The sequence below is a fragment of the Eubacterium album genome (assembly GCF_025336545.1).
GTDB classification, from domain to species: domain Bacteria; phylum Bacillota; class Clostridia; order Lachnospirales; family Lachnospiraceae; genus Eubacterium_U; species Eubacterium_U album.
In genome coordinates, this window is sequence record NZ_JAODBU010000001.1 from 1 (window position 1) to 53483 (window position 53483).

A 53483-nucleotide genomic window follows, 5' to 3' on the forward strand; every position below is an offset into this window, starting at 1 on the left:
TTGTGTACTTTTTTTCTTTCTCTTGCCATAATTAAGGCCTCCTATAATAATAAATTTTATCATAGAAGGCCTATTAATTATATTTAAATATTAATTTACAGAAAAACTTTCACACTCTCTTTTTTAATATAATATGCATCAAAATGATAACTTTACAATATTATTCTGGAACTTTTTTGCAAAATAATTTAATAAATTGTTATTGAATATCCATTTTCAAATTCTTCTGATGGTTTTAATTTGTTTCCGTATTCTCTATCCTGTAATTCTCCATCAAAATCCTTAGAGTCACATCTACCGCACCATGGTTCTAAACAGATAAATGGAGCATTTTTCTTTGCAGGAGACCAAATACCACAAAGTGGCATATCAAATTCAACTTTTACATATTCATTTTTATTTGAATCTAATAATGAAAGACTATGAATCTGATTATCCTCTACAATTAAAGCGTCATCGTCAAACATATTTTTTGTTATATTAAATATTCCTTTATTATCAACAGTTATTTTATATGTTGCACTTGTATCCTTTACACCACCTTCGGCAATTTTGAAATATGTAAATTCATTTTTGCAATCCGTTTTAATATAACACTGACTTTGTTCTTCACCATCATTAATAGGACAATAAAAAGCCGGATGTGCTCCAATTGAAAAGTACATTTCCTTTGTATCATTGTTTTTAACTTTCCACATTACCTTAATATTATTTTTCTCTAATTTATACCCAATTTCTAAAGAAAAAATAAAAGGATATTTTGCAATTGTTTCATCAGATGCATTTAAGACAAACCATATTTCATCTGACTTACTAGTTAGAAGTTGGAATTCCATATCTCTTGCGAACCCATGCTGTCCCATAGAATATTCTTTTCCATCATACTTATATTTCTTGTCTTTTAAGCTTCCAACAAAAGGAAATAAAACAGGTGAATGTCTTTTCCAATATTTTTCATCTGCATTCCATAAATATTCTTTGTCATTTTTCTTGTTTTTAATTCTTGATAATTCAGCACCAACAGAATTAATTTCCACGTACAATTCTTCATTTTCTAAAACAATTTTTTCCATATGTTTTTTTACCTTTCAATTATAAATTATTTTATGTAAAATTCCGATAATACATATTTTCTAAATCCGTCAATCTGCTAAAGATAAACTGTTATGACAATTTTTCAACTATTGTTTTAAATTTCATGCTGTTTGAAGCTTTTACTAAAATAGAGTCATTTTCTTTTAATATGTCATCCATTTTGTTTTCAAATTCTTCTTTTGTTTCAAAATAAAGCACTTTAATATTTTTATTATTTTCCTTTGCAGCATCTGCAATATTTTTTGCTAATTCACCTATGCATATAACAACATCAATGCCAAGATTTGCAGCATGCATTCCAACTTCTCTATGGAGTTGTTTTTCATTTTCTCCTAATTCATACATATTTCCAAGAATTGCTACTTTTCTGGTATTTGCTTCATTCAATACGCTTAAAGAAGCTTTCATGGACATAGGATTAGCATTATAACAATCATCAATAACAACATATTTATCTGTATGGAAAATATTATTTCTTCCACTTATAGCCTTAAGACTTCTAATACCCTTATCTATTTCTTCTGTTGTCATCCCAAAATGTTTTCCAAAACATGAAGCAGCCATCGCATTGTAAATCATATGATGACCAGGAATTGGTATTATTGTTTCAAACTCTTCGTCAAAATATCTTATTGTAACTTTTGTTCCTTCAATTCCTAATGACTGATATTTAACTGCACAAACATCTCTATCTGTTTCTATTCCAAAGAAAACAGGCTTAACTCCTCTTACATCTTTTATTTGTGACAACTTGTCATCATCACCATTTAAAACTACATATGCATTTTCCTTAAGGTTATCAAAAATTTCTGTTTTTGCCTTAAATACACCATCTCTATCTCCTAAATTTTCCAAATGACATGTACCAATATTTGTTATAACACACGCATCCGGTTTTGAAATTGCAGACAATCTGTGCATTTCCTCAAAATCACTAATTCCCATTTCAATAACAGCGATATCATGATTTTCTCTTATTTTAAGTATTGTTAAAGGCATTCCGATTTCATTGTTGTAATTACCTTGTGTTTTTAGGACATCAAATTTCTGTTCTAAAACAGACGCTATTATTTCCTTTGTGCTTGTCTTTCCAACACTTCCTGTTATTCCAATTATTTTACAGTCAAGTTGTTCTCTGTAAAATGTCGCAATTTCTTTTAATGCTAACGCTGTAGACTCTACCTTAATATAAGGATATTCTTCTGTTTCCAGAATCTTTTCTGACAATGTTACAAGCGCACCTTTTTCAAAAACCTGTGGAATAAATTTATGTCCGTCCACAACATTACCAACAAAAGGTATATATAAATATCCTTCTTCTATTAGTCTGCTATCTTTTTCAACACCTGTTATTTCTTTGTCTAATAATGATTTATCTCCATAAAACTTACCATTACATGCCTTTGTAATGTTTTCAATTGTCATATTTTTCATCAATATTTCCTGTTGATTTAATATTAAATATATACGTTTATTATACTGTATTATTTATTGAATTTATTTCAAATAGCAATATTAACTCAACTTTCTCCTTAATTTTTACTTATATTTTTTCATTGAAACATTAATCAAATGTTCACAAAGCTGTGGAAATTCCATTCCCATTGCTCTTGCTTCCTGTGGCACAAGACTTGTAACTGTCATTCCCGGTAAAGTATTTACTTCTATACAATACATTGAGCCATCTTTTTTCATCAAAACATCTGCTCTCGAATAAGTTACTATTCCAAGTGCTTTACATGCTTCCTCTGCCAATTTCTGCATTTTCTTTGTAAGTTCTTCATTAATTTGTGCCGGACATACATCTTCTGTTGCACCCGGAAGATATTTATTCTTGTAATCATACCATCCTGTTTTTGGAATAATTTCAACTATCGGTAAAGCCTTTCCATCAACAACACCTACAGAAAATTCTCTTCCTTCAACAAATTCTTCAATTACAATTGTATCTTCTAATGCAAAACACTCTTTTAAAGCTGCATCGTAATCTTTTTCATCTTTTACAATAACTACTCCTACACTAGAGCCGCCATTGCTTGCTTTAACTACAACCGGAATCTTCATTCCATAATCACTTAAATTTGTACTTTCACCTTTTTTTATCCATATTCCTTTTGGAGTAGATACATTCTGAGCCATAAATATCTGCTTTGTAATACTTTTATCCATGGCTAATGCACTTGCAACACTTCCGTCTCCTGTATACTTTATTCCATGCAGATCAAATGCAGCCTGACATTTTCCATCTTCTCCATTTGAACCATGAAGAGCCATAAATACAATATCTGCCTGCTGGCATATTTCAAATACATTTTCACCAAAGAAGCCTTTTCTTTCTTTCTTTACTTTATCAACATCTTTTGATAATTTCTGTAATTTTTCCTTTTCAGCCTGTACATCAAAACCACTTACATCTAAAAGATTTTTATTTTCATTTCCAAAAAATACGTCTAAAAGCACAGCATTATGTCCAATACTTCTTAAAGCATCACACACCATTGAACCTGAATTTAACGATACTTCTCTTTCTGTACTTGTTCCACCGCATAAAACTACAATATTCATTGTGTTACCTCCAATTTATTTATATGCACAAATTACTGCCGATATTTTTCTTTATTTTAATAAATAACATAATACATAATTACTTAAATGCCATTCAACATTTAACTATACCATAGTAATTTAAATATTCAAGCCACTTGAATATATATATTTGTCTATATATTCATCAAGCCTTTGTTTTTCTTCATCTGACACTTCAATTTCGCCATCTTCAATTCTATTTACCATATCAGCTGCAGTTTTTAAAATGCTTGCATCACTGTAAATATCACCTAGTTTAAACTCCATATCACCACTTTGTCTTACACCGAAGAAATCTCCCGGACCTCGTAATTTAAGGTCTTCGTTGGCTATTTCAAATCCATTATTTGAATGATTAAGTATTTCAAGTCTCTCAGAAGCTTTCTTTGTTTCTGAGGCATTAATAAAAATGCAATACGACTGATATTTTCCTCTTCCTACTCGTCCTCTAAGTTGGTGCAGCCCTGCAAGTCCAAATCTTTCTGCATTTTCAATCATCATAACTGTAGCATTAGGGACATTTACTCCAACTTCAACCACCGTAGTTGATACTAATATCTGTATTTCATTTTTAGCAAATCTATCCATTATCTCATTCTTCATTGCAGGCTTCATTTTTCCATGTAAATATTCTATGTTTATATATGGTGGAAATATGTTTTTTAATGTATCGCAATAGTCAATTACATTTTCACCTTCAATAGCTTCGCTAAATTCAACAGTCGGGCAAATTATATATGCCTGTCTGCCTTGTACTACCTGTTGTTCTATAAACTTATAAGCATTCGGTCTGTAATTTGTACCAACAACGCAGTTTTTGATTGGTAATCTGTTCGCTGGTAATTCATCAATAATTGATATGTCCAAATCTCCGTACATAATAATTGCAAGAGTTCTTGGAATCGGAGTTGCACTCATTACAATTATGTGTGGCATTGAACCTTTATTTGCAATAGATTCTCTCTGTCTTACTCCAAATCTATGCTGTTCATCAGTTATTACTAATGCTAAATTTTTATAATTAACTGAATCCTGAATCAATGCATGTGTTCCAATAATAATTGACACTTCTCCACTTTCTATTTTTGCATATGCTTCTCTTTTTTCTTTTGCTTTCATTGAACCTGTAAGTAAAACGGTATTTATATTTAGTTCATTTTCTGCAATTAATTCATTAATGCTTTCCAAATGTTGTCTTGCAAGAACTTCAGTCGGTACCATTATTGCTCCCTGATATCCACTTAATGATGCACTTATAAGAGCCAATGTTGCAACTATCGTTTTTCCCGAACCTACATCTCCTTGTATCAGTCTATTCATTACTTTAGAACCGGACATATCTTTTTCAATTTCATTCCATGTTCTAAGCTGTGCATTTGTCAGTTTATATGGCAAATCATTTATTATCGTTGAAATTACTTCTGAATTATTTATAACAAACCTATTTTCATTATCTTTATCACTATCTTTAAATTTTCTAAGTGAATATGTAAAATCAAAAAATTCATTAAAAATTATTCTGTCCTTCGCCTGCTTTAACTCCATTTTATTTTTAGGAAAATGAATCTGCATATATGCTTTATTTATATCAATCAGACCTCTCTCTTTAAGTACCGCACCTGGCATATATTCTTTAACCGGCAATTCAACTTTAATAGCCTGCACAACCGCTTTTGTAACCATTTTTTCAGTTAAACCCGAAACTAGAGGATAAATAGGTTGCATTTTATCTAACAATTCTTTATATTCATTTATCTTATAAATTTTTGGCTGTTCTAAAACAAACGCTCCTCTATTCTCCTTAACCATACCTCTAAATACAAAACTTGATCCTGGTTTTAATGTGTTCTTTAGATATGCTGCATTAAACCACGTTGCCCGAATAACATTTTTAGTATCATCCTGTAAATATGCTGTTACAATTTGTAAATTACGAACACGTCTGATTTCAATCTGCTTATAAACTATTGCTTTAACCGCACATATTTGATTACATTTAAAATCACGTATCCACAACGGCATTTCATATATATCATAATTCCTTGGATAGTATTTAAGCAGGTCATCCGTTGTATGAATGCCTGCTTTATTAAATACTTTTTCTGTTTTTTCTCCAATGCCCTTCAATTCATTTATATTCATATGATTGCTCCAAATCTGCTTTGTTAAATCATTTCTTATCATAACTATATCTATGATAACATATAAACTTATTTTATCACATTTCTTATTAGGAAAAAACTTTTTATTTAATTAAATCCATTACAAATATTACTTTAAATAAATCTCCATCCAAAATAATATCAAATGTTCCACCGTGATTTTCAACTATACTTTGTGCTATAGATAATCCTAATCCACTACCTTCAGTACTTCTTGAAACATCACCTCTAATAAATCTTTCCGTTAACTGATCACTGTTAAAGTTCAACTGACTCTCAGAAATATTTTTAACTTCAACTCTTACTTTTGAGCCAACAATATTCGCATCAATATATACTCTTGTATTAGCCAAAGCATATTTGTAAATATTTCCATAAAGATTTTCTAATAATCTCCACATTTTTCTTCCATCAGCAAAAATATAAACTACATCTTCAGGAAAATTTGTAACAATATTTAGTTTCTTATCTTCAAATTTTTCTTCATATTCACCTAAACTTTGTCTGATAAGTTCTGTAAGATTAATCTTTGTTTTTGTCAATTTAATTGTTCCGGAGCTTAACTTAGATGCTTCAACTAAATCATCTACAAGTATCTTCAAACGATTTGATTTTTCTTCCAAAATCTTTACATATCCTTGTGCCTTTTCATTTTCGAGTTCTTCCTGATCTAACAAATGAACATAGTTAATAATTGATGTAAGAGGTGTTTTAATGTCATGTGATACATTAGTTATCAGGTCTGTTTTCATACGTTCATTCTTAACATTCTGATCAACTGCCTTATCAATTCCCATTCCAATACTATTTACACTATGTGCCATTCTACGGTTAATTCCAAAAAAAAGCTTTTCGTTTATCGTTCTTTTTGTATCTCCGCTTGCAATCTTATCTGTTTCTTCATTTATAAATTCATATTCAACCAAAAACTTCCACAATACAACTGCTAAAGCTACTGTTTCTATTAGCAATGCTATAACTAATAAACCAAAAGAATAAAATATGCTATAAATCGCACTGTCTATTAAAGCGACTGTAATAATCACTATCATAAAAATAATAACTTTAACCGTTGTTTTTAAATTAGTCCACAACGCTTCGCTTTTCTTAAATACAATATAAAGCAGACTTGTTCTAATGAGGGATTTTGCTTTTAATCTACGTATAATACTCATTACAAATTGAACGATAATTTCTGAGCATACAAAAATTATTGCTGATAAAACTATTTTAAGAATGTTTTGATTAATTACATTATCAATTTCATCAGTATAAAAACCTCTGGATGCTGCATTAATAATTAAGGTCACAACAAAACCTGATACTGCAACTAAATCCCACCATGAATAATCAATAGTATATAAATATGCCGGTTCCTTCCATTTATTCTTGCCTGTTGTAATAGCAAGTCCAATACCTGCTATACCTGCAATCACACAACTAAGTCCAAGAATAACAATCATTATGTTGTATTTTAAAATTTCCTTTTTTGAAGTAACTACATCTTTTACATAATAACTTAAATTAGTATCATATGGGTATGTTGTATTAACAGCCATTAAAACATATAAATCATTGTAATCTGTAAATGTTTTACACTTGCTGTTAAATATTTCAGCTGTAAAAAACTGTTTATCTAAAGTACAGATTTTTATATCGTTCAACTGGTCATACAAAAAATATTCTTTATATTCATTTGATGTAAGAATCTTCTCGGCATCCTGTGTATTATATTCTATATGCTGCCCATCTACATCGGTATACGAAATCTTGTACGATACATTTGAATCTATATTATTCATATACTTACTCGAATATTTATACAGTGAATAATCACAAAAGAAATTAAAAATTGCTTTACTTTCAGTTGAACTATATTCAGGATTTCTATCCATAAAATCCTGTAAATTATAATCACTTGAATACTCTAAATAATCACTATATGCATTATTGTCGTCTTCATATCTGCCATTATCATAATAATCACTATTTCCATAATAGTCACCCATATTATACTCTGATGAAATATCCTGTTTATCATACATTTCAATCAATTGCTTTATAGTATAACTGGAGTTAGGCAATACCGCATTTTCATCTTTACCATATTTATCATAATATGTTGCAATATTTCCAACATCTGATAACAATGCTGAAAATGATGATTCAACAATATTATTGTAATTTCTCATTGCCTCATTTCTGGACATTATAGTTTTATCGTTAAACTCGAAGTACATAGAAGAATAACATATTCCCACAATTCCTATGGCAATTAAAACATTAAAAATTGTTTTCCATTTTTTCATAAGGTACACTCCTACATTTTTTCGATTTTATATCCTAAACCCCAAACTACTTTTAAGTATCTTGGTTCTTTTGGATTAATCTCTATCTTTTCTCGAATGTGTCTTATGTGAACAGCTACAGTGTTGTCAGCAGAAATTGCAGGTTCATTCCAAACACTTTCATATATCTGCTCAATTGTATAAACCCTTCCCGGATTCTTGATAAGCAGAAGCAAAATGTTATATTCATATGGTGTTACTTTTACAGGTTCACCATCAACCGTAACCATTTTTCTGTCATCATCAATCTCAAGACCTCCAACAACATATGTATTACTTTTCTTTTCAGCTATATTTCCAAACTGTGTATATCTTCGTATCTGTGATTTAACTCTGGCAACCAACTCTAACGGATTAAACGGCTTTGTAATATAATCATCCGCTCCCACATCAAGTCCTACTACTTTATCTGAATCTTCTGATTTAGCCGATAAAATAATAATAGGTATACTACTGTTTTCTCTGATTTTTAAAGTAGCTCTTAATCCATCAAGCTTAGGCATCATTACATCAATTAATAGAAGCTGTACCTCGTTTGACTTCAATTTTTCAATTGCTTCTAATCCATCGTAAGCCTTAATTACATTATAACCTTCTTTTGATAAATAAATATCAATCGCTTCTACGATTTCTTTGTCATCATCACATACTAATATGTTGTACATTTTCTGCTCCTTTTCTAAAACACATTCTATTTGATTATAGAATATCTAATGATTTTTAAATTCCGTCACTCAATTTCTTAAGATTTAATTATGATTAAATTCTAAGTACTAGTTTTGTTTACTTCTACGCTTTTACTTTTACCTTTATAGTCTTGCTAAAGCTTCCATAAATTTTCTTTTTATTATTCTTCTTAAAAGCTCTGGCTTTTACATAATATGTTTTTTTGCCTGCAAGTTTCTTGATTGTATATTTATTTTTCTTACATGTTACTATATGTTTTTTCTTGAAATTTTTCTTTAAAGAATATACTATTTCAAAACCTGATGTACCTTTAATCTTCGATAATTTTACATTAATTTTGTTCTTCAAGCCTTTTGCCTTAATATTTGCTTTTGCAGGAACAATATTAAATGTAACATTCTGTGTTCCCTTGTAAATACCTATTCCATTAATTTTAACTGTGGCTTTACCGATTTTTTTGTTATTTTTATATGTTATTGTATAATCAATGCCTTCTCTTAAAGTTACATCTCTATATGTGATTTCAATATTGTTAAATGTAATATTTTTACCTGTATACACTTTCTTTTTTGGCACACCGTTTACTGTTGTCATAGTAATGAATTTCTGTAATCTTGGTTCAGCAACTGCATTACCATTGCAATAAGACATAACCCTGCTTATATCTCCTGAGAATAGAGCATAAGCACCTGCATTATTTACAACATTATCAATTCCACCCTTACCACTTAGCACAACTGAACATGCATTAGTAATTGAAACTCCCGGCTTATCAGGAACACTGATTGCATTATTTAAATATGAAGATGATTTTGTTTTCCCTCCATAATTTCTTATTGTTTTTATTTCTAAACCCTTTTCATAAATTTTTAAGTATTCGTATATCATAGCATATTTTAATATTGTGGTCAAAAAAAGAAGTGCTGACAAAACATTCATATGTAAGTCAGCACTTCTTAAGATATAAAATATATTTATATACAATTTTTATTTAATTACATCATTCCCATTCCCGGATTTGCAGGCATAGCCGGTGCATCTTCCTTTATATTTGCAACAACCGATTCTGTTGTTAATAATGTGCTAGCAACACTTGTTGCATTCTGTAATGCACTTCTTGTAACCTTTGCAGGGTCAAGGATTCCGGCATCAACCATCTGTACATATTTTTCATTATATGCATCAAATCCGTTTCCAGGTTCTGATTCGCGTACTTTATTTACGATAACTGAACCTTCAAGTCCGGCATTCTGTGCAATTGTAAATAATGGTGCTTCAAGAGCTTTAAGAATAATCTGTCCGCCTGTCTTTTCATCGCCTTCTAATGTATCAACTAATTTAGCAACTTTCTTTGATGCATGAATATATGCAGAACCACCACCTGAAATAATTCCTTCTTCTACAGCAGCTCTTGTAGCATTTAAAGCATCTTCCATACGAAGTTTCTTTTCCTGCATTTCAGGTTCTGTAGCAGCACCAACTCTGATAACTGCAACTCCACCTGCCATCTTAGCAAGTCTTTCCTGTAATTTTTCTTTATCAAAATCAGATGTTGTTTCAGCTAGCTGAGCTTTAATCTGAGCGATTCTTCCCTGAATTTCTTCAGAATTTCCTTCGCCATCAACGATAATTGTATTTTCTTTCTGAACCTTAACTGATTTAGCACGACCAAGGTCTTCAATCTTAGTTTCAGCAAGTGATAAGCCTAATTCTTCTGAAATAACCTGACCACCTGTAAGAATTGCAATATCTTTTAACATTTCTTTTCTTCTGTCACCGTATCCAGGAGCCTTAACTGCAACCACGTTAAATGTTCCACGAAGTTTATTAACAATTAATGTTGTAAGAGCTTCACCTTCTACATCTTCAGCAATAATTAAAAGCTTTGAGCCGCTCTGTACAATCTGTTCAAGAATTGGAAGAATTTCCTGAATATTTGAAATCTTCTTATCTGTTATTAAAATATATGGATTATCAAGGTTTGCTTCCATCTTTTCCATATCTGTTGCCATATATGCTGAAATATATCCTCTGTCAAACTGCATACCTTCAACAAGGTCAAGCTCAGTTTTCATTGTCTTTGATTCTTCAATTGTGATTACACCATCGTTAGAAACTTTTTCCATTGCATCTGCAACCATTTCTCCGACTTCTTCATCTCCAGCTGAAATTGCAGCTACTTTAGCAATCTGTTCCTTACCTGTAACCTTACTACTCATTTCTGAAATTGCCTTAACAGCTTCATCTGTAGCTTTCTGCATACCCTTTCTTAAAATAATTGGGTTAGCACCTGCAGCTAAATTTTTCATTCCTGCATTAATCATAGCCTGTGCTAAAACTGTAGCTGTTGTTGTTCCATCACCTGCAACATCATTTGTCTTAGTAGCAACTTCTCTAACTAACTGTGCACCCATATTTTCAAATGCATCTTCTAATTCAACTTCTTTAGCAATTGTTACACCATCATTAGTAATAAGTGGTGCACCATATGATTTATCTAATACAACATTTCTTCCCTTAGGTCCAAGTGTTACTTTTACTGTATTTGCCAACTGATTTACTCCAGCTTCTAATGCAACTCTGGCATCTGCTCCAAATTTAATTTCTTTAGCCATTTTTATAACCTCCATTCAAATTTTCAATTCATAAGTATGATATTGAAGCTATTCAACTACAGCTAAAATATCGTTCTGTCTAACTATAATATATTCCTCGCCATCTAATTTAACTTCATTTCCTGCATATTTTGAATATATTACTTTATCTCCGGCTTTAACCTGCATTGTTACTTCTTTACCGTCTACAACTCCACCGGGACCTACAGCAATTACTTCTGCCTGTTGTGGTTTTTCCTGTGACTGTGTTGTTAAAATAATTCCTGACTGTGTCTTTTCTTCAGGTTCAGCCTGTTTCAATACTACTCTGTCTCCTAATGGTACTAATTTCATTTAAAACTACCTCCTTTTCAGCTTGTTAGCACTCTTTCTTTTTGAGTGCTAACCCAATAACCTAATAATATATCAATTATTTCAAATATGCAACCCCTTATTTTTATTTTTTATTGTCACTTTTCTTCTTTTTATCTGTTTTCGTTCCAATTTTAGCATCTCTTCCAAAGCAGAATAAATACTGCTGTGCATAGCCTCCATACTCACCATAATGATTAGATGCGAATTTTTGTATTTCCTCTTTACTTGTCTCTTTTCCAAAATAAATGGCTTCCATTATACGTTTAATCCAAACATCAATAGGAAATGCATTTCTATATCCAAGTCCAAATAGCAAAACACAGTTTGCAACTTTATCTCCCACTCCCTTTATTGACTTTAATAATTCTCTTCCATCTTCTTCATTTAGATTTGCAAATAATTCTTCATTTATTTCACCTGAAGCAAGCTTTTGTGATGCATCATATAAATAAGGTGCCCTAAATCCGGACTTCATTTCCCTAAATGCTTCTTCTGTTATTTCTCCTAACTTTTCAGGATTTGGGAAACTATAGTATTTTTCACCATTTACATCACCAAGATATTCACCATATTGTTCACTTATTCTTTTTACAACTTGCTTGATTTGAGGTATTTGTTTGTTTTGTGAAATAATGAAAGATATTAGAACTTCATGGAAATCCTGATTTAAAATTCTAACACCATATTTTTCTTTAATTGCGCTTTCTAACTTATTATCCTTCTTCAACAAATATTCTTTAATTTCATTATAATCTCTATCCAAATCAAAATAATTAATCCATATATTTTCTACATCTTCCTTTGAAGTATTATAAAATATAAGTTGATTTTCATCTTGTTTTATATGAAGCATTTTATTTTTTGCAACAATAACATATTCTTCTTTATCTAACTTATAAAATCTAAAACACTGACCACATTCTAATGTCTGTTCCAAATCAAAATCTTTAAGTTCATTTATTAGAGTATTTTTTCCATTCTCTGTAATTTTCATTTGTTTTTCCTCTTTTCTTACGAATATTTAACTAATCTAATAGGTAGAGTATCATTTTTATTATTCACATTCAATATAGATATTTATGTAAATTTATTACATTCTATTTTTTTAGCGTATGTAATATACATAAGTTTATATTTACTCACTTTTTACTCACACAATAACTTATGACATTATGTCCTCTTTTTTTAATAATTAATATTAAAATTGTCATAATTTCTTTACATTATTTAATGTATTTCTCCTTTATTTTAGTCCAAAATAGTTATATAATTATATTAAAATGTTGACAACGAAAGGAGACTGTATTATGGGATTTTTTAAAAAATTAGTTGGTTCAGCCGCTGTTATTGGCGCTGCTGTTGGAGGGGTATCTTATTTAAAGAAGCGCAAAGAGGAAAAATATACTGAAGATGATATTTTTGAAGACTTTGATGACGAAAAGATTTTTGATATTAAAACAAATTCTAACAAAAATGGGACTCAGAAAATAACAATTACATTTAATTCTAACAAAGCTAAATCAATGGCTAATAATGCTGCTGATAAAGTATTAGAAGCTGCTGATTCTGCTAAAGAAAAAATTGTAGATGCTGTTGGCGAAGAAAAATATAATTCTGCTGTAAAAAAAGTAACTGATGCTGCTACTTTTGCTAAAGATAAAGCAAGTGATGCAAAAGACAAAATCACAGATTTTGTTGGTGAAGAAAGAATTGACAACGCTAAAGATTTATTCAATGATGCCGTTGATTTTGCAAAGGATAAAACATCTGAAGTTATTGATAAAGTAAAGAATTATAATAGTGAAAATGATTTTGTTGATACAGATTATAGTGACATTGATGATTTTGAATCATTAGATGATGACTTTGTTGATGAATCTGACGATTTAAATAACGGCTTTGATGAAAATTACTCTGAAAACGATGATTTTGTTTCATCTGTCAAATTAGAGGAAGATGATGCTTCTTCATTTAATGACGAAACATTTGATAACAATGACATACCTTCTGAAGAAAATCATATTTTCGAAGACATTGATGATATAAAGCAGGACGATGATTCATTTGAAGATACAAATATTTCTGAAGAAGGCACAGACATATTTGAAGAAGAATCTGTACCAAATGTTACGGAACATAATACCGAATCAAGTCTAACTGACGATGAAGAATATGATACTGAATCTAATATTACCGATGATGAGCTTGATAATAAAAGCAGTATTTCAGATAATACCTCAGAAAATCAGGCTGCTACAGAACCTGATGAATTTAATGAACTTGATGACGAATTAAACGATGATACATTTGATAATATCGAAGTAAATAATGATTCTTTAAATAGCAATAAATATAACAGCGAAAAAGATTCTGCTATTGTTGAAGAACATTTCTCTTTTTTAAAAAAAGCATCAGATAAGAGTGATGTTAACACTTCTACTGAAGATACTGATTTCTTAGATGATGAACTTGATGAAATCTAAATAATTTATAATAAAAAAATATAAAGGAGCCATTACAGTATGATAATTCTGACTAGTTAAGAAGTATCATACTATAATGGCTCCTCTTGTTATCTTCCCGTAAAAAATCTCCCTATTCTAGGTCTATAGAGATTTTTCACAATGTAACCGAAAAAATAAATTTCGAAATTTGTACGAATATATTTTACAATAAATGAGCTCTTAATTCTTCTCCGCTCATTTCGCTTAAATATGCAGGTGCAATATCTAATACTGTCTTACAGCCTTTCTGTCCTTCATCATAAAGACGCTTAGCAGCTCTTGCATATGCAATTAAAACACTTGTAGTAAATTCAGGATTTGAATCTAACTTTAAGCTATATTCAATAATATGATTATGTTCTTTATTCATTCCTGTTTTTCCTGAACGGATTACAAATCCACCATGTGCCATTCCGCTATGATTCTTTTCTAATTCTTCTTCACTAATGAAATGAACTGTTGTATTGTAATCTGAGAAATAATTTGGCATTTCCTTGATTTCTTTTTCAACTGCAGCGGCATCTGCACCTTCTTCTAATACAACAAAACATTCTCTTTCATGCTTATCTCTTGTTGTAAGTTCCGGATTTTCGCCCGATCTAACTCTTTCTAAAGCACTTTCTACAGGAATTGTATACTGCTTTGCATTCTTAACGCCTTTAATTCTACGAATTGCATCTGAATGTCCCTGACTAACACCTTTTCCCCAGAATGTATAATCTTTTCCATCTGGAAGAATTGCATTTGCATAAACTCTGTTAAGCGAGAACATTCCAGGATCCCAACCTACTGAAATAACTGCTATTTTTCCAGCTTCCTTTGCTGCCTTATCAACTGCCGCAAAATGTTCAGGTATTCTTGCATGAGTATCAAAACTATCAATTACGTTAAACATTGAAGCAAACTGTGGAGTCTGTACAGGAAGATCTGTAGCACTACCACCACATAAAATCATAACATCTATCTTATCTTTCCAGTCTGCAACTTCATCAATATGACATACCGGAACATTTTCTGTTAAAATAGTTACATTCTTAGGATTTCTTCTTGTAAATACAGCAACTAATTCCATATCATTAGCTTCTTTAACTGCACATTCTACACCTTTTCCCAGGTTTCCATAACCTAAAATACCAATTCTTGTTTTCATTTCAGTCTCCTTCGTTAATATATATTTTACTTAATCAGCACTTGCAATCATTAGTCTTCTTTAATTGACATATTGTAAGTTTTCGCCACAAAAAATTATAGAATTTTTCCACAGATTTGACAATACTTTATATTATATTTTCTATAATTCTTTAATTTTTTCAAGAATACTTTTGATGCCTTGCTAAATACTGCATGTTTTTTCCATACTAAAGCTAGATTGCCAAAAAAGAAGTGTATTTAATTCACAATGAAAATAAATACACTTCTTAGGCTTATATATTTTTTATATATTATTTACTATTTGCTTTATATCCTCTAAATTGTCTGCGAAAAAAATTCCTTCCTGTCTTTGTTTAGACGAAAATTCTTTTTCAATCATATGATTTAACAATTCTTTTAAACTGTTATAATATCCATCCAAATTATATAAAATACAAGGATTATTAAGCTGTTTCATTGAAATTTTACACATAACTTCAGACACTTCTTCCAGAGTACCCGTACCACCTGGAAAAGCCACAAATACATCTCCTAATTCTATCATTTTAGTTCTTCTTTCTGACATATCTTTTGTAATAAATAATTCGGTTAATCCCTCATGTTGAACTTTTGCATCTATAAAAAATTGTGGTTCAACTCCTATAACTTTGCCACCTGCATTTAATACACTGTCTGCAAGTTTTCCCATAAGTCCTGTTTTAGATCCACCATACACAAGTGTGTTGCCACTTATTCCAATCCATGTTCCCAATTCTTTAATTGCCCTTTTAAATGTTTTATCATTTCCGTCTGATGCCCCAAGATAAACTGTAATATTCATTTCAATACCTCTTTCGTAATTTAATTCTAAACTTCTGTCCCAACTTCAATTAAGTTTCCATCTAAATCATAAAATCTTATAACTTTTTGTCTCCAACTATTTGTCATAAGTTTATTAATTTTCCATCATTATCTAGTATTACATCCAATCCAAATAATTCATGATATAACATTATTGATTTTTCTATATCATTAACAACAATTAAAACATTCCTTAATTTCATAAAAACGACTCCTATACATATTAGTCTTATTTTATTATATTATTTTTCACTACCTCATAACAAGTAAAAGAATTATATTTATTTCATTCTTCATCCGTAACACCGTTTGTTTTGTACATTGTTCTTACTAATGCATCCTTTGAATTTTTCCATGGTTCATCTTTATATCTATAATCAAATTTTTTTATAAACCATTCTACATCCTCAATTGTTCTATCTAGATTTTGTTCAAATATATCTATAGTCATTTTATTAAATTCGTCAAATTTATTTCCCGATAATTCTTTATCAGCATATTTAAGTAAAGCATTTAAATGCTCAAAGCAAAATCCTTTACAATTCTTATATAATTCTAAAAAATCTTTATCTTCTTTTTTCCATAAATAAAGTATCGTGGCAACATATCTGTCAAATGTATCATTTAAACGGTCGCACACGAAACAACTTCCATTTAATTTATCCAGATATTCAGTTATTGGCTTCTTTTCTTTCTTTTTAAATAATCCACCTGAAGATTTCTCCTTAGACAGCGTATCAACCTGCTTTTTTACATTCTTTAAATGTGTTTCCATTATTAGAGCAAGTCCTAATCTGTTATTGTATTCGTATAATTTTTTTATATGTCTGGAACAATAACCTTTTTCATCAGTTTCAAATCTAATATAGTCCTCCATGTAACTTGGTCCCATGGCAAATGCTATATTATCGTTTTCTATATCATCTCTCATTTTGCATAATGGGCACTCACAATCTACCTTAAATGCATCCATTACAGGTATTGTATATAATTTTTCTTCCATTCTTCCTTCTCTCCATTTTTTAATCTGTTTACATTTTTATATTAATTCATAGCGAATAATTTAAACTAAGTCTGTTTATATAATTTAAGTTAATTCTCTTTGTTTAATTAAAACTAATAAAAGGTTGAAAAGGATTTCTCCTCCTCAACCTTTTATTGGCTCTATTTAGGTAATTTAAAAGAACTCTTTAATGAAACTATTCTGTTATATACCGGTTTTTCTTTTGTATAATCTTTAATATCTGCACAGAAATAACCCTGTCTTACAAACTGGAATTTATCTTCAGGCTCTGCATCAGCAAGTCCCTGTTCCAAATAGCATTTCTTCAATACTGTAAGTGAATTTGGATTAAGGTTAAGAGAACCATCTTCATTAAGTTTTCCTTTTTCTTCATCAACTATATTTTCATATAATCTTACTTCAGCTTCAATAGCATGTCTTGCTGATACCCAATGAATTGTTCCTTTGACCTTACGTGCTGTAAAGTTATTACCACTTCTTGTTTCCGGATCATAAGTACAATGCACTACAGTAACATTACCATTTTCATCCTTTTCGTAATCTACACATTTTACAAAATAAGAATGCATAAGTCTTACTTCATTTCCCGGGAACAATCTGAAATATTTCTTAGGTGGTTCTTCCATAAAGTCTTCTCTTTCAATATATAGTTCTTTACAGAATGGAACTTTTCTACTTCCTAATTCTTCATTTTCAATGTTATTAACTACATCAAACCATTCAACCTGGTCTTCAGGATAATTGTCAATTACAAGCTTAATTGGATCTAATACAGCCATCATTCTTGGTTTCTTAGTCTTTAAATCTTCTCTAATGCAATATTCTAACATTGCATAATCAACTGAACTATTGCTCTTTGATATACCACAAAGTTCAACGAAGTTCTTAATTGATTCAGGAGTAAATCCTCTTCTTCTAAGTGCTGCAATAGATACTAAACGTGGATCATCCCATCCATCTACAATTCCATCTTCAACTAATTTTTTAATATATCTTTTTCCTGTGATTACATTTGTCAAATATAACTTTGCAAATTCAATCTGTCTTGGAGGATTAGGGTATTCAAGTTCTGTGACTACCCAATCATATAAAGGTCTGTGATCTTCAAATTCCAATGTACAGATAGAATGTGTTACATGTTCAATTGCATCTTCAATAGGATGAGCAAAATCATACATTGGATAAATGCACCACTTATCTCCTGTATTATGATGTGTCATATGAGCCACTCTATAAATAATTGGATCTCTCATATTAATATTAGGAGATGACATATCAATCTTAGCCCTTAATACCTTTTCACCATCTTTATACATTCCATTCTTCATGTTTTCAAATAGTTCTAGATTTTCTTCAACACTTCTGTCTCTATATGGGCTGTTCTTTCCAGGTTCAGTTAATGTACCTCTATATTCCCTAATTTCTTCAGGTGTTAAATCGCATACATATGCTTTACCTTTTTTTATTAACTTAACAGCTGCCTCATACATCTGATCAAAATAATTAGATGCAAAAAATAATCTGTCTTCCCAGTCAGCTCCAAGCCATTTTATATCTTTTAAAATTGACTCTACAAATTCTGTCTTTTCTTTTGTAGGATTTGTATCATCAAATCTCATATTAAATTTACCATTATATTTCTTAGCCAAACCATAATTTAAAAGAATTGACTTTGCATGTCCAATATGAAGATATCCATTTGGTTCAGGTGGAAATCTTGTCTGAACATGATCAAATCTTCCTTCTTCCAAATCTTTGTCGATAATCAATTCAATAAAGTTTTTAGTTACTTCACTTTTCACGTTTTCTTTTTCCATTTTGTATGTCCTCCAGCGTTTAGAATATAAACGTTTTCATAATTATTAGATTATACAATAAATTTTTTTCCATTTCAACATCAAGTATGCATTGTTTTAGGCATATTTAGTCAAATATCAATGCTTTTACTGTTAAATCAAATGCTTTATAAAATAAATTTTTCAAGCATTCTTCTTAACACATATTCATGTCCGGCCATAACAATTGAATCATCATTAATTCTTAAAACGGCAGTTCTTACAAAATTCCAACCAACACCAAGTTCAATACCACCATGTGTCTCACAATTTCTGATTATTCTTTTTCTTTCATTTTCACTCATTGCAAGTAATTTCATATTATCTTCTTTATCAAATTGTATTATCGGATATCCGCCATGATATCCAACCAATTTTAAATTTTTCAAATTAAAAGTTTTGCTCCATTGTTCTAATATCTCTTCCAAAATTTATCTCCTTAAATTTTATCTTTTCATAATCTTTATTCATTATTAATTGTCTATTCTAAGAATTATAACACAATAAGGCAAAACTTTCATTTTTTTGTAAATACAAAGAAACAGGTTTTATGAAAGACATCTTTCTAAAAACCTGTTTCTTTTCAAAATCTAAACCCTTTCGTAACACTTTGTTACGATAGTAATTTAACATATTTAATATAATAAATATAGTATTTATATTTTAAAATATGTATCATTTTTTATATGTGAATGTAATTACAGATAAAAATACACTAAAATAAGTTTTTTTTGCATTGTCAAAAAAACTGTAAATTTATAAACATAACATTTTTATCTTTTTATCGCATTTATTATTTGATATGTTTCTGAATAAAATTAACTACTAACTTTCTTGTTTCTCCCAATGCATTCGATGTTTCAAATTTTCTTTCAGGATGCCACTGCAAAGCTAATATCTTCATTTCATCAGAACCAAATGCCTCTATTGTCTGATTTTCTTTATCAATTGCAAGAGGCTTAAAACACGGAGCTAATCCATCAATTGGAACTACGTCCTTGTGATAGTTGTTTACTATAATTGTTCTATCTTCTTCCACAAGATATACTTCGTGATCCACTCCTCTTGGTCTTTCTACCGGCAAATCAGGATGATAAAGTAACTTTCCGCCAAACAAAGCATTCATATACTGCATTCCTCTACAAGTTGCGATAATTGGAATTTCCTGCTCAATACAATGTCTTATTAATTTTTCTTCCATTGCGTCTCTATGCGGCTGTAATTCTTCGTTATGAGGCCTGTCATAAAATTTACATGGAAGAGCTCCTCCACCTACAACAATAAGTAAATCACATTGTCTTTCAAATAATTTACCTACATTTTTAACATGATTTGAAGCCGGCTGTGGAATAAATCCAAGCAATTCGTAAAATCTTATATATGCAGATTCTAATACATCAGTTGAATCTCCATATTGATTTACGCCTTCTCTTTGAGTAATCAGTGCTCGCAAATCCTCACACTGCATCCCTTCTTTAATACTTCCATTAGCACAGTCTAATTCCATGTAGTTCATAGATGCCGCATAATTATATATTTTTTCACCACATCCGATTGCTGCCGGAATTTCAAACTCAGCACATCTTATAGCCATATGGCTTGCCATTCCACCATATTTTGTTATAAATCCCTTTATTCCTTTTGTAAAAATCCATTCATATCCGGGATCAGCCTTTGGAATCATTACAATTTTATCCATAAGGTCTTCATCTGTTTCCCTTTCAAGATTTACTACTTCTCCCTCAACTTTTTGTGATGTAATAAAATTTGGTCTTGCCTCATTTACAGGAATAAACGAAACACCTAACTTAGATAAAATGACATCAGGTAAAATGATGTTTAACTTATCATAATATTCTTTTCTATTATTTACTATTGTATCCGTTAAATATTTTTTAATTTCAGCTACTTTTAATTTCTTACAATGCTTTAAATCCTCTACTGTAATATATGACAGGCTTTTTCTGTCAATTTCAAGTAATTTACCTAAATTCTGAATTAAATCAATTACAAGACTTAAAGATTTAGTAAATTCGAATTTAAAAAATTCTCTTCCCTCAATTGCAGAAACAAGGAAATTATTAAATTCCTTTGGATGAATATCAAATCCAATAGAAGTAAGTGCTTCTTTCAACCTGTTTTCATCTAAACCTTTAGATACATTCTTATCTTTGTAGTTTTTATTCTTCTCCGTTACCGGTCTGAAAACCATCTGATTATAACTGTCTGTACGAATATCATAAGTGCCACTTCTTAAATGTCCATATATTTTATTAAATTCATTTCTAGACATTAACCCCAATGAAAACTTGTGGAAATCATAATCAAATTTTGATGAAACAGTATTAATTGATTTCATAAACTCATCTATTTCATCATTTGTAAACCATCCTGCTTCTACTAATGAACTGCAGAATGACTTTGCCATAAATGCCATTCTTGCCTGTCTTGTAAACTGTGGTGTACCAAGACTTTTTATGGCATCTAAAAGTTCTGTTATATCTTCTAATATTCTATGAATATTATTTGTTTCTGAATCCAAAGATGCTATTCTTTTTCTTTCATTTTCCAAATGATTAATATCTGCATTATCTTTCATTGATATTAATCCGTGTTTTTCAATTGTATTTAAAGTAAGTTTATGAAGTGCCTCTACAATTGTATTTCTTTCTGCTCTTGTAAATCCATTTTCAAGTAATTCTTTTGTTCTGTTTTCTGTATTAAAATCATAACTTGTATAAACTATTTCAAATTCAATTTTATCATGAGCAGTTGTGTCCTGTTTCAATTTATTTACGTAAAAATCAACAAGTTTTAAAGCTAATTTTTCACTAATCTCAGCAGGTATTAATGAATAAAACGAATATTGTATACTTATATATGGTTTTACACCAATCTTGTACATCAGTTCTTTCTCTAATTTCTTATATCCCATTGGCACAAGGCCCTGATTCCATGCCCTTGATGTAATAATTTCTCTATATAATGAATAATCAAGATTTCTAGGACTTGTTCCAATAATTTCTGAAGGATTCCAAAATGCCATATCAGATAGAATCATTGGTTGTCCGTCAAGACTGCATTCTATTCTATCATAATCCTTTTTTACGTCATTTAATTTACTATAGAAATCATTAATGGCATTAATCGCATTCTTATTTTTTGTATTTGCAACCAAAGGTCTAACCTGAAAAATTATTACTTCATTTTTCTTATTTACTGCAAATTCAATATCTAATGGTATTTTCAATAAATCTTCGATTTCCTGAACTGATTCAAGAAGATTTTTCCATGCTGTATTTAACTCTGAAAGTTCCGTATTTCTTGCAATCCATAAAGTCTTTCCGCCTTTTCCACTTGTTACGGAATCCGTAGAACCGCTATCATCATAATTTATCAGATAATATGGTCGTTGCCCCTGAATATCATAAGTAAACAAAACACCACTATACAGTACATCTACAGCCTGATGCTGAATTAAAACCTGTTCATCTTCAATATTATCAATATCTAAAGTGTATGATTTAAGTACAGTATCTATTGCATTAATAATTGCTGTTTCATTAGTTGAATCTACATCTAAAATACTTGTGTAATGACCTGCATTTGATTTTACAAAACAGTCTTCATTTGTAGATGAACTTCTTACAACTATTTTTTCACCTTTAAATTTTTCAATTATCTTATCAGCTGTTTTTTTCTTATCACGATGATATTCTTTAGCTGTTATAATAAGCATTTCTTCAATATATCCTAATTTAATTACTTCATTTAAGGCTTTAAGGGTATTAGCCTTAGTAGATATAAATTTTATTGTCTGCTTATTATCTCTGTCTCCTAAATTTCCAATATAATCTCTCTCCATATTTTCAATCCTTTTTGTACCTAAAACTAATTTTCTTCAGTTACATCTTTTAGTTCTCCACCGTCCGTTACAATCTTCAACCACTCTTTTGCCTTTGCTACTGTTTCTTCATTAGGAACCATTACATAAGCTCTATTACTTGGAACTGAATATGTGTAATTTGACTGTCCTGAACCTGATACATTATAACTTTGAATATTCCACTCGTATCCATTTGCCAATTGGAATTTAACAAATTTCTGAATGTTTTTCTTGCTAACGCTTGTCTGAAAACTTTCACTTATGCTTTCAAGTATTTTCTGATAATTATCCAAAATGCTTGGGGATGCACATTTTGATATCACACCTTTAATTACAGACATCTGATTCTTTCCACGCTGTACGTCACCTCTTGCAAATGATTTTCTTTCTCTTGCAAATACTAATGCCTTATCGCCATTCATATTATAATTAATTCCCTGACTATAGCTATATCCTTTTGCTGAGAAAGCACATTCAGAATCAACATCTATTCCACCTAATGCATTAATAATATCTTTAAATCCGTCAAAATTAACTCTCACATAGTAATCAATATCAATATCATAAAGCATTTCTAATGTTTCCATTGATACATCTACGCCATATAAACCTGCATGTGTAAGTTTGTCTCTTACTCCGTTTGAATTAGACAAAGGAACATAATAATCTCTAGGTGTTGAAAGTAATAAAATCTGTCTGGTCTGTGGATTTACTGACATTATTATATTTACATCACTTCTGCTCTTTGTTGTTACTGCGCCAAATGTATCAATACCGCTTATATAAACATTAAAGCATTCCTTTGTTATATCTTTCTTCTTATTTTCATTTTGAACCTGATGAGTAACTTTATATGTATAGATACATTTTACCTTCGATTCAAAATCAGTATAATCAGCTTCATCATTTTTCTTTTCACCCATAGATGTTATAACATCTATCATTGACTGATTTAATACAACTGCTCTTGTTTCTTTATTATATAAAGCTTCTGTCATGGTTATTACATCATCGTATTCCTGATAATTACCATCCTGATTAATCTTTTCATTAATGTTATTTAATAATTCGTCTTTGTCATCACCTACAAATTTCTGAATATATCCAAATTTATCATCTTTTAACTCTTCAATATTCTTTGCCTCATCATCTGATAATATATATACACCAAATTCATCTGTTGATAACTTACTGTTGTTTACAATTTTATCTATTGTTTTTTCCGATTCTTTAAAAATACCTTTTATAGTCTTTTGATTTAATCCAATTGCTATATCTGCTCCAACGCTCATTACAATCATAATAACAGACATTATTGTAGATATTATTGCTCCGGCTTTATTTCTCTTTATAAAAAATGGAATTAACATCCATAATACTATCGCAATTTCTACTGCAACAATTAATCTTACCGGAATATAATTTAAAGCTACATTGTTGTTATAAGTTAATATCATATATAAAAATATCTCTAATATTACTATTGGAATTACCTGTAATATATTTAAAACTGTTGCTGTCATTTTTAATTTCTTATTTAACATCTCCATCTCCTTTTTAATTGTGTCTCATTTACAGCATTAAAATAGATTTTACCTTCTTTTATCTGCTTACTTTTTTTAAATAACAAACGTACTTTATGACTTCCGTATGCTATCGATAATTATAGCATTTCCCATTCATTACGACAATATTGTTATTGTCTATTCATAAATGATTAAGAAATAACTTTATTAAAATAATCACCTTGTAAATTTTTATACATATAATTAATGTATAGAAAATAGCTTTTATTTTAGTTTATATATTATGGAAGATTGATAATGTTAACGAAATAACGCTCGCGCTGCTTGCCACTCGTAACAGTTCTAAATTTTCAACTATATTTTGCTTTTAGGACCTCCGGCTCTAAGCAAAATATACCTGTCAATTCAATTTGAACCGACGGTGGCAAATGCCCTTTCTTATAACATTATCAATCTTCCATAAGAATAACATATATAATAAAAAAGGTGATTTGTATGGATTCATTTGCAATTATTTCAAATGGGAATAAGCAGAAATATTTGTATGATTATTTAATTTTTCATAATTATTCTGCTAAACTTGTAACAAATTTTAACCTTACAGAATATAAATATATTGTCGCATCAATTCCTTTTTCCAAAGATGGAGAAAATGTAAATTGTGATTTTTATACAAGTTTTCCAATTACAACTTTTATTTCATTATTAAAACCGGGACAGATTTTATTTGGTGGAGGATTTAAAGGTTCAGTCGTATCACATTGTATGAATTCAGGAATTAAAGCAATCGATATCTTAAATATTCCCGACTTTTACAGAAACAACGCATTTTATACTGCAGAAGGACTTTTAGGATATATAATCAGTAACACTAATTTTTCTTTAAAAGCATCTAATATTTTAGTTCTTGGTTATGGAAAATGTGGAAGCGAAATATGTAATTTATTCAACAACGTAGGTTCTAATATTTTCTTTTATGAAAATAATGAGTCAAAAATAAACGATGGTTTAAATAAAAACTTTACTTTTTTAGATATAAATAAAAAGAATAATAATTTATCAAAAATAGACATAATTATTAACTGTATTCCTAAAAATATACTCTCCATAAGTAATCTTAAAACACTTCAGAAAAGTTGTACTATATTTGATATAGCATCATCACCTTACGGATTCGACAAAGATATTTTAAATTCTCTCTCCCTGACATATCACATTTGTCCCGGACTTCCCGGCAAATATGCCTCTAAAAGTTCCGGCGAATTAATAGCAAAGAACATATCATCAATTATAGAAGGGACTGCAGAAAATGAATCACAGTTTAGATAATAAAAATATTGGAATCGGAATAACCGGTTCTTACTGTACCTACAAAAAAGTTTTCAACGAATTAAAACGTCTATCTGAAGCAAATACAAATCTTTATACAATTTTTTCAGATAACGCTTCTAAAACTGACAGTAGATTTGGAAACCATGAAGATTTTTTAAATTTAGCAAAAGAACTTAGCAATAAAGAGCCAATCACTACTATAACAGGAGCCGAACCAATTGGTCCTAAATCAATGTTTGACGTTTTAGTTATTGCACCATGTACAGGTAATACTCTTTCAAAACTTGCAAATGGAATTTCTGATACGCCTGTTTTAATGGCCTGTAAAGCACATTTAAGAAACAACAAACCTTTGGTTATATGTTTAAGTACAAACGATGCACTTGGAATGAATTTAAAAAATATAGGCATTTTATTAAATACTAAAAATATTTATTTTGTTCCTTTTGGAATGGATGATTATATTTCAAAACCAAATTCCATGACTGCACATGTTGATTTACTGCAGGATACAATAGTTAAAGCTTTGCAGGGCCGACAAATTCAGCCTGTGATACAAAGTCCACATGTAACAATAACCTAAAGGTCCTATGGACCTTTTTTATATGATTTTAAGGAGGTTTTTATGAGCGGTATTGCCGGTTACTTTCAAACAGAATTTGACGTTGAGAGAAACCATACTTTGTATGCAATTTACGAAAGCAAATTAACTAATATGCAGGATTCATTAATTACAAATTGCCACGAAAACAGTATAATTTACATGAAACATCACATCGGATTTACAGCCAGCAATTTTTCAGTCACACATAGAGATTCGATATCAGTTACCTATAAGAATCGAACAGCTTCTATCGTCTTTACAGGAAACATTTATAATTCAAATGAATTAAAATATAAATTATCATCCTATGATATTTCCGCTTATGAATTGTGCAACGAAGAACTTATTCTATATTTATATTTAGTTTTCGGCGAAGATATTTTCAAAGAAATAAATGGTGGTTTTTCATTTGCAATTTACGAAAACAACTCATTAATAATAGTAAGAGACCCTATTGGTATAAAGCCATTATTTTATCATTGTACAAATAATCATTTTATATTTGCTTCTCAACCAAAAAGTATATTTGCTTACGGCATAAAACCCGAACTAACTAATGAAAGCTGGTGTGAAATAATCGGACTTGGTCCTGCACGAACTCCCGGAAAAAGTTTATTTAAAAATATATTTGAAGTACTTCCCGGCAATTATATAAAAGTAACTTTTAACTCACAGGACATTATCAGTTACCAAACTCATTGCTATTGGGAATTAACCTATAATCATCACACTGATCCTTATTTAGATACAGTTGACAAAGTTAATTATCTGATAAAAGACAGTATTAAAAAGCAATTAACTAAAGATACAACTATTTGTTCTCTTTTATCCGGCGGAATTGATTCAAGTCTTGTAACTTCTATTGCTAAATCTATGATGGATAAAGAAAACAGAGAATTGAAAACATACGCATTTGAATTTGAAGGCAATGAAATTTTCTTTAATGGGAACTCTTTTCAAAACTCATTAGACAGACCTTACGTAGAAATAATGAGAAAATACTTAAATTCTAATCATAAATATCTAACCTGTGACAGTTCAGGGCAAATTAAATATTTAAAAGAAACTGTTGATATGAGGGATGCTCCATGTATGGCAGATATTGAATCTTCTTTAATGTACTTTTGCAATGAAATATCAGAAACAAATAACATAGCTTTAACGGGAGAATGTGCTGATGAAGTATTTGGTGGTTACCCATGGTTTCATCGTGATGAAATGATAAACTCAAATTCTTTCCCATGGTCTAAAGATTTATCCGTAAGAACATCTCTTTTTAATGACAGTTTCATTCAATCTCTTAATTTAGAAGAATACGTTGATGACGCTTATAAAACTTCTCTAAGCAAATGCCCTGAAAGTGATTACAACAACGAGAAAGATAAACGCCGTTTTGAAATTGGATATCTGACTATAAACTGGTTCATGATGACTTTAGTTAACAGAATGGAACGTTGTAGTGTTTTCTCAGGGCTTGATGCAAGAGTTCCTTTTGCCGACTATAGATTAGTATCCTATGTTTTCAGTATTCCATGGGAATACAAATGTAAAGAGGGAAGTGTTAAACATTTATTAAAAGAATGTGGGAAAGATTTTCTTCCACCAGAAATTATAAACAGAAAAAAATCTCCATATCCAAAAACTTACAATCCTGAATACGAGAAAATGATTGGTAAACTTCTTCTAGAAGAATTTGATAATAACTATGCACTTAATTTTATTGTAGATAAAAATAAGGTAATTAATTACATCAACTCATCTAAAGATTATGGCAAGCCATGGTACGGTCAACTTATGGCTGGTCCACAAATGTTAGCATATATTCTTCAAATCAGTTATTGGTTAAAGAAATATAGTTAAATTAAATTTAAGTAAAAAACTCCAACAGACAGTTGATTATTAAATATTCTCAAAATTTAAAAGATTATTTTTTTCAGCCTTGTCTGCCGGAGTTTTTTCTTATGGTTGGCTTATTTTAAAGCCTTATTAATTAATTTCTTAATTTTTTTATTTGCTTTGACAGTTATTTTTGATACTTCAATTGGCTTATCAACATGATATACTCCCGGTTGGAAAATAATATTCTTTCCTGCCTTTAGCTGTTTATTAATGCTATCAGTTGTATCAACTGTATTTCCGACACATCCCTGAATCACTTCATTCCAATTAACTCCATACACTCCATCATTAATGTAGCAATTTCTATAATATTTCTTTTTGTTTAAACTGCTTATTTTTTTTGTTATATATTAAAATTAATTCTACATATAAAAAACGATTTTATATGTTTATAAATTTCATTTATTAAAAAAATCTTTCACCCCACTCTTGACAAAGAGCCAAAAAAACAAACGACATAGCCGTTTACACGACTATGCCGCTTGCTTTTAATTTTTATCTAAACATTAAATTATGCTTATAAATTACTAATCAATATTCTGGTCATTATCAATTGGTAAATTTGGAAAATCAACAACAATGTTTGCACCTGTAACTGTAATAGTTGCTGATGTTGCTAATTCTTTATCAGATTCATTATCAAATGCCTTAATTACATATGTTCCATTAGGTACGCACTTGAATTCATATTTTCCATCATCATATGAACTTACGTAATCATATCCAATAGGTTCATCTGTTTTATCTGCTTTGTAAATTCTTACATAAGCTCTCTTATTAAGTACTGCACCTGATCTGTCTTTAAGAGTTCCCGTAATTGTTGCTCTTGTTGGAGCTGTATATGATAATACTGTATCAGCGCCTAAGCTTACATACTTAGCAAGAGTAATCTGTTCTCCATAACTTTCAATATATACAGAATAGTTACCTGCCGGGAGACATACCTTTGATGTAAGAATCTTCTTTTCATAATCAGTTGTTTCATCAGCAGATACTGCACTGAAAGTTTCATTTAAATCATGATTGTAAAACATTAATTCATCTGTGCTACTGTCATAATTATAAAGAACTGTAGTAACAGAAACTGCCGGAGTAACTACAACTGTAAGTGTTCCTATAGCTGTAAGTGTAGGATTTTCTATATCTGTAAACTGTACTCTAAGAGTATATGTTCCTGCTTCAACTTTTCCTGATCTACCATTAACATATACTCTACTTGATGTTGTTGTATATTTGTTTCCGTTTTCATCTGTATTTTCACTATCCAAATAAAATAAATCATTGTATGTGTCTAAAAGAGTAGCACGGTATTCTCCGCTTCCACCTTCAACATTAATGTATGATCCAATATATTCATGTGGATAAATTAATGCATTAGCCTGATCACCAATAGTCTTGTTTTCAGCAACAACCTTATTCTTGTCACCAATAAGGAAATTTACTTTTGAACTTGCTGTTCTACCAAGTTCGTCTGTACCTGTAAAGTTTACAACCTGATTTTCTGCTACAGCTGCAACCTTACCCTTAATGTTGTTTGTGTACTTTTCAATTGCTAAGCCTGCTGGAAGATTTCCTGATGCAACTGAAACTGTTTCATATCCAACAAGATTTTTGAAACCAACACCTGTATTAATTTCGTCTCCTACAACACCTGAAACAAGTTGTCTATATTCATATCCGTCTGCAAGAGCCTGTAACTCAACAGCGTTTTTCCCCTTTAATGATGGTACTGAAACCTGTACAAATTCTCCCATTTCAACTGAATTCTTTGTAAATATAGTGTAGTTTAAATTGTCGTTTGTAAATACTTTTTCAACTTCAAGTTCTCTGTTGTATGTACCTTCTGCACGAACTTTGCTCTTAACTACAAAGCTATCTTTTGTAAGTGCAATTGGTGTATCTAATACAACCTTATATGAGTCTACATAATAGTTATTTCTTGGATTGTTTAACTGTACATCTTTAATTCCATTCCATACAGCAACTGTACATGTAGCTTTCTTCTTGCTACCATCAAGAGCTGTAACAGTAACCTTAGCTGTTCCTTCGCCTACTGCACTAACAACACCCTTATTTGAAACCTTAACTACTTTTTCATTTGATGATGTCCACTTTACTGCCTTGTATGATTTCTTAGGAGCATTTACCTTAGCGCTCAACTTTTCTGAAGCACCAACTGCAAGGTCAAGATTCTTCTTGTTAAGTGTTACTTTCTTAACTGCATTCTTTACAACCTTAACTTTAATGCTTGCTGTTTTCTTTTTGTTCTTTACTGATACAACCTTAATTGTTGTTGTACCAACCTTTTTACCCTTTACAATACCTTTCTTAGATACTGTAGCAACTTTTGCATTGCTTGACTTATAAGTCACTTTCTTGAATGCTTTCTTCTTTGCTTTAACTGTTACAGTAAGTTTAATTGACTTGCCCCTTGCAACTGTCGCAATTTTCTTTGTACCTGCAGGTGAAACGACTTTAACGCTTTTAACTGCATTTGTTGCCTTTGCTTTCTTCTTAGCTGCGCTTGCAGGTGTAATATTTGTTGAGAATACTAAAACAACTGCTAAAGCCAATGCTAACAAAGACTTGAATGTTGATTTTCTTTTCATTGAAAATTCCTCCTTCTCTTGTTTTTCATAACTGAATCTCAGTCTTTGTATATTATAGCACGTTGTACCACAATTTTCTTACAAAAATTTTTTTTAAATTTCATTAACTGGAAATTTCGTACATTAATAGAATAAAAACAGTTTTATTATTTGTATATTTAGCAATAATCACTAAAGTAATATTTTAATTTATTTAGTAAATTCTTGTTTTTTTCAATTTTTGACCTGATTTTTATATATTTTGCTTAATTAATAAAAGTAAACATGAATATTTATTTCGTAAAAATAATATATATGATAAGATTTATAAAATTAATCTGTATTTTTTTAGTTGTCTATTTACATTTTCCCTAATATAAAACTTATCACTTCAGAGAAAGGAGATTTATATGGCGATAACTTTAACTTGTGTATCACTAATTTTGTTTTTATGTATAATAGCCGATAAATTTTCAGGCAAATTTGGTATGCCTACGCTTATTCTTTTTATGGGCATAGGTATGATTTTTGGAAGCGATGGAATATTTAAAATAGCCTTCTCTAACTATGAATTTGCCGAAAAAATCTGTATGCTTGCCCTATGTTTCATTATGTTTTATGGAGGTTTCAATACAAAATGGGCTACCGCTAAAACTGTAGCTTTAAAAGCCATTTTATTATCAACTATTGGAGTTATAATCACCGCCACAATCACAGGTTTATTCTGCTATATTATTCTTAAATTTTCTTTTGTAGAAAGTTTCCTGATTGGTTCAGTTCTTTCCTCAACTGATGCAGCAAGTGTTTTTTCTATATTAAGAAAGAAAAAGTTAAATTTAAAAAATGGAACTGCATCTCTCCTTGAAATCGAAAGCGGAAGCAACGACCCTGTATCATATATGCTTACAATCATAGGAATATCTTTGTTTAATTCTAAATCATTATCTACAATACCTTTAATGATTTTTTCACAGATATTCTTTGGCTTATTAATAGGTGTAAGTTTCGCATTTATTGGATTATTTATAATAAAAAAGACAACAATAATAAGTAATGGATTAGACACAATATTTATGATTGCTTTAATATTAGCTTCATTTGGTATTTCTCTCTATATAAATGGAAACGCATTATTAAGCGTATATTTATTAGGTATAATACTTGGTAACACAAAAATTAAAAATAAAGATATACTTATTCCATTTTTTGATGGAATTACCGGTCTGGCTCAAATTTTAATTTTCTTTTTACTTGGATTACTTGCATTTCCACACAAATTTCCTGATATAGCTATGCCTTCACTTTGCATTGTTGCTATACTAACTTTAATTGCAAGACCAATAGCTGTATTTGCATTGCTGATACCATTCAAATGTAGTATTAAGCAATGCCTATTAACATCATGGTCGGGACTTCGCGGTGCTGCTTCTATTGTTTTTTCGATTATGGTTGTTGCCGGGAACCCTGATATCTCTTTAGATATATTTCATATTGTTTTTATGGTTGCTTTATTTTCAGTTTCAATTCAAGGAACTCTTATTCCTAAGATAGCAAATAAATTAAAGATGATTGATAACAACGAAGATGTTCGAAAAACATTTAATGATTATAAGGAGGATTCTTCTATTACCTTAATGAGAATGTACATACCTAAAGGTCATAATTGGGAGAATAAATTAATTAGTGATGTAAGTATGCCCACTAATTCTTTAGCTCTTATGATTAAACGCAATGGAACAACTATAATTCCTAAAGGTGATACTATGATTTTAGCGAAAGATACATTAATACTTAGTGTTCCTTCATACGAACCATCAGGGCAGGAGAATCTAAAAGAAATCAAGATACAAAGCACAGATAAATGGTGTAACAAAACAATTCAGGAATTAAATTTACCAGAAAATGTTCTTATTGCTTTAATTAAACGAGGCGAAGATAATTTAATACCCGACGGGAATACATTAATAAAAGAAAATGATTTTGTTGTGTTATATAAATAGGAATTTAAAGTCCATTATTAAAAAAGTACCGCAATCCCTTTGATTACGGCACTTTCAAGTGTTTTATTTAATTGTTTGATTAGAACTTGCCAGCGTTAGCTGCTTCCTCAACGGAAACTGCTACAGCTACTGTAGCACCTACCATTGGGTTATTACCCATTCCGATAAGACCCATCATTTCAACGTGAGCCGGAACTGATGAAGAACCTGCGAACTGAGCGTCTGAATGCATACGTCCTAATGTATCTGTCATACCATATGAAGCTGGACCAGCAGCCATGTTATCCGGATGAAGTGTACGTCCTGTACCACCACCTGATGCTACTGAGAAATACTTCTTACCCTGTTCGATACATTCTTTCTTATATGTACCTGCAACAGGATGCTGGAATCTAGTTGGGTTTGTTGAGTTACCTGTAATAGATACACCAACGTTTTCGTGATGCATGATTGCAACACCTTCCTGTACATCGTCAGCACCGTAACATTTAACAGTTGCACGAAGTCCATCTGAGTAAGCTTTTTCGTAAACAATGTTTAACTTAGCTTCTTTATAATCGTATTTTGTTTCAACGAATGTGAAACCGTTAATTCTTGAGATAATCTGAGCTGCATCTTTTCCAAGACCATTTAAGATAACTCTTAAAGGTTTCTTACGAACCTTGTTAGCTTTTTCAGCGATACCGATAGCACCTTCAGCAGCTGCGAATGATTCATGTCCTGCAAGGAATGCGAAACATTCTGTTTCTTCTTCAAGTAACATCTTTCCTAAGTTACCATGTCCAAGACCTACTTTTCTGTGGTCAGCAACAGAACCAGGAATACAGAAAGCCTGAAGACCTTCACCGATTGCTGCAGCAGCATCAGCAGCTCTTCTACATCCTTTCTTAATAGCAATAGCTGCACCTACTGTATAAGCCCAGCATGCATTTTCAAAACAAATTGGCTGAATCTTTTTAACCTGTTCGTAAACATCTAATCCAGCGTCCTTTGTAATCTTTTCAGCTTCTTCGATAGAAGCGATTCCATAACTATTTAAAACAGAATTAATCTGATCAATTCTTCTTTCATATGATTCAAATAATGCCATTGTTGTTACCTCCTATTCCTTTCTTGGATCGATAATCTTAACAGCGTCATCAACACGTCCATACTGACCCTTTGATTTTTCCCAAGCTGTTGTAGGATCATCACCTTTTTTAATAAAGTCTGTCATCTTTCCAAGATTTACAAACTGGTAACCAATAACTTCATTATCAGCATCAAGAGCGATACCTGTTACATAACCTTCAGCCATTTCAAGGTATCTAACACCTTTAGCCTTTGTTGCGTACATTGTACCAACCTGTGAACGAAGACCTTTACCTAAATCTTCAAGTCCGGCACCAACTACAAGACCATCATCTGAGAAAGCACTCTGTGTTCTACCATATACAATCTGTAAGAATAATTCTCTCATTGCTGTATTGATAGCATCACAAACTAAGTCAGTGTTTAAAGCTTCAAGAATTGTCTTTCCCTGAAGAATTTCAGCTGCCATAGCTGCTGAATGTGTCATACCTGAACATCCGATTGTTTCTACTAATGCTTCTTCAATGATACCTTCTTTAACATTTAAAGTAAGCTTACATGCTCCCTGCTGAGGTGCACACCAGCCTACACCATGTGTAAAGCCTGAAATATCTTCGATTTTTTTTGAATGAACCCATTTTCCTTCTTCTGGAATTGGAGCTGGTTCATGCTTTGCACCCTTAGCTACAGGGCACATCATTTCAACTTCTTTTGAATAAATCATTTGAATAAATACTCCTTTCGAAATATAACCTAGGGAACTATCCCCATATTTTTAGCATAAAACAAGTAATGCTACCCATCTTATGCTATGTATTATTTGTGAGCGTTTAGTCTGCCCACACCTTTGTTTATTTTCTCATAAAATCACAAAATAGTCTATAGTTTTACAAAATCTTTCAAAAAAAAATTGTAACTGCAGGTGTTGTTGTAAGTATAACTATTGTTGGATGAGATATTTCAAGATATCCTACATTAAGTGTACTTGTTACGAGAAATGTTAATGAAAGTCAAATGAAAGACCCCTCTTCAATGATTTTTCATAATATCACTCCTTCAATTTTTATATATAAAATGTATATATTCCTATTTTTTTGCTAATTATGGAACACATTTTCCACATTGTGTAGATATTTTGTAAACAAAAATTATATTTTGTTCATTTTTTTATTCAAATATTGTTTTCATTTCATTAATAAACAATCTTCCTGCCTTTGAAATATATTTTCCTTTTTTAAATGCTACACACATTTTTCTGCTTGTACTTTCTTTTGTTCCCACTTTGTAATATATAGGATGATTTGCATAATTATTAAATTTAATAGCACTTTCAGCAACAAAAGTCACACCCATTCCAGCCACTGCCATTGCAAATCCTGTTGTTGACTGCTGAATTTCCATTATTTCCTCCGGGCTAATTGAATATTCGTCAAACAATTTGTTTACAATCTTTCTAACTCTTTGGTCTTCATTTAATAATATAAATCTTTCATCTTTAAATTCAGACATATCAACTTCTTTTATAGCTTCATCATTCAGTTTTCCTGCAATTATAGTTTCAGGACTAACCTGATAATCTTTCAACTTTTCATTTATAACATTTTCCCTTGGTACCGCTATAACAATTCTTTCTTCAAATATATCTTCTTTTTCAAATAAACTATCATCTATATCACTGTCAGAAAGGAAAATATCAACCGTACCGTCTAAACATTTTCTTTGAATATCCGGAGTTTTTCCTTCTATTATCTGAAAGTTAATTCCGGGATATTTTTTACTATATTCTGTTAACGCATATGGCAAATAACTCAACGAAAAACATGCAGTACTGCCTAATACAATCGTTCCGGTTTTAAGTTCATTTAAATCCGATATTTCTTTTTCAAAACGTTCTTTAGCTTCTATAACTGAACCCGCATACTCTAAATATGATTTGCCAAATTCTGTAAGTTCAATAGGTGATATACTTCTGTCAAATAAAAGTATTCCCCACTTTTTTTCTAATTTATTGATATATGAACTTAAAGCCGGTTGCGAAATTCCAAGTTTCTTTGATGCTTTAGAAAAGCTTTTTTCTTTCGCCACTTCTTTAACATAATAAAATCCTGTATTCTTCATCTTTTTTCTCCATCCTATTGAATATTAAATTATATTTTATCACTAATACGTCAAATCTGTCGAGTATCCTTTGTAGATTCATTAGGTGCATATAAAAGCAGATGGCATCACATTGACACCATCTGCTTTAAAATTTTAATTAATTATTTTGCTGTAATATATCCCTGTGCTGTAAGAAGTTCTGCTGAAAGAACTGCTCCGCCTGCTGCGCCTCTTAAAGTATTGTGAGATAATCCTACAAATTTATAATCATATACTGTATCTTCTCTTAATCTACCTACTGAGATTCCCATACCATTTTCAAAGTTTACATCTAATGAGACCTGTGGTCTGTTATCTTCTTCTAAGTACTGAATAAACTGCTTTGGAGCACTTGGAAGTTCAAGTTTCTGTGGAAGACCACTGAAGTTTCTTAATTTTTCAATTAATTGTTCCTTTGTAGGTTTCTTAGCAAACTTAACAAATACTGCTGCTGTATGTCCATCAAGAACCGGTACTCTGATACACTGAGTTGTTATTATAGGACTTGTAGCCTTTTTAATAACACCATCTTCAATCTTTCCCCAAAGTCTAAGTGGTTCCTGTTCAGATTTTTCTTCTTCACCACCAATAAATGGAATTATGTTTCCTTCCATTTCCGGCCAGTCTTTAAATGTTTTACCTGCACCTGAAATTGCCTGATATGTTGTTGCTACAACTTCTGTAGGTTCAAATTCCTTCCATGCTGTAAGAACTGGTGCATAACTCTGTATTGAGCAATTAGGCTTAACTGCTACGAAACCTCTCTTTGTGCCAAGTCTTTCTTTCTGGTATTTAATAACTTCATAATGTTCAGGATTAATTTCAGGAACAACCATTGGTACATCAGGTGTCCATCTATGTGCACTATTATTTGAAACTACAGGTGTTTCTGTTTTAGCGTAAGCTTCTTCAATAGCTTTAATTTCATCCTTTGACATATCTACTGCACTAAACACAAAGTCAACTGTTGAAGCTACTGCTTCTACTTCATTAACATTATGAACAATCATGTTCTTAACTTTTTCAGGCATAGGTGTTGTCATTTTCCATCTATCGCCTACAGCTTCTTCGTATGTTTTCCCTGCTGAACGTGGGCTTGCAGCTAATGTTGTAACTTCATACCAAGGATGATCTGCAAGTAAAGTTATAAATCTCTGTCCTACCATTCCTGTTGCGCCTAAAACGCCAACCTTTAATTTCTTTTCCATATGACCTCTCCATTTTTTTATTTTTGGTGATTAATCCACCCATATATTATGAACAATCAGATGTATTATTTATTTAGTATAAATCTGACCAATCATCATCACTGTTAGAATCTACATCTGTAGAATTACTATTGTTACTATTATCATTTAATACATCATCTGAAGAATCATTTTTTTTATCATTTGATGAACCATCTTTATCTCCATCAAAGAATATATCTTCAGCTGAATTATTTCCATTACCATTGTTATTAATCTTTGCTGTTTCCTGTTCTGTAGTTGTTTCTTTCTCTTTATCAGTATTTTTTGTGATAACTTCAGTCGTTGTAACTTTCTTGTTATTGCTTTCACTTTCTTTTAAAGAATTAAATCCAACTATTCCTGCTAACGCAATTACTATTACTGCTAACGCAATTACTATTACTATTACGCAAACAAGTACTATACTACTTCTTTTTTTCATATTGTCATTTCTCCTACAATTATATGTCTTGTTTCTCAATTAAGTCAGATGCCGATTATGGGAAACTTTTTTATAGCAAATGAATTTTGCTCATTTTTCCTAATATCAGATTATTTTTCTATGGAAACAGTTGTTTCTTCCACAGTCAATGTTTCTTCGTTAAGAAGCGATTCATCTTCTAACTGTTTTTGTCTTTCTTCTAACTTTTTCCGGTATTCTTCATCATATTTTTGTACTGATGTTTTATATGTATCGCTCATACAATATATTTCTACCTGCATAATTCCATAGCATAAAAGTATAACAACTAAAATACCTATAAACCCTGAAACAGGATTATGTTTTCTAAATACCGGAATGTTATCTATATATTTAAAATCTGACAAAAATAATGCCGGACTTAATACTGCAACGAGAATAAATACATATTTAAATATCTCTAAAACAACATCTAGTGGTTCAAATTTAAGTGATGTAAATTCTCCATATAAACTAAATAACACATATGAAATAACTAATACATAATATAACAATGCCGGAATCATCTTATAAGACTTTCCTGAGCGGAATCCAAACAATTTGACATTGTCATATTTCTGTGGATTTTCAAGTCTGTTACGTTTATTATCATACTTTTTATAAATGTCCCTGTTATTCGCTGTTCTGTATGGTTTATATTTTTTTGTCATTGACTCTCCTAACAATCATTAAATCTGATTAAATATTAATGCCAACAAAAATATTAACAATTAACTTTTAAGATGTCAAAAAGTTCTTCTTTCCGACAATACGGTTATTATAACCACTTTACAATGAAATGTAAATAATTAGTTCACGTATTTAAGATTTAATCTAATAATTAATTGACAACAATTTTATCATTTTGTATTATATATAGGTGTGACACGCTTCTGTGGCTCAGTTGGTAGAGCGACGCACTCGTAATGCGTAGGCCACGGGTTCGAATCCCGTCAGGAGCTGATTAAAAGGCTATCAGATTTACTATTATCTGATAGCCTTTATAAGTTTCATTTATAATTTTTTTATTAACTCTTTACCCATATCGGTTATATCACCTAATACGTCTCCATAAATTCCTACTGAACCTTTTGTATTTGATCCTCTTCCTCTGTTCGTTTCTGATAGAACAGCCTTATATATAACTGCTCCTGCTCCTAAATTTGTCGGTGGTGTAAAATAATCTAACCACTGATCTGCAAATGTTCCACCTACTGCATCAATTGCTCCTTTAATAAAACCCATTTTTCTGTTCCTTTCATGTAATTATTTTGTATCTTTGTTTATCCATCTCATCCCGTTATTTAAAATATATCATTTTATTTTATATTTATATTCATTCTACAGAAAAAATAAAACCCAATACAATTATATTCTTTTATATCATTTGTAACCTTAAAAGTCAATTTTAATTGCCGTTTGCATCCATATTTGCTATAGTAACAAGTACAGACTTTTAGTAGCAAAATAAAGGAGAATTTGCATGATAGCAATTAATGTGATTAGTAAAAACGAATTTATGAACGCAATTTTTATAAAAGATACATTTGACTATATGTTGGTAAGCGAATTAGAATTAACAACAATCAACACTTTCTCTGTTGACGGGCGTATTAACAAAGATTTTATTAAAAAAAATGAACTTGAAGAACCTGAAGACGATTTCATCTCATGGGGAAGTATCAGACATATATGTTTTGAAATTATCAAAGGGAAAAACGCTCCATTAAAATTTAAAATCACATTAAAACTTCCTAATTCTTATATTGAAAAAATGTTAACTTCTGTTGATACTAACATTGAAGCTTCGCAGGTTTTAGGAATGTACATACATATTAATTATGAAAACAACAAGTTAAATGTTATTACAGGTACCTCCTTAAGTATATTTACAATGGACAAGTCCATTGATAAATTCTGGGATAAACAAATTACTACTTTACTAAATCAGCATTTCGAACTTGAAATCGAATAAATTATAAATTCAATACAATTTTAAAACTCATAAACACATCTTCTCGCGCATTTGTTAGCACTCTTTTTTATCGAGTGCTAATTTTCTCTTGACTTTTACATTTGACCTGTCTAAAATATATATCAAGCGTAAAAATTATGGTGAATGCAAATACTTCGGAATTGTGAAAATTGATAAAATAAAAAGAAATAGTATTTGCAAACACTAATAGATTTATATAAAGGAGTGATATATATGGCAGCTACAAAAGGTAGTTTATCTATTAACAGTGAAAATATTTTCCCAATTATAAAGAAATGGTTATACTCTGATCACGATATATTTTTCAGAGAACTTATTTCTAATGGTTGCGATGCAATTACAAAATTAAAAAAATTATCTCTTATCGGAGAATACGAATTTAAAGATGACGAAGAAAGTGAACTTAAAGTTCAGGTTATAGCCAATGCTAAAGACAAGACATTAACATTTATCGATAACGGTATCGGTATGACAGCTGAGGAAATTGATGAATACATCAATCAGATTGCTTTCTCAGGTGCTGAAGCATTTCTTGAGCAATACAAAGACAAAACTAACGAAGACCAGATTATCGGTCATTTTGGTTTAGGTTTCTATTCTGCTTTTATGGTTGCAGATAGAGTTACTATTGAGTCTCTTTCTTATAAAGAAGGTTCTAAGGCTGTAAAATGGGAATGTGAAAATGGTCTCGAATTTTCTATGGATGACTGCGATAAAACAGACAGAGGTACAAAGATTACTTTATATTTAAATGATGATAGCTTAGAATTTGCAAATGAGTTCAAAGCACGTGAAATCATTCACAAGTACTGTTCTTTTATGCCTGTTGAAATATTCCTTTCTAACCCAAACGCTGAACCAGAATATGATACAATTCCTGAATCAGAAGTAACTGACAAAGATACAGTAATTGAAACTATTGTTGAAGAAGCTAAAACTGAAGAAAAAGAAAATGAAGATGGAACTAAAGAGGTTGTAGAGGTTTCTCCTGCTACTACTAAAGCTAAAATCCTTAAAAGACCTAAGAGCATTAGTAATCCCGTTCCACTTTGGACAAAGCATCCAAATGAGTGCACTGAAGAAGAATACAGACAGTTCTATCATGAAGTATTTATGGATTATAAGGAACCTTTATTCTGGATTCATTTAAATATGGATTATCCATTTAACTTAAAGGGTATTCTTTACTTCCCTAAGATTAATACTGAATTCGAATCTGTAGAAGGTGTTATCAAATTATATAACAATCAGGTATTTATTGCTGATAACATTAAAGAAGTTATTCCTGAATTTTTAATGGTATTAAAGGGTGTAATCGATTGTCCTGACCTTCCACTTAACGTATCAAGAAGTGCTCTTCAGAACGATGGATTCGTTAAGAAGATTTCCGATTACATTACTAAGAAGGTTGCTGATAAGCTTTCAGGAATGTGCAAAACAGATAAAGAAAATTACGAAAAATACTGGGATGACATTTCACCATTCATTAAATATGGATGCCTTAAAGATGAAAAATTCTGTGAGAAGATGTCTGACTATGTTTTATTTAAAAATATTGACGATAAATTCCTTACATTTAAAGAATGCTTAGAAAAAAATAAAGAAGCTCACGAAAACACAATCTTCTATACAACTGACCCTGTTCAGCAAAGTCAGTACATTAATATGTATAGAAACGAAAATATAGATGTTGTTATTTTGAAAGATGCTATCGACCAGCCATTTATAACACAATTAGAGCAAAAAAATGAAAATGTAAAGTTTGTTCGTATTGATGCTGAATTAACAAATACTTTCAAAGAAGAAGTTAATGAAGATGAATTAAAAGAAATGACTGACAAATTAACTGAAGCATTTAAGAAAGCTTTAAACAGAGATACTCTTGATGTTAAGGTTGAAAAGATGAAAGATTCTTCTATTTCTTCTATGATTACTTTATCAGAAGAAAGCCGTCGTATGCAGGACATGATGAAGATGTACGGAATGGCAGGAATGGATCCTTCAATGTTTGGTGGTGCAGGTGAAACTCTGGTTCTTAATTCAAACAACAACCTTGTTAAATATATCATTGATAATCCTGAGGGAGAAAATACTGATTTAATTTGCAAGCAGTTATACGACCTCGCAATGATTAGTCATACACCTCTTAATCCAGAATCAATGACAGCTTTTATCGAAAGAAGCAACAAGATTCTTGAAATCATAACTAAGTAATATTATTTAACAACATATTTTATTAGAAAAAAAATTAGTAATTTAATTATTTATCCAATAATAAATGGACACTTTTTTGTATGCCCCTTAAAAGTACAACAAAAATTAAACTTTTAAGAGCAAATCATTTTAAGTGTCCATTTTATTATTCGTTAATTTATAATATCACATTTAAACATTTCTTCTATTGCATTATTAAAATGAATTAAGTCATTTGCTTTCTTGATTCGTTTCCAATTCTTTTCATAATTCTCAAATAGTGGTGACATATATCTCCATGCTTCTTTCATCTTAAATAAAAGATTTCTATCACCGCTCATTACTTCTTTATAATCATTATATATAATTTCATTAAATCTATACAATTTTTCTTTAGTGACTCTCTCACCACCTCGTATTTCAGAAAAAATATTTGGATTAGTAATTGCTCCACGACCAATCATTACACTATCTATGTTTGGAAATCGTTTTATAATTTTATTATAATCATCTACGCTATTTACATCACCATTGTAACAAAGTTTATTTTTGCTGTTTTCATAAGCATACTCAAAAACTTCTAAATTAGGAGTGTTATTATAAAAATCTTCTCTCACTCTTGGATGTATAATTAATTCCTTTAAATTATATTTATTATATATTTCGAGTATTTCGTAAAATTCTTCCGGCTCATACATTCCGATTCGCGTCTTTACTGATATTTCCATCCCTGACTCATTTACCATTTTATCAAGCAAAATATCTAAATCTTCAAGATTTTTCAAAAGGCCTGAGCCACGTCCTTTTGATACTACTGTTCCTGACGGACAGCCTGCATTTATATTAACCTCTGTATATCCGTAATCTTTTAATTTACTCATTGCACTAAGTGCCTGATCAGTCTGTTTTGTCATAAGCTGAGGAATCAAAACATTTATTTTATTATTTTGCGGATTTATATCTCTTACTTCTTTATTAGAAAATTTTTTATTCTGACTTGTACCTATAAACGGTGCAAAAAATTTATCCGGTTGTTCAAATACTGCCGCTAAGGCATTTCTATATATGTATCCTGTTATTCCTTCTAATGGTGCTAAATATAATTTCATTTTTCTTCCTTTTATCTCAATGCCAGGACTTTATATGCATAATACACGAAGCTGCTTTAATCCTAACATTAATTTAATTTTTTAATCCACGAACCATTATATTATATTGCAGAATATTTTCAAATAATAATTTCTATATGATTATGTAAATATCTGCACATAAAAAATCCTTATTATATTGTAACGATTTTGTTTTATTTTTTGTTATATTTTACTTTTATATGTTGTTATATGTTGTTATATTTTTGCTTTATTAAATTTAATCCATTTGTAAAATTATGTAATAACTTTCTAAATATAAATTTTAATTAAAATACATTATTATATGCATAGCTTCAAAACATCTACTCTACAAATATATATTTGAAAAACTACTGTTATAATGCTATAATTTTAAAGATGTCTTAGCGCAATATATAACAAAAACGATTCAGAAATTTGTTTATACCAAAAAGATTTTCATCAATTTGTTTATTGTAATATATTTGTAAGATGTAAATACAAAAAAAGAAATGAGGAATTACATATGAAATTATGGGGAGGCCGTTTCACAAAAGAAACAAATAAATTAGTACATAATTTTAATGCGTCATTATCATTTGACCAGAAATTTTATAAACAGGATATTCAGGGAAGTATTGCTCATGTGACCATGCTTGCAAAGCAGGGTATTATTGAAGAATCAGATAAAGTTGCAATTATTAACGGATTAAATAGCATTTTGACTGATATTGAAAACGGACATTTAGAGTTTACTCCTGAGCATGAAGATATTCACAGCTTTGTTGAGGCTCACCTTATTGAAAGAATCGGTGACCCTGGTAAAAAATTGCACACAGGAAGAAGCCGTAATGACCAGGTTGCTTTAGATATGAAATTATATGTCCGTGATGAAGTAGTTGAACTTGACTCATTATTAAAAACTTTACTTTTGTCTATAATGAAAGTTATGGAAGAAAACACTGAAACTTTTATGCCGGGATTTACTCATTTGCAGAAAGCCCAGCCGGTAACTTTAGCTCATCACTTTGGCGCATATTTTGAAATGTTTAAAAGAGACCGAAGCAGATTAACAGATATTTATGACCGTATGAATTATTGTCCTTTAGGTGCAGGTGCATTAGCTGGAACAACATATCCTCTTGATCGTGAATACACTGCTTCTTTGCTTAATTTTGATGGTCCGACATTAAATAGTATGGATTCCGTTTCTGACAGGGATTATGTAATTGAATTGATGTCTGCATTATCTACAATTATGATGCATTTAAGCAGATTTTGTGAAGAGATTATCATATGGAATTCTAACGAATACAGATTTGTAAATATTGACGATTCTTATAGTACAGGTTCAAGCATTATGCCTCAGAAAAAGAATCCTGATATTGCTGAATTAATTAGAGGAAAGACAGGACGTGTTTATGGTGCTCTCACTTCTATTCTTACTACAATGAAGGGAATTCCTCTTGCTTACAACAAAGATATGCAGGAAGATAAAGAATTTGCATTTGACGCAATTGACACTACAAAAGGTTGTATCGCATTATTTACAGGAATGATTGATACTATGACATTCAATAAGCAGGTTATGGAAAGTAGCGCTAAAAACGGATTTACTAACGCTACAGACGCTGCTGATTATTTAGTAAATCATGGAGTTCCATTTAGAGATGCTCACGGTATTGTTGGACAACTTGTTTTATTCTGCGAAGGCAAAGGTATTTCTCTTGACGATATGACATTAGACGAATTTAAAGCTATCAGTCCAGTATTTGAAGAAGATATATATGATGCAATCAGTCTTAAAACATGTGTTGATAAGCGTTTAACAATTGGTGCTCCTGGTAAGGAAGCAATGGATAAAGTAATCGCTATTAACAAAGAATATTTAAGTAAATAAAAGAATTTATTTTAATAAAAAACTGAGGTTTGAATCCATCCCATTGGATTAACCTCAGTTTTTTTAGCAATTATATGATACCTAAGTTTGTAACTAAGTTTTTTCATAAAAATATAGGCTCTACTATTTATCAAAATATCTTAATCTACATTGTGTACATTTACATCAAGCTGATTAAATGGAATTGAAATTCCTGCTTTATCAAAAGAAACACGTATATTTTCGTTTAAATAAAATTTGCAATCCCAATAATATTCAGTAGGTACCCACACTCTAACTTCCATTATAATTGCACTGTCTGCTAAATTTTTAACAACTACTGCGTTTGCCTCATCGTGCATTATATTAGAATAACTGTTCATCACTCTTTCGAGTTCTTTACGTGCAAGTTCTATATTATCATCATATCCTATACCAACCTCAACATCCACTCTTCTTTTTTCATTCATTGAATAATTGGTCAAAATACTATTTGACAACGTTCCATTCGGTAATTTTACAGATTTGTTATCTACTGTTTTTAATGATGTATAGAATATATCAATTTTGTAAACTGTTCCTTCAACTCCATTTGATTCTATATAATCTCCTACAGTAAACGGCTTCATAATTAAAATCATAACGCCACCTGCAAAATTTGATAAACTTCCTTCAAATGCAAGACCTATTGCTAAACCTCCGGAAGCAACAATTGCTGCAAATGATGTTGTTTCTATACCGATCTGTCCACAAATTGTAATTGCAAGTATGATGTATAGAGTAACCTTTAATACTGAATGAATAAATTTCGCTACACCTTCATCTGCTGATGATTTGGCAAATATTCTATCTACAAACTTAAGAATAAATTTAATTATAAATTTCCCAATTACAAATATAATTACTGCAATAATTATATCTATACCAAAGGCTACCGCTTTATCTATTAAATCACTGCCAATCTGTGATAATTTGCTCACGTCCTTTGATAATTGTTCAATATTGTCTGATACACTTTCTACTTCTTCTTGAGTAGCACTAGCTAACAAATTCATATTCTTTTTCTCCTTTCCGTTATAAATTATATATGGTTAACATATTCCCAATCATCCATAAATATATACCTAAAAAGTCACAAAAAGCCTCAGACTAATTAAACATTAATTATCCAAGGCTTTTTAATAATGTGATCAATAATTTTTTAAGTATTAATACCGTATAACAAACAGTAATTTATCACATTAAATTTTGCTTTATTATTTTACAATACGTACTTTAATTACGCCTTCAATTGCTTCAATTTTTTCAACTAATTCAGCAGTAGCTTTGCTATCTAAATCCATAATTGTGTAAGCGTAATCTCCTCTTGATTTGTCAACCATATCTGAAATATTCATACCTTCAGCAGCAACTGCAGATGAAAGCTGACCAATCATGTTTGGAATATTTTTATGACAAATTGTAATTCTTGTAACCTTGTCACATACACCTAAATCACATTTTGGATAATTTACAGAATTAATAATATTTCCGTTTTCAATGAAATCTTTTAATTCTTTAACTGCCATTACAGCACAATTATCTTCTGACTCTTCAGTTGAAGCGCCAAGATGTGGTGTAGCAATAACATTCTTTGCCTTAGCTATCTTAGCATTAGGGAAGTCTGTTACATATCTCTTTACTTTACCTGATTCTAATGCTGCAATCATGTCATCATCACATACAAGTAAATCTCTTGCAAAGTTAAGAATTACAACTCCATCTTTCATCATAGCGATTGTGTCTTTGTTAATCATTTCTCTTGTATCATCTAATAATGGTGTATGAACAGTGATGAAATCACATTCTTTGTAAATTTCTTCTCTTGTATTTACATGTTTAACTTCACTTGATAATCTCCAAGCTCCATCTACTGAGATAAATGGATCATAACCATATACTTCCATACCAAGTTCTGTAGCTGCATTTGCAATTAAACTGCCAATAGCACCAAGTCCAATAACTCCAAGTTTTTTACCCATAATTTCATTTCCGGCAAAATTCTTTTTAGCTTTTTCCATTGTCTTGTTGATGTTTTCGTCTTCTTTATTGTTTTCAACCCATTTATTTCCGCCAATAATATCTCTTGATGCAAGAAGCATTCCGCATAATACTAATTCCTTAACACCATTTGCATTAGCACCCGGAGTATTAAATACAACAACACCCTTTTCTGCACACTTGTCTAAAGGAATATTGTTAACCCCTGCACCTGCTCTTGCAACTGCTAAAAGATTATCAGATAATTCCATATCATGCATTGCTGCACTTCTTACTAATACTGCATTTGCTTCTTCAAAATTATCTGTAAATTCGTAATTATCTGTAAATTTGCTTGTTCCTACTTTCGAAATAGGATTTAAACAATTAACCTTAACCATTTTTCCTTCTCCTTATTATGCGTTTTCTTTTTCAAATTTTTCCATAAATTCAACTAATGCCTTAACACCTTCGATTGGCATAGCATTGTAAATACTTGCTCTCATACCACCAACTGTTCTATGTCCTTTAAGATTTTCAAGTCCGGCAGCTTTAGCTTCTGCTACAAATTTAGCATCTAAATCAGCATCACCTGTTACAAAAGGTACATTCATAAGTGAACGGTCTTTTGGAACAACTGTACCCTTAAATAATTTGCTATTATCAAGGAAATCATAAAGAATCTTAGCCTTTTCTTCGTTACGTTTCTTCATTGCATCAAGGCCACCCATCTTCTTAATCCATTTAAATACTTTTCCACAAATATAAATTCCATAGCATGGAGGTGTATTGTAAAGTGATCCTGCATCTGCCTGTGTTTTCCACTGAAGCATTGTTGGAACTGTGCTATCAACTTCCTCAGGAATTAAATCTTCTCTAATAATCGCAATAACAACACCTGCTGGTCCAACGTTCTTCTGAACACCACCATAAATTACACCATACTTTGATACATCAACAGGTTCTGATAAGAAACATGAAGATACATCAGCTACTAATGTATGTCCTTTTGTATTTGGTAATTCATGATACTTTGTACCATAAATAGTATTGTTTTCACAAATGTATACGTAATCAACATCATCATCAATATCTAAATCGCTACAATCAGGAATATATGAGAATGTCTTATCTGCTGATGAAGCAACTCTTTGTACTTCAAGATACTTTTCTGCTTCTGCAGCAGCTTTCTTAGCCCACTGTCCTGTTACGATGTAAGCAGCCTTGCCATTCTTCTTTAAGTTCATTGGTACTGCAGCGAACTGCTGTGATGCACCACCCTGAAGGAATAATACTTTATAATTATCAGGAATACCCATTAAATCTCTAATGTCCTGTTCTGCTTCATCAATAATCTGCTGGAACATTTTTGAACGATGGCTCATTTCCATTACGCTCATTCCACATCCCTTATAATCTAACATTTCATCTGCTGCTTCTTTTAATACTTCTTCTGGTAATACAGCAGGTCCTGCTGAAAAATTGTATACTCTTGCCATTTCTTTCTATTTCCTCCTAATTTTTATATATACTGTCTCTTAGCAGTCATATCCCTTTGCAGCTAAATCTTCTTCAGAAAAAGCTTCGCTAATTGATGTATTAGCCGGTACCATTGGGAATACCTTATCATCGCTGTCAATCTGACAATCTATTACACAAGGAATATTTAATTCAATTGATTCTTTTAAAGCATTTTTGAATTCATCAATTGTTGTACATTTGTATGCTTTTGCACCCATTCCTTCTGAAATCTTAACAAAATCAACCTGATCATCTAATACCGTATTTGAATAACGTTTACCATAGAATAATGTCTGCCACTGTCTAACCATACCTAATACATGGTTATTAATTACAATCTGAATAATTGGAATATTATAACGTGTTGCTGTAGCAATTTCATTCATATTCATTCTGAAACATCCATCACCTGCAATATTAACACAGATTCTGTCTTTATTTGCCATCTTAGCACCTATGCAGGCGCCAACACCATATCCCATTGTACCAAGACCACCTGATGTAATTAACTGTCTTGTTTCTTTATATTTATAGAACTGTGCAGCCCACATCTGATGCTGTCCAACATCAGTTGTTACAATTGCATCACCATTTGTTATTTCATATAATGCATCAATAATTGACGGACCATTTAATGTTGTTTTGTCTAATGCTAATGGATATTTGTTCTTTAATTCTCCAACTTCATCCATCCATTCTTTATGATTCTGCTTTTCTAACTTTGTGTTTAATCTCTTAAGTATTTCATTTGCATCACCTATAATGCTTGCATCTGTCTTAACATTCTTATTAATTTCAGTTGGATCAATGTCAATATGTATAATTTTTGCATCCGGTGCAAAGCTATTTGGATTACCAACAACTCTATCACTAAATCTTGCACCAATAACAATTAATAAATCGCATCGTGTTACACCAAAGTTAGATGCCTTTGTTCCATGCATACCAATCATACCTGTATAACGTGCATTTGTTCCTTCAATTGCACCTTTACCCATTAAAGTGTCACAAACAGGTGTATCAATTATGTCTGCAAATTTTCTAAATTCATCCTGTGCTCCGGAAGCTACTAATCCGCCTCCGGCAATGATAAATGGCTTATTTGATTCTTTGATTAATTCTACAACCTTATCAACATCTTCTTCTTTGATTGTATCTGTATATGGTTCAATTGCCTTAGGTGTCTGTTTTGTATATTCAGTTTTATTAGCTGTTACATCCTTTGTAATATCAACCAATACCGGACCCGGTCTTCCTGATTTAGCAATTGTAAATGCTCTTCTAATTGTATCTGCTAAATCTTCAATTTCCTTTACTATAAAATTATGCTTTGTAAATGGCATTGTTGCACCTACAATATCAATTTCCTGGAAAGAATCTTTTCCAAGTCCTGATTTAGCAACATTTGCTGTTATTGCAACAATTGGAATTGAATCCATATATGCTGTAGCAATCCCTGTAACAAGGTTTGTTGCTCCAGGGCCTGATGTTGCCATACAAACACCAACCTTACCTGTTGATCTTGCATAACCGTCTGCCGCATGTGCAGCTCCCTGTTCATGGGATGTTAATATATGTGTAATTTCATCTGAATGTTTATAAAGAGCATCATAAATATTAAGAATTGTTCCACCAGGATAACCAAAAACTGTATCAACACCCTGTTCTTTCAAACATTCAACAACTATTTCTGAACCTGTTAATTGCATATTTTTACCCTCTCTTTTTATTTCTTTATTTCTAAAATTGCGCCTCTGTTTCCTGAAGTTACCATAGATGCATATCTAGCAAGATATCCTGTTGTAACCTTAGGTTCTCTTGGCTGCCATTTTGCTTTTCTTGTTGCCATTTCTTCATCAGAAACGTCAATGTTTAATGTCATTTCAGGAATATTAATCTTTATAATATCTCCTTCTTCAACTAATGCTATAGGACCACCTACGGCTGCTTCCGGTGAAACATGTCCGATAGATGCACCTCTTGAAGCACCTGAGAAACGTCCGTCTGTAATCAATGCAACAGATGAACCTAATCCCATACCTGCAATGGCAGATGTTGGATTTAACATTTCTCTCATACCAGGGCCACCCTTTGGTCCTTCATATCTAATAACAACAACATCACCAGGAACAATCTTTCCACCTTTAATAGCTGCGATTGCATCTTCTTCACAGTCAAATACTCTTGCAGGTCCTTCATGAACCATCATTTCATCAACAACTGCTGAACGTTTTACAACACCACCATCCGGTGCAAGATTTCCCTTTAATACTGCAAGACCACCTGTCTTACTGTATGGATTATCTAATGGTCTGATAACTTCAGGGTTCTTGTTAACCGCCCCCTTAATATTTTCTCCAACTGTCTTTCCCGTAACTGTCATGCAATCTAAGTTAAGAAGTCCTGCTTCTGCTAACTCATTCATAACTGCATATACACCACCGGCTTCATTCAAATCTTCCATATATGTAGGACCTGCCGGTGCTAAATGACATAAGTTAGGTGTTCTTTCACTTATTGGATTAGCAAATGAAATATCAAAATCGAATCCAATTTCATGAGCGATTGCAGGCAAATGAAGCATACTGTTTGTTGAGCATCCAAGTGCCATATCTACTGTTAATGCGTTTAAGATTGCATCCTTTGTCATAATATCTCTTGGCTTAATATCTTTTTCAAGCAATTCCATAACCTTCATACCGGCATGTTTTGCAAGTTTAATTCTTTCTGAATATACAGCCGGGATTGTTCCGTTTCCTTTAAGTCCCATACCTAATGCTTCTGTTAAACAGTTCATTGAATTTGCTGTATACATACCTGAACATGAACCACATGTAGGACATACATTCTGTTCAAATTCTTTTAATTCATCTAATGTAATATTTCCGGCTGCCTGAGCACCTACTGCTTCAAACATAGAAGATAAACTTCTCTTCTTTCCTTTAACATGACCTGCAAGCATTGGTCCACCTGAAACAAATACTGTTGGAACATTAATTCTTGCTGCAGCCATTAATAATCCGGGAACATTCTTATCACAGTTAGGAATCATAACTAATGCATCAAACTGATGTGCTAACGCCATCGCTTCTGTTGAATCTGCAATCAAATCCCTTGTTACAAGGGAATATTTCATTCCTGTATGTCCCATTGCAATACCATCACATACTGCGATAGCCGGGAACATAATAGGTGTACCACCTGCCATAGCAACACCCATTTTAACTGCATTTGCTATTTTATCCAGATTCATATGACCTGGTACAATTTCATTGTATGAACATACGATACCAACTAATGGTCTGTTCATTTCTTCTTCAGTAAGCCCCAGAGCATTGAATAATGATCTGTGTGGAGCCTGCTGTAATCCTTTTGTTACTGCATCACTCTTCATAACTGCCTCCTATATATTCTATATTCTTTCACAGATGCAATCGCCCATTTCTTTACATCCAACCATCTGCATCCCATCAGACATAATATCAATTGTACGAATTCCATCTTCTAATACTTTCTGTACTGCATCTTCAACTGCCTTAGCTTCTTCATCTAAATCAAATGAATATCTAAGCATCATAGCAGCTGAAAGAATTGTTGCAATTGGGTTAGCCTTGTTCTGTCCTGCAATATCAGGTGCAGCTCCATGACTTGGTTCATATAATCCAAATTTGCCTTCTGCAAGACTTGCTGATGAAAGCATTCCAATTGAACCTGTTACCATACTTGCCTCATCTGATAAAATATCACCAAACATATTCTCAGTAACAACTACATCAAACTGTGCAGGATCTTTAACTAACTGCATTGCACAGTTATCAACAAGCATATGTGTTAATGTTACTTCTGGATAATCCTTTGCTACTTCTGTGACTACCTTATCCCAAAGTCTTGATGAATCTAAAACATTTGACTTATCAACGCTAATAACGCTCTTGCGTCTCTTCATTGCAATTTCAAATGCTTTAATAGCGATTCTTCTAATTTCGTTTTCGTCATATTTTAAAGTATCAATGGCTGTCATTACGCCATTAACTTCTTCTGTCTTTCTTTCACCAAAATAAAGACCACCTGTTAATTCTCTAACAATTATCATGTCAAATCCGGCATCTGCTACAGATTCTTTTAATGGGCATGCACCCTTTAATTCTTTATATAAATAAGCAGGTCTTAAATTTGCAAATAGACCTAAGCCTTTTCTAATTGCAAGCAACCCTGCCTCTGGTCTAAGATGTGGTGGTAAATCATACCAACTATCCTTTCCCACGACACCTCCGACAGCTCCAAGAAGTACTGCATCACTAGCTTTCGCTGTTGCCAATGCTTCATCTGTAAGTGGCACTCCGTGTTTGTCGATTGAAACTCCACCCATATCAACTTCAGTATAACTGAAAGAATGACCAAATTTCTTACCGACAGTGTCGAGAACCTTCTGTGCTTCTGCTACAATTTCGGGTCCAATTCCATCACCTGGAATAACTGCAATATTAAAATCCATTGCTCTGTCCTCTCTTTTTCTTAGTATCTTGTAACGTTTTTAATATGTATAAAGATCCACGTTAACTTTTACATTTTATCGCAAATACGACATTTTTTCAACCATACATATATATCTATTTTCTTGATATATATTAATTATGTTATTTTATTTTCTGCTTACTTTTTTGTTATACACATGGCTCCGCCATTTATAACCACCTCAAATCCGCTTTGCTTCTTTTCGGTGATTATACATTTGCCAAACACTTTCTGATGCTTGAGTTTTGTTATACACATGGCTCCGCCATTTATAACCACCTCAAATCCGCTTCGCTTCTTTTCGGTGATTATACA

The 53483-nt window shown here is 31.2% G+C and carries 43 protein-coding genes and 1 tRNA gene; 9 read left to right on the top strand and 35 right to left on the bottom strand.

Annotated elements, in window-relative coordinates:
• Positions 1-188: 188 nt before the first annotated feature.
• From N5B56_RS00005 to N5B56_RS00050, 10 genes are all read right to left on the bottom strand, one after another.
• Positions 189-1073 (bottom strand): aldose 1-epimerase family protein, encoded by an 885-nt coding sequence (locus N5B56_RS00005; RefSeq protein WP_260978012.1) that lies wholly within the window; start codon positions 1071-1073, stop codon positions 189-191.
• 91 nt (positions 1074-1164) lie between these two features.
• Positions 1165-2529 (bottom strand): UDP-N-acetylmuramoyl-tripeptide--D-alanyl-D-alanine ligase, encoded by a 1365-nt coding sequence (locus N5B56_RS00010; protein WP_260978013.1) that lies wholly within the window; start codon positions 2527-2529, stop codon positions 1165-1167.
• 105 nt (positions 2530-2634) lie between these two features.
• Complete coding sequence (locus tag N5B56_RS00015; protein WP_260978014.1) at positions 2635-3660, bottom strand: D-alanine--D-alanine ligase family protein; 1026 nt, start codon at positions 3658-3660, stop codon at positions 2635-2637.
• Positions 3661-3780: 120 nt separating this feature from the next.
• Positions 3781-5823: an ATP-dependent DNA helicase RecG gene (gene recG / locus N5B56_RS00020; RefSeq protein ID WP_260978015.1), complete on the bottom strand. Its 2043-nt coding sequence runs from the start codon at positions 5821-5823 to the stop codon at positions 3781-3783.
• Between the two features lie 103 nt (positions 5824-5926).
• The gene (locus N5B56_RS00025; protein ID WP_260978016.1) at positions 5927-8152 is read right to left on the bottom strand and encodes a sensor histidine kinase; all 2226 of its coding nucleotides are present in this window, start codon (positions 8150-8152) and stop codon (positions 5927-5929) included.
• Between the two features lie 11 nt (positions 8153-8163).
• Positions 8164-8856, bottom strand: coding sequence for a response regulator transcription factor (locus N5B56_RS00030; RefSeq protein WP_117909305.1), 693 nt, complete (start codon positions 8854-8856; stop codon positions 8164-8166).
• A gap of 124 nt (positions 8857-8980) precedes the next feature.
• Positions 8981-9817 carry a hypothetical protein gene (locus N5B56_RS00035; RefSeq protein WP_260978017.1) on the bottom strand — a complete coding sequence of 279 codons (837 nt, stop codon included), beginning with the start codon at positions 9815-9817 and terminating at the stop codon, positions 8981-8983.
• A 56-nt stretch (positions 9818-9873) separates the two neighbouring features.
• The gene (gene groL / locus N5B56_RS00040) at positions 9874-11493 is read right to left on the bottom strand and encodes a chaperonin GroEL (protein WP_022089526.1); all 1620 of its coding nucleotides are present in this window, start codon (positions 11491-11493) and stop codon (positions 9874-9876) included.
• A 48-nt stretch (positions 11494-11541) separates the two neighbouring features.
• Positions 11542-11826, bottom strand: a complete 285-nt coding sequence (gene groES / locus N5B56_RS00045; protein WP_022089525.1) for a co-chaperone GroES — start codon at positions 11824-11826, stop codon at positions 11542-11544.
• A 103-nt stretch (positions 11827-11929) separates the two neighbouring features.
• Positions 11930-12841 carry a DNA-3-methyladenine glycosylase family protein gene (locus N5B56_RS00050; protein ID WP_260978018.1) on the bottom strand — a complete coding sequence of 304 codons (912 nt, stop codon included), beginning with the start codon at positions 12839-12841 and terminating at the stop codon, positions 11930-11932.
• Positions 12842-13154: 313 nt separating this feature from the next.
• On the opposite strand from N5B56_RS00050, the gene N5B56_RS00055 reads away from it, so the two are divergent.
• Positions 13155-14330, top strand: a complete 1176-nt coding sequence (locus N5B56_RS00055) for a hypothetical protein (RefSeq protein ID WP_260978019.1) — start codon at positions 13155-13157, stop codon at positions 14328-14330.
• Positions 14331-14514: 184 nt separating this feature from the next.
• Here the strand turns inward: N5B56_RS00055 and N5B56_RS00060 are convergent, their stop codons facing one another.
• From N5B56_RS00060 to N5B56_RS00095, 9 genes are all read right to left on the bottom strand, one after another.
• Positions 14515-15501 (bottom strand): diaminopimelate dehydrogenase, encoded by a 987-nt coding sequence (locus N5B56_RS00060; RefSeq protein WP_022089522.1) that lies wholly within the window; start codon positions 15499-15501, stop codon positions 14515-14517.
• Between the two features lie 285 nt (positions 15502-15786).
• Positions 15787-16323 carry an LOG family protein gene (locus tag N5B56_RS00065; RefSeq protein ID WP_260978020.1) on the bottom strand — a complete coding sequence of 179 codons (537 nt, stop codon included), beginning with the start codon at positions 16321-16323 and terminating at the stop codon, positions 15787-15789.
• Positions 16324-16349: 26 nt separating this feature from the next.
• Positions 16350-16430: a hypothetical protein gene (locus N5B56_RS13420; RefSeq protein WP_346432176.1), complete on the bottom strand. Its 81-nt coding sequence runs from the start codon at positions 16428-16430 to the stop codon at positions 16350-16352.
• A complete protein-coding gene (locus tag N5B56_RS13425) occupies positions 16427-16546 on the bottom strand; it encodes a VOC family protein (RefSeq protein ID WP_022089520.1) in 120 nt (39 codons plus the stop codon). Before N5B56_RS13425 ends, N5B56_RS13420 begins: the two co-directional genes overlap by 4 nt.
• Positions 16547-16629: 83 nt before the next feature.
• A complete protein-coding gene (locus N5B56_RS00075; RefSeq protein ID WP_022089519.1) occupies positions 16630-17346 on the bottom strand; it encodes a DUF6062 family protein in 717 nt (238 codons plus the stop codon).
• A gap of 161 nt (positions 17347-17507) precedes the next feature.
• A complete protein-coding gene (locus tag N5B56_RS00080) occupies positions 17508-19184 on the bottom strand; it encodes a glutamine--tRNA ligase/YqeY domain fusion protein (protein WP_022089518.1) in 1677 nt (558 codons plus the stop codon).
• 146 nt (positions 19185-19330) lie between these two features.
• Positions 19331-19630, bottom strand: coding sequence for a hypothetical protein (locus tag N5B56_RS00085; RefSeq protein ID WP_022089517.1), 300 nt, complete (start codon positions 19628-19630; stop codon positions 19331-19333).
• 365 nt (positions 19631-19995) lie between these two features.
• Entirely contained in the window at positions 19996-23067 is a 3072-nt protein-coding gene (locus tag N5B56_RS00090; protein ID WP_260978021.1) for a gamma-glutamyl-gamma-aminobutyrate hydrolase family protein, read from the bottom strand.
• Positions 23068-23093: 26 nt separating this feature from the next.
• A complete protein-coding gene (locus N5B56_RS00095) occupies positions 23094-24632 on the bottom strand; it encodes an LCP family protein (RefSeq protein WP_260978022.1) in 1539 nt (512 codons plus the stop codon).
• 477 nt (positions 24633-25109) lie between these two features.
• On the opposite strand from N5B56_RS00095, the gene N5B56_RS00100 reads away from it, so the two are divergent.
• The 3 genes from N5B56_RS00100 to asnB are packed head-to-tail and all read left to right on the top strand — an operon-like array spanning position 25110 to position 28410.
• On the top strand, positions 25110-25943 hold the full coding sequence (locus N5B56_RS00100) for a dipicolinate synthase subunit DpsA (RefSeq protein ID WP_260978023.1): 834 nt from the start codon (positions 25110-25112) through the stop codon (positions 25941-25943).
• Positions 25924-26529 carry a dipicolinate synthase subunit B gene (locus N5B56_RS00105; protein ID WP_260978024.1) on the top strand — a complete coding sequence of 202 codons (606 nt, stop codon included), beginning with the start codon at positions 25924-25926 and terminating at the stop codon, positions 26527-26529. The genes N5B56_RS00100 and N5B56_RS00105 overlap by 20 nt, the downstream gene beginning before the upstream one ends.
• Before the next feature lie 42 nt (positions 26530-26571).
• Positions 26572-28410 carry an asparagine synthase (glutamine-hydrolyzing) gene (gene asnB, locus N5B56_RS00110; RefSeq protein ID WP_260978025.1) on the top strand — a complete coding sequence of 613 codons (1839 nt, stop codon included), beginning with the start codon at positions 26572-26574 and terminating at the stop codon, positions 28408-28410.
• A 110-nt stretch (positions 28411-28520) separates the two neighbouring features.
• Here asnB and N5B56_RS00115 read toward each other — a convergent pair whose 3' ends face one another.
• The gene (locus N5B56_RS00115; protein ID WP_260978026.1) at positions 28521-28706 is read right to left on the bottom strand and encodes a hypothetical protein; all 186 of its coding nucleotides are present in this window, start codon (positions 28704-28706) and stop codon (positions 28521-28523) included.
• A 270-nt stretch (positions 28707-28976) separates the two neighbouring features.
• Entirely contained in the window at positions 28977-31058 is a 2082-nt protein-coding gene (locus tag N5B56_RS00120; RefSeq protein WP_260978027.1) for an Ig-like domain-containing protein, read from the bottom strand.
• 389 nt (positions 31059-31447) lie between these two features.
• On the opposite strand from N5B56_RS00120, the gene N5B56_RS00125 reads away from it, so the two are divergent.
• Positions 31448-33037, top strand: coding sequence for a potassium/proton antiporter (locus N5B56_RS00125; RefSeq protein WP_022089509.1), 1590 nt, complete (start codon positions 31448-31450; stop codon positions 33035-33037).
• Positions 33038-33116: 79 nt separating this feature from the next.
• Here the strand turns inward: N5B56_RS00125 and N5B56_RS00130 are convergent, their stop codons facing one another.
• The 6 genes from N5B56_RS00130 to N5B56_RS00155 all read right to left on the bottom strand — a co-directional run bounded on the left by N5B56_RS00130 (position 33117) and on the right by N5B56_RS00155 (position 38607).
• Positions 33117-34127 (bottom strand): GGGtGRT protein, encoded by a 1011-nt coding sequence (locus N5B56_RS00130; RefSeq protein ID WP_117909274.1) that lies wholly within the window; start codon positions 34125-34127, stop codon positions 33117-33119.
• Positions 34128-34139: 12 nt separating this feature from the next.
• Positions 34140-34832 (bottom strand): iron-sulfur cluster assembly scaffold protein, encoded by a 693-nt coding sequence (locus N5B56_RS00135; RefSeq protein WP_117909272.1) that lies wholly within the window; start codon positions 34830-34832, stop codon positions 34140-34142.
• Positions 34833-35275: 443 nt separating this feature from the next.
• Positions 35276-36226: a LysR family transcriptional regulator gene (locus N5B56_RS00140; protein WP_022087935.1), complete on the bottom strand. Its 951-nt coding sequence runs from the start codon at positions 36224-36226 to the stop codon at positions 35276-35278.
• A 143-nt stretch (positions 36227-36369) separates the two neighbouring features.
• On the bottom strand, positions 36370-37455 hold the full coding sequence (asd, locus tag N5B56_RS00145) for an aspartate-semialdehyde dehydrogenase (protein WP_260978028.1): 1086 nt from the start codon (positions 37453-37455) through the stop codon (positions 36370-36372).
• Positions 37456-37528: 73 nt separating this feature from the next.
• Complete coding sequence (locus N5B56_RS00150) at positions 37529-37918, bottom strand: hypothetical protein (protein WP_260978029.1); 390 nt, start codon at positions 37916-37918, stop codon at positions 37529-37531.
• A 110-nt stretch (positions 37919-38028) separates the two neighbouring features.
• Positions 38029-38607: a hypothetical protein gene (locus N5B56_RS00155; protein WP_022087938.1), complete on the bottom strand. Its 579-nt coding sequence runs from the start codon at positions 38605-38607 to the stop codon at positions 38029-38031.
• Between the two features lie 218 nt (positions 38608-38825).
• On the opposite strand from N5B56_RS00155, the gene N5B56_RS00160 reads away from it, so the two are divergent.
• Positions 38826-38898: transfer RNA gene (locus N5B56_RS00160), tRNA-Thr, on the top strand.
• Between the two features lie 52 nt (positions 38899-38950).
• On the opposite strand, the gene N5B56_RS00165 is transcribed toward N5B56_RS00160, so the two are convergent.
• A complete protein-coding gene (locus N5B56_RS00165; protein WP_260978030.1) occupies positions 38951-39181 on the bottom strand; it encodes a hypothetical protein in 231 nt (76 codons plus the stop codon).
• A 238-nt stretch (positions 39182-39419) separates the two neighbouring features.
• On the opposite strand from N5B56_RS00165, the gene N5B56_RS00170 reads away from it, so the two are divergent.
• Both N5B56_RS00170 and htpG read left to right on the top strand, forming a co-directional pair.
• Positions 39420-39911: a DUF5721 family protein gene (locus N5B56_RS00170; RefSeq protein WP_022087941.1), complete on the top strand. Its 492-nt coding sequence runs from the start codon at positions 39420-39422 to the stop codon at positions 39909-39911.
• A 234-nt stretch (positions 39912-40145) separates the two neighbouring features.
• Positions 40146-42146 (top strand): molecular chaperone HtpG, encoded by a 2001-nt coding sequence (htpG, locus tag N5B56_RS00175; RefSeq protein ID WP_260978031.1) that lies wholly within the window; start codon positions 40146-40148, stop codon positions 42144-42146.
• Positions 42147-42298: 152 nt separating this feature from the next.
• Here htpG and N5B56_RS00180 read toward each other — a convergent pair whose 3' ends face one another.
• Positions 42299-43234, bottom strand: coding sequence for a tRNA dihydrouridine synthase (locus N5B56_RS00180; RefSeq protein ID WP_260978032.1), 936 nt, complete (start codon positions 43232-43234; stop codon positions 42299-42301).
• A 526-nt stretch (positions 43235-43760) separates the two neighbouring features.
• Between N5B56_RS00180 and argH the strand changes: the two genes are divergently transcribed.
• The gene (argH, locus tag N5B56_RS00185; RefSeq protein ID WP_260978033.1) at positions 43761-45134 is read left to right on the top strand and encodes an argininosuccinate lyase; all 1374 of its coding nucleotides are present in this window, start codon (positions 43761-43763) and stop codon (positions 45132-45134) included.
• Positions 45135-45274: 140 nt separating this feature from the next.
• Here argH and N5B56_RS00190 read toward each other — a convergent pair whose 3' ends face one another.
• From N5B56_RS00190 to leuB, 6 genes are all read right to left on the bottom strand, one after another.
• On the bottom strand, positions 45275-46168 hold the full coding sequence (locus tag N5B56_RS00190; protein WP_260978034.1) for a mechanosensitive ion channel family protein: 894 nt from the start codon (positions 46166-46168) through the stop codon (positions 45275-45277).
• A 201-nt stretch (positions 46169-46369) separates the two neighbouring features.
• Positions 46370-47533 (bottom strand): phosphoglycerate dehydrogenase, encoded by a 1164-nt coding sequence (locus N5B56_RS00195; RefSeq protein WP_260978035.1) that lies wholly within the window; start codon positions 47531-47533, stop codon positions 46370-46372.
• A gap of 15 nt (positions 47534-47548) precedes the next feature.
• Positions 47549-48631, bottom strand: coding sequence for a 3-phosphoserine/phosphohydroxythreonine transaminase (gene serC, locus N5B56_RS00200; protein WP_022087947.1), 1083 nt, complete (start codon positions 48629-48631; stop codon positions 47549-47551).
• A gap of 39 nt (positions 48632-48670) precedes the next feature.
• A complete protein-coding gene (gene ilvB, locus N5B56_RS00205) occupies positions 48671-50362 on the bottom strand; it encodes a biosynthetic-type acetolactate synthase large subunit (RefSeq protein ID WP_260978036.1) in 1692 nt (563 codons plus the stop codon).
• Between the two features lie 17 nt (positions 50363-50379).
• A complete protein-coding gene (gene ilvD / locus N5B56_RS00210; protein ID WP_260978037.1) occupies positions 50380-52047 on the bottom strand; it encodes a dihydroxy-acid dehydratase in 1668 nt (555 codons plus the stop codon).
• Between the two features lie 18 nt (positions 52048-52065).
• The gene (leuB, locus tag N5B56_RS00215) at positions 52066-53148 is read right to left on the bottom strand and encodes a 3-isopropylmalate dehydrogenase (protein ID WP_022087950.1); all 1083 of its coding nucleotides are present in this window, start codon (positions 53146-53148) and stop codon (positions 52066-52068) included.
• Positions 53149-53483: the final 335 nt, after the last annotated feature.

Coding starts and splice junctions, on each gene's coding strand:
- N5B56_RS00005 (WP_260978012.1), bottom strand. CDS start 1,073: ATGGAAAAAATTGTTTTAGAAAATGAAGAATTGTACGTGGAAATTAAT.
- N5B56_RS00010 (WP_260978013.1), bottom strand. CDS start 2,529: ATGAAAAATATGACAATTGAAAACATTACAAAGGCATGTAATGGTAAG.
- N5B56_RS00015 (WP_260978014.1), bottom strand. CDS start 3,660: ATGAATATTGTAGTTTTATGCGGTGGAACAAGTACAGAAAGAGAAGTA.
- recG (WP_260978015.1), bottom strand. CDS start 5,823: ATGAATATAAATGAATTGAAGGGCATTGGAGAAAAAACAGAAAAAGTA.
- N5B56_RS00025 (WP_260978016.1), bottom strand. CDS start 8,152: ATGAAAAAATGGAAAACAATTTTTAATGTTTTAATTGCCATAGGAATT.
- N5B56_RS00030 (WP_117909305.1), bottom strand. CDS start 8,856: ATGTACAACATATTAGTATGTGATGATGACAAAGAAATCGTAGAAGCG.
- N5B56_RS00035 (WP_260978017.1), bottom strand. CDS start 9,817: ATGAATGTTTTGTCAGCACTTCTTTTTTTGACCACAATATTAAAATAT.
- groL (WP_022089526.1), bottom strand. CDS start 11,493: ATGGCTAAAGAAATTAAATTTGGAGCAGATGCCAGAGTTGCATTAGAA.
- groES (WP_022089525.1), bottom strand. CDS start 11,826: ATGAAATTAGTACCATTAGGAGACAGAGTAGTATTGAAACAGGCTGAA.
- N5B56_RS00050 (WP_260978018.1), bottom strand. CDS start 12,841: ATGAAAATTACAGAGAATGGAAAAAATACTCTAATAAATGAACTTAAA.
- N5B56_RS00055 (WP_260978019.1), top strand. CDS start 13,155: ATGGGATTTTTTAAAAAATTAGTTGGTTCAGCCGCTGTTATTGGCGCT.
- N5B56_RS00060 (WP_022089522.1), bottom strand. CDS start 15,501: ATGAAAACAAGAATTGGTATTTTAGGTTATGGAAACCTGGGAAAAGGT.
- N5B56_RS00065 (WP_260978020.1), bottom strand. CDS start 16,323: ATGAATATTACAGTTTATCTTGGGGCATCAGACGGAAATGATAAAACA.
- N5B56_RS13420 (WP_346432176.1), bottom strand. CDS start 16,430: ATGACAAATAGTTGGAGACAAAAAGTTATAAGATTTTATGATTTAGAT.
- N5B56_RS13425 (WP_022089520.1), bottom strand. CDS start 16,546: ATGAAATTAAGGAATGTTTTAATTGTTGTTAATGATATAGAAAAATCA.
- N5B56_RS00075 (WP_022089519.1), bottom strand. CDS start 17,346: ATGGAAGAAAAATTATATACAATACCTGTAATGGATGCATTTAAGGTA.
- N5B56_RS00080 (WP_022089518.1), bottom strand. CDS start 19,184: ATGGAAAAAGAAAACGTGAAAAGTGAAGTAACTAAAAACTTTATTGAA.
- N5B56_RS00090 (WP_260978021.1), bottom strand. CDS start 23,067: ATGGAGAGAGATTATATTGGAAATTTAGGAGACAGAGATAATAAGCAG.
- N5B56_RS00095 (WP_260978022.1), bottom strand. CDS start 24,632: ATGTTAAATAAGAAATTAAAAATGACAGCAACAGTTTTAAATATATTA.
- N5B56_RS00100 (WP_260978023.1), top strand. CDS start 25,110: ATGGATTCATTTGCAATTATTTCAAATGGGAATAAGCAGAAATATTTG.
- N5B56_RS00105 (WP_260978024.1), top strand. CDS start 25,924: ATGAATCACAGTTTAGATAATAAAAATATTGGAATCGGAATAACCGGT.
- asnB (WP_260978025.1), top strand. CDS start 26,572: ATGAGCGGTATTGCCGGTTACTTTCAAACAGAATTTGACGTTGAGAGA.
- N5B56_RS00120 (WP_260978027.1), bottom strand. CDS start 31,058: ATGAAAAGAAAATCAACATTCAAGTCTTTGTTAGCATTGGCTTTAGCA.
- N5B56_RS00125 (WP_022089509.1), top strand. CDS start 31,448: ATGGCGATAACTTTAACTTGTGTATCACTAATTTTGTTTTTATGTATA.
- N5B56_RS00130 (WP_117909274.1), bottom strand. CDS start 34,127: ATGGCATTATTTGAATCATATGAAAGAAGAATTGATCAGATTAATTCT.
- N5B56_RS00135 (WP_117909272.1), bottom strand. CDS start 34,832: ATGATTTATTCAAAAGAAGTTGAAATGATGTGCCCTGTAGCTAAGGGT.
- N5B56_RS00140 (WP_022087935.1), bottom strand. CDS start 36,226: ATGAAGAATACAGGATTTTATTATGTTAAAGAAGTGGCGAAAGAAAAA.
- asd (WP_260978028.1), bottom strand. CDS start 37,455: ATGGAAAAGAAATTAAAGGTTGGCGTTTTAGGCGCAACAGGAATGGTA.
- N5B56_RS00150 (WP_260978029.1), bottom strand. CDS start 37,918: ATGAAAAAAAGAAGTAGTATAGTACTTGTTTGCGTAATAGTAATAGTA.
- N5B56_RS00155 (WP_022087938.1), bottom strand. CDS start 38,607: ATGACAAAAAAATATAAACCATACAGAACAGCGAATAACAGGGACATT.
- N5B56_RS00165 (WP_260978030.1), bottom strand. CDS start 39,181: ATGGGTTTTATTAAAGGAGCAATTGATGCAGTAGGTGGAACATTTGCA.
- N5B56_RS00170 (WP_022087941.1), top strand. CDS start 39,420: ATGATAGCAATTAATGTGATTAGTAAAAACGAATTTATGAACGCAATT.
- htpG (WP_260978031.1), top strand. CDS start 40,146: ATGGCAGCTACAAAAGGTAGTTTATCTATTAACAGTGAAAATATTTTC.
- N5B56_RS00180 (WP_260978032.1), bottom strand. CDS start 43,234: ATGAAATTATATTTAGCACCATTAGAAGGAATAACAGGATACATATAT.
- argH (WP_260978033.1), top strand. CDS start 43,761: ATGAAATTATGGGGAGGCCGTTTCACAAAAGAAACAAATAAATTAGTA.
- N5B56_RS00190 (WP_260978034.1), bottom strand. CDS start 46,168: ATGAATTTGTTAGCTAGTGCTACTCAAGAAGAAGTAGAAAGTGTATCA.
- N5B56_RS00195 (WP_260978035.1), bottom strand. CDS start 47,533: ATGGTTAAGGTTAATTGTTTAAATCCTATTTCGAAAGTAGGAACAAGC.
- serC (WP_022087947.1), bottom strand. CDS start 48,631: ATGGCAAGAGTATACAATTTTTCAGCAGGACCTGCTGTATTACCAGAA.
- ilvB (WP_260978036.1), bottom strand. CDS start 50,362: ATGCAATTAACAGGTTCAGAAATAGTTGTTGAATGTTTGAAAGAACAG.
- ilvD (WP_260978037.1), bottom strand. CDS start 52,047: ATGAAGAGTGATGCAGTAACAAAAGGATTACAGCAGGCTCCACACAGA.
- leuB (WP_022087950.1), bottom strand. CDS start 53,148: ATGGATTTTAATATTGCAGTTATTCCAGGTGATGGAATTGGACCCGAA.